Raw genomic sequence first — 57,029 nt, forward strand, 5'->3', positions numbered from 1 at the left:
CCGCCGCCGCCCGCCGCGGTCACCACGTCGCCCAGCTCGTCGGAACCGCCGGCGCGGGCCGCGGCGGCGGCGGCGCCGAGCACGGACAGCACGGTGCCGGGCACGGGCTCGGACACCGCGGCGGTGGCCAGCTCGTCGGCCCGCAGCAGGGCCCGGCGCAGCGACGCGCCGGTGGCCGTGGAGGCGCCCTGGGCCGCCTCGGCGAGCCCGCGCAGCACCTGGGACAGGATCACCCCGGAGTTGCCGCGGGCGCCGGCCAGCGCGCCGCGCGCCAGGGCGGCCAGCGCGCCGCCGACCGAGTCCACGGGCGTGCGGAGCAGGTTGTCCAGGGCCGAGCGCATGGTCTGGAGCAGGTTCGTGCCGGTGTCGCCGTCGGGCACCGGGAAGACGTTGATGCGGTCGATGTCCTCCCGGTTGGCGTCCAGGGACCGCACACAGGCGTCCGCCCACTGGCGCACCGCGACCGCATCGAGAGCCCGCATGGCGGGAGGGTACTTCGGCGCGGTGGCGCCCCGGTTTGGAGGCGGTGCCGCCCACGGGCTACCCTGTGGGAGTTGCCATGCCCGGCTGAGGCTTGTGCACGCTTGCGCGCCCGCCGGGGCGTGAGTACCGCTGAAGAACCTTAAGGAGTGGCTGACGTGGCTGCCGTGTGCGACGTCTGTGGCAAGGGGCCGGGCTTCGGCAAGTCGGTCTCGCACTCCCACCGGCGCACCAACCGCCGGTGGAACCCGAACATCCAGACCGTGCGCGCGAAGGTCTCGCCCTCGCAGCGCCAGCGGTTGAACGTGTGCACCTCGTGCCTGAAGGCGGGCAAGGTGGTGCGCGGCTGACGACCGCGTCCCCCACGTGTTGAGAAGGGGCCCGGTCACCTCACCAGAGGTGGCCGGGCCCCTTGTCGTCCACCCCGGGCCTGCCGGGCGGCGGGTACGGGGTGCCAGAGGACGCACCCGCCAGGCCCTGGTGGCGAGCCCGGGACTCCGGGGTGGACGACTGCGGTGTCCGGGTGGACGTCCCGGGGATTGCCCGGTCGCCCCGCGTCAAGCAGGAATCACTCGAAAGAGGAGCGGATCAACGCCGGGGTGGCACGGCAGCGCCCGCGCCCCGCACTCCCGCGTCACGGCAGCAGCCGCGCCCCGTCGCGTCACGGCAGCGCCCCGCACTCCCGCGTCACGGCAGCAGCCGCGCCCCGTCGCGTCACGGCAGCGCCCCGCGCTCCCGCGTCACGGGAGCGCCGAACCGGGGCGGTCCCTACGGGAGCTTCCAGTCGACCGGGGCCGCGCCCTGCTCCACCAGCAGGTCGTTGACCTTGCTGAACGGCCGCGAGCCGAAGAAACCGCCGGCCGCCGACAGCGGGCTCGGGTGCACCGACTCGACGCACGGGAACGGCGCCAGCAGCGGCTTGAGCGCCCGCGCCTGGCTGCCCCACAGGATCGCCACCAGCGGGGTGTCGCGCGCCGCCAGGGCCTTGATCGCCTGCTCGGTCACCGGCTCCCAGCCCTTGTTGCGGTGGGAGTTCGACTTGCCCGGCTGCACGGTCAGCGCCCGGTTGAGCAGCAGCACGCCCTGCTCGGTCCACGGCGTCAGGTCGCCGGTGGACGGCTTCGGGTGACCCAGGTCGGACGTGTACTCCTGGTAGATGTTGACCAGGCTCTTGGGGATCGGCCGCGTCTCGGGCGACACCGAGAAGCTCAGGCCGACGGCGTGCCCCGGCGTCGGGTACGGGTCCTGGCCGACGATCAACACCCTGACCGAGTGGAACGGCTGCTGGAACGCCCTCAGCACGTTCTCCCCGGCGGGCAGGTAGGTGCGTCCCGCGGCCACCTCGGCGCGCAGGAACTCCCCCATCTTCGCGACCTGGTCGGCGACCGGGGCGAGCGCCTCGGCCCAGCCGGATTCCACGATTTCCTCAAGAGGGCGTGCCACGGCGGGACCTTATCTCAGTCCAGTCGGCGCAGTTCCCCTCGGTACCGGGAGATGTTCTCGACGTAGTTGTCGACGATGAACTTCCACGCGCCCTCGGGCACCACGTGGCCCTCGCGCACGCGGGCCGGCACGCCGAGCGCCATGGACCGCGCCGGGATGCGGCCGTCGAACGAGACCACCGCGCCCGCGCCGACGATCGCGCCCTCCCCGACCACGGAGCCGTTGAGCACCACCGAGCCGGAGGCGATCAGGCACCCGTCGGCGATGGTCGCGCCCTCGATGTGCACGTTGTGGCCGATCACGCACTCCGCGCCGATCAGCGCCGGGTGGATCTGGGTGCAGTGCACGACCGTGCCGTCCTGGACCGAGGTGCGCTCCCCGACCTCGATGCGCCCGTAGTCGCCGCGCAGCACCGCCTGGGGCCACACCGAGGCGTGCGCGCCGATCCGGACGTCGCCGATCACGGTCGCGTCGGGGTGCACGTAGGCGTCCGGGTGGATCTCCGGTGCCACGTCGCCCAGCGCGTAGATCGCCACCGCGTCCTCCAGCGTGCTCAGAGTTCCTTCGCGAAGCAAAGGCTGTTGGGATGATCGCGGTAGACGCCGAAGTTGTCGATACGGGTGTAGCCGGCGCGGGTGTAGAGCCCGATCGCCTCGGGCTGCCGGTCGCCCGTCTCCAGCACCATGCGCCGGCGCCCGACCGCGCGCGCCGCGTCCTCCAGCGCGGTCAGCACGAGCCGCGACAGGCCGCGCCCGCGCAGGGCGTCCACCACGTACATGCGCTTGATCTCGGCGTCGCCGGGGCGCAGCGAGTCCAGCACCTCGTCGTGCGCGCGCCAGCCTCCGCAGGCCACCGGGTCGCCGTCGAGGTAGCCGACCACGAAGTGGCCGGCGGGCGCGGCGAACTGCGCCGGGTCGACCGGCGTCACGTCCTCGTCGCCGTAGCGCACCACGAAGACCTGCTGGAGCTCCGCGATCAACTTGACCGCGTCTGGATGGTCATACGGGAGCGTGCATAGTTCCACACCGATCAGGCTACCTAGCGCCAGTGCTCCCAACCAGGGGGCTTCTCGTACGCGCGGCCGTCCACGGTCACCCCGCTGCCGTGCCGGACCGTGCCGATCGTGGTCCACCCCTCGGGCACCGCGGCGGGCTCGGGGAACGCCGCGGCCAGCGCGTGGTCCTCACCGCCGGTGAGCACCCAGTGCCGGGCGTCCGCGCCGAGCGCCGCGGCCACGTCGATCAGCCGGGGGTGCACCTCCAGCAGCTCGGTGCGGATGTCGATGCCGATGCCGGACTCGTCCGCGATGTGCCCGAGGTCGGCCAGCAGCCCGTCCGACACGTCGATCATCGCGGTCGCGCCGGCCTCGGCGGCCTGCGGACCGGCCGCGTACGGGGGTTCGGGGTTCCGCTGCGCGCCGACCACCGCGACCGGCGACCGGAACCCCCGCTGGAGCACCGCCAGGCCGCCCGCCGCCCAGCCGAGCCGACCGCAGACCGCGATCACGTCCCCGACCTGGGCCCCGGACCGCGTCACCGGCTCCAGGCCGTTCATGTCGCCCATCGCCGTAACGGAGATCACCAGTGTCGCGGAGGACACCATGTCGCCGCCCACCACGCCCGCGCCCGCGACGACCGCCTCCTGCCACAGCCCGGCGGTGATGCCCTCGACCACCGCGGAGGGGGTGTCGGCGGGGCAGGCGAGGCCGATCGTGAGGGCCGTCGGGATGGCTCCCATCGCGGCCACGTCGGCCAGGTTCACGGCCGCCGCCTTGCGGCCGACCTGCTCGGGAGAGGACCAGTCGAGTCTGAAGTGGACACCTTCGACGAGCACGTCGGTGGACACCACCACGCGGCCGTCCGGCGCGGCCACCACGGCCGCGTCGTCACCCGGCCCCAGCAGGGTGGTGGGCGGTTGCGTCCGACCCGCCGTCACGCGGCGGATGAGACCGAACTCACCCACTTCAGCGACCGTGTCCGCGCTGTGCGGCGGCTCCGGACGCACGATTGCCTCCCGTTCTGAGCATTCGGAACCCCAACTGGGGTACGTTGCTGTGCACGTTCCTACCCCGACCCAACCTGTCGCGACGAAGGGGCACGCCGTGGTCCACGCATACATCCTCATCCAGACCGAGGTCGGGAAGGCAGCCGCCGTCGCGGCGGAGATCTCGGGCATCCCGGGCGTGGCCCAGGCGGAGGACGTCACCGGTCCCTACGACGTGATCGTCCGCGCCGAGGCCGAGACCGTGGACCAGCTGGGCCAGCTCGTGGTCGCCCGCATCCAGAACGTCGAGGGCATCACCCGAACGCTGACCTGCCCGGTGGTCCACCTCTGACGCCGTGCTGTCATAGCGGCGTGGCACCGCGACCGGACACCGCACCACCGCTCCCCCGCCCGCTGACCGCCGTGGCCGTCGGCCTGTCGGCGCTGCTGGTGGCGGGGGTGGGGACCGTGGGCCTCTTCTCCCGCACGGTCGGCGAGGACACCCCCGCCGCACCGCCGCCGGTGGACCGCTCCGGGCCCGTCGCGCTGGTGCCCGTGCCCGCCCCGGCGGCCGGGTCCGACGCGTGCCGGGCGCTGCTGGGCGCGCTGCCCGCGGAGCTGGTCTCCAACGGGACCGCGCTGCCGCGCCGCGACCTGGCCTCCCCCGCGCCCGAGGGCGCCCTCGCGTGGGGCGACGCCGCGCACGAGCCGGTGGTGCTGCGGTGCGGGCTGGACCGGCCGGGCGACCTGGCGCCGACCTCCGAGCTGCGCACCGTCTCCGAGGTGGAGTGGCTGGTGCTGTCGGCCGCGGGCTCGGCCACCTGGTACGTGGTGGACCGGCCGGTGTACGTGGCGCTGACCCTGCCGGCCGACGCGGGCACGGGGCCCCTCCAGGACATCTCGGCGACCGTCCGGGACACCCTGGCGAAGGGCCCCGTGGACACGCGGGGCTGACCTACCGCAGGCCGGTGCCGCGGGCGATCGCCGTCTCGACCAGCGTGGTCAGCAGGGACGGGTAGTCCAGGCCGGTCTCCGCCCACATCCGCGGGTACATCGAGATCGGCGTGAAGCCCGGCATGGTGTTGACCTCGTTGACGACCAGCCGCTCGTCCTCGGTGACGAAGAAGTCCACCCGGGCCAGGCCCTGGCAGTCCAGCGAGCGGAACGCCGTGACGGCCATCTCGCGCAGCGCCCCGGCGACCCCCTCGGGCAGCTTCGCGGGCACGTCGAACTCGCACACGTCGTCGAGGTACTTGGCGTCGAAGTCGTACCAGTCGACCTCGCCGCCGACCACGCGCAGCTCGGCGGGCACCGACGCCTCCACCCGGCCGTCGGGGAACTCCAGCACGCCGCACTCGACCTCGCGGCCGGACACGCCGGCCTCGATGATCACCTTGGGGTCGGTCTTGCGGGCCAGGGCGATGGCGCCGTCCAGGTGCTGCCAGTCGACGACCTTGGAGATGCCCACCGAGGACCCGGCGCGCGCGGGCTTGACGAAGACCGGCAGCCCGAGGCGCTCGCGGTCGGCGTCGGACAGCGTGTCCTGGTCGCGCCGCAGCACGGCGTACCGGCCGACCGGCAGGCCCGCGCCCTCCAGCAGGCGCTTGGTGAACTCCTTGTCCATCGCCGCGGCGCTGGCGAGCACGCCCGGCCCGACGTAGGGCAGGTCGGCCAGCTCCAGCAGGCCCTGGACCGTGCCGTCCTCGCCCCACGCGCCGTGCAGCAGCGGGAAGACGACGTCCACGCCGGACAGGGCCTCGCCCGGGGCGACCGGCTCCAGGTGCCCGCCCGAGACGGGGACCAGCGCGGTGACCGACGGCAGTTGCCGGTCACGCACCTCCAGCGCCTTCGTGTCGTCGGCGCCGACCACCCACGCGCCTGCTTCGGTGATGCCCACGGGCACCACCTCGAACCGCTCCCGGTCGAGGTGCGGCAGGACGCTGCCGGCGGACAGGCAGGAGACCTTGTGCTCGCTGCTGCGCCCGCCGAACACCACGGCGACCTTGGTCTTGCGCTGTGTCATGGATCGGACCCTACCCGGATGGCGTAACAGCACGACCGGACCGCTCGGGGGGCCGGGCGGGTGGGTTGGCCGGGACAGGTGCCCGGCCGGGCAGGGCCGCTCAGCGCGAGCCGCTCAGCCCAGAACCGCCCGCAGCAGCGCGATCAGCTCGGGCACGGCGGCGGCCAACTGGTCGCGCGAGCAGGCGCTGTAACCGATGGCCGCGCCGTGCACCCTGGGCCGGCCCGCGTGGTGCCGACCCAGGCCGTCCAGGCGCAGCCCCTTCGCGTGGGCCGCGGCGAGCACGTCGCGCTCGGCCTGCGCGGTGGGCAGGGGCACCACGATGTGCGCGCCCGCGTCGTCGCCCAGCACCGGGACGCCCGCCTCCGCGAAGGCCGCCGACAGCAGCGCGCGGCGCTCGGACAGCTCGCGGCGCAGCCTGCGCAGGTGGCGCCCCAGGTCGCCGTTGCGCGCCAGCTCGACCAGCACCCGCTGGCCGGCCGCCGACGGGCTGGTGCCGGTGCGGTCGCGGTGGTCGTTCACCTCGGCCGCGACCTGCTCGGGCGCGACCATCCAGCCCGCGCCGAGCGTCGGGGTGAGGATCTTGCTGGTGGTGCCCAGGTGCACGACCACGTCCGGCGCGAGGGCCGCCAGCAGCGGCAGGGGCGCCACGTCGTAGCGCAGCTCGCCGTCGTAGTCGTCCTCGACCACCAGCCAGCCCTCGGCCCGCGCCCGCTCCACCAGGGCGACCCGGCGCGCCGCCGACATGCGCCCGCCCATCGGGTACTGGTGCGCGGGCGAGCAGTAGACACCGCGCACGCCCGCGGGCACGCCCTCCACGAGCAGCCCCTCGGCGTCGACGGGCGCCTGCACCACGCGCACGCCCGCCGAGCGCAGCGCCCACACCGCCCGCTGGTAGCCGGGTTCCTCCACGGCCACCACGTCACCGGGCCGCAGCACCGCCGCGGCCAGCTCCACCAGCGCCGCGGTCGTGCCGCCGGTCGCGAGCACCGACTCCTCCCGCAGCCCGCCGCGCACGGCCAGGCCGCGGTGGCGCAGCAGGTGCTCGGCGACCACGGCGCGGTACTCGGGCAGGCCCGCGCGGGACGGGCGGAACAGGGGGGGCACGTCCGCGCCCGCCCGCCAGGCCCGCCGCCACGCCGCGCGGTCCAGGCCCTCGGCCCACGGCGCGCCCGGCGCCAGGTCGACCACGTCGGCGGGCGCGGGCGGGGTGGTGGCGCGGCGGGCGCGGGCGCGCAGGGCGCCGGGCGGCGTGGTCGTCACGTAGGTGCCCGAGCCGTGCCGGCCCGCGATCCAGCCCTCGGCGTGCAGCTGCTCGTACGCCGCCGCGGTCACCGTCCGGCTCACGCCCAGCCGCTCGGCCAGCGCCCGGGTCGAGGGCAGCCGGTCGCCGCTGCGCAGCCTGCCGTCCGCGGCCGCCTCGCGCAGCGCGTCCGCCAGCTGCACGGCCAGCGGCTCGGCCGAGCCGCGGTCCAGCGCCACCGCCAGTGCCGTAACCGCCACAGTGGTCTCCTCGAATAGCCTGTAATTGGCTCTTGTTAGAGGCCACTTTAGCGGTGAGGCTGGTCGCATGACGTTGTCGCCGACGCCCCGCAGCACGGTGAAGCGCGGACACCAGCGCGCCGTGACCGAACGCCCCGCCCTGCACGCCGTCCTGGACGCCGCGCTCGTCTGCCACCTCGCGGTGGTCGTCGACGGCGCGCCGCTGGTGGTCCCGACCGGCTACGGCCGCGACGGCGACACCCTCTACCTGCACGGTTCAACCGGCGCGCGCAGCCTGCGCGAGGCCGAGGCGGGCGTGCCCGTGTGCGTCGGCGTGACCGTGCTCGACGGCGTGGTCTACGCGCGCTCCCTGTTCGGCCACTCCCTGAACTACCGCTCGGCGGTCGTCCACGGCGTCGCCCGGCCCGTCACCGGGCGGGAGGCCAAGCTGCACGGCCTGCGCGTGCTCACCGAGCACCTCTCCCCCGGCTCCTGGGACTACGCCCGGCAGCCCACCGCCAAGGAGCTGGCCGCCACGTCGGTGCTGGCGCTCGACCTCACCGAGGCGTCGGTGAAGGTCCGCGGCGGCCCACCCGGCGACCACGAGGACGACGTGGCCGCCAACGAGCGGTGGGCGGGCGTGCTGCCGGTGCGCGCGGTCTGGGGCGAGCCCGAGCCGGACCCGTCGCTCGTCGGCGACTGGGACGTCCCGCCGCACGTCGTCACGCGCAGTCGGGCCTCGTCGCCGCCGGGACCTCGCGCGTAGGCCCGGCGACCGGGTCGTACCGGTACGGGCGCATGGTGCGCCCGCCGTCGCGGTAGACGTGGATCGTGACCGCCGGGTCGACGCCGTCGTTGCGGACCCGGTGCACGTAGTCGGGGCCGAACACGCGCGACTGGCCGGCCGCCAGGTGGTGCAGGTTCTGGCGGGGGCCCACCGCGACGACCTCCGTCAGGGAGCCGCTGACCAGCGTGAACGCCCCGGTGGTGAGGCCGTGGTCGTGCAGGTCGGTGTGCTGGCCGGGCAACCAGCTCATCAGCCACACCTCCTGGTCCCGGGTGCGCTCCACCAGGGCGGCGAAGCGGGTGTCGGGGTCGTAGCGGAGCAGGTGGGACCAGCGCTCGCGCCGTGCCGCGGTGTCCAGCGCGATCCGCACGGGGTGCAGCGCGCCGTGGGACTGGGGCAGGGCGATCGTGTTCTCCGGAACGGCGAACATGGTTCCTTCTCGGGATCTCGGGGGCGTGCGGGCCTCAACGGCTCGCGGGGCGCGAGGCGATCACCGAGGGGAACAGAGCGCGCTGGCGACCAGGCCGAGGTCGATGTGACCCCGCCCGGCGGTCCTGGCGCGGAAAGACATGGGACCGAGGGTGGCAGCGCCCCCGGTCCCCCGCAAGCGCGTCCCACGAAATGGACCCGTTCAGGTGGCCCCGCTCAGAGGCTCAGAGCGAGGCGAGCACGTCCGCCACCAGGTCGGCGGTGTCCTCGCAGCCGGCGGACAGCCGGACCAGGCCCTCCGGCACCGGGTCGCCCCAGTGGGCGCGCCGGTCCAGGGTCGTGTGCAGGCCGCCGAAGCTGGTGCTCGCGTACACCAGCCGCGACCGCTCCAGGAACGCCCCGACCGCCGCGGCGTCGGCCAGCACGAAGGTCAGCACGCCGCCGAACCGCCGCATCTGGCGGGCCGCCACCTCGTGCGCCGGGTCCTCCGGCGAGCCCGGCCAGCGCAGGCCGGTCACCGCCGGGTGGTCCTTGAGCACCTCGTACAGCGCCGCGGCGTTCTCGGCCTGGCGGGTCAGGCGCAGGTCGAGGGTGCCCAGGCCGCGGTGCGCGAGCCAGGACTCGAACGGGCCGGGGATCGCGCCGCCGGTGGTGCGCGCCGCCCGCACCCGCCCGGCCAGGTCCTGGTCGGCGGTCGAGACGTGGCCCAGCAGGACGTCGCTGTGCCCGGCGACCGCCTTGGTGTCGCTGCCGACCACGACGTCCGCGCCCAGCCGCAGCGGCTGCTGCCCGAGCGGCGTCGCGGTCGTGTTGTCCACCGCCACCAGCGCGCCCGCCGCGTGGGCCGCCCGCGCCAGCGCCGCGATGTCGCAGACCTCCAGACCCGGGTTGGACGGCGACTCCAGCAGCACCAGCCGGACCCCCTCGAACGAGGGGTAGGGGCCCGCCGTGGGCGCCTCCACGACCCGCACCGGCATCTCGGCGACCAGCGTGCGGGTCAGGTAGTAGCCGTCGCCCGGCACCACCACGGTGTCGCCGGGCGCGAGCACCACGCGCAGCAGGGTCGAGATCGCGGCCATGCCGGACGGGAACAGCACGGCCGTGCCGCCGTCCAGCTCGCCCAGCGCGGCCTCCAGCGCCCGCCACGTCGGGTTGTGCGCGCGGCCGTAGGTGTCCTCGCCGCCCAGGTGGTAGGCCGAGGCGAACACCGGGCCCGCCAGGAACGGCTGCCCCGGCGCGACCGGCGCGGAGTGGACGACCCGCGTGCCGTCGCCCCAACCGGCCGCCGCGCCACCGCCGGTGGTCGCCGCGCCGTCCGCAGCCGGGGCCTCCGCTGTCGTGCCAGCCGCCGCGCCTTCGTTCCCGCTCACTGCCGTTCCGCCTTCCGCTCCCGCCCGAGCAGCGCCGCCGTCAGCACGCGCGGGTCCATCCCCTCGTGGCACACCCGGTGCACGCCCTCCGTGATCGGCATGTCCACGTCCAGCCGCGCCGCCAACTCGCGGATCGACGAGCACGACTTGACGCCCTCGGCGACCTGCCCGTGCGCGGCCTCCTGGGCCTGCGCGAGGGAGTCGCCGCGCCCCAGCCTCTCCCCGAACGAGCGGTTGCGCGACAGCGGCGAGGCGCACGTGGCCACCAGGTCGCCCAGCCCCGCCAGCCCGGCGAGGGTCAGCGGGTCCGCGCCCAGCGCCTCGCCCAGCCGCGCGGTCTCGGCCAGGCCGCGGGTGATGAGCGAGGCCATCGTGTTGTCGCCGAACCCCATGCCCGCGGCCATCCCGCAGGCCAGCGCGATGACGTTCTTGCACGCCCCGCCCAGCTCGCAGCCGACCACGTCCACGTTCGTGTAAGGCCGGAAGTAGGAGTTCGAGCAGGCGTGCTGGAGGTCGACCGCGCGGTCGTGGTCGGTGCACGCGATGACCGTCGCGGTCGGCTGCTCGGCGGCGATCTCCCGGGCCAGGTTCGGCCCGGACACCACCGCGACCCGGTCCTCCGGCACGCCGGCGACCTCGCGGACCACCTCGCTCATCCGCTTGAGCGTGCCCAGCTCCACACCCTTGGCCAGGCTGACCAGGGTGGCGTCCGGGGGCAGCAGGTCGCGCCAGCCGGAGAGGTTCGCGCGCAGCGTCTGGCTCGGCACGGCCAGCACCACGGCCTCCGCGCCGTCGAGCGCCTTGGCCGCGTCGGAGGTGGCGGCCAGGTTGTCCGGGAGGACGATGTCCGGCAGGTAGTCGGCGTTCACCCGCCCCGCGGCGATGGCGTCGGCGACCTCGGGCCGCCGCGCCCACAGCACCACGTCGGTGCCGGCGTCGGCGAGCACCTTGGCGAAGGCCGTGCCCCACGACCCGGCGCCCAGCACCGCGACCCGCTCCACGTCAGACCTTCCTGGAGGAGTAGAAACCGTCGGGCGCCTGCTCCTGGCGGACCTCCGCGAGCAGGCCCTTCACCTCGCCCATCAGCAGGTCGGTCACCTCGCGCAGCAGGCCCAGGCTCTGCGGCCGCGCGCGGTAGGTCGACAGGTCCACCGGCCCGCCCACCCTCGTCACCACGGTCTTGCGCGGCAGCGGGCGGAACTTCCGGCGGTAGTGGTCGTAGACGTCGCGGGTGCCCCAGCGGGCCGCGGTCAGCACCGGGACGTCGTGCTCCAGCGCGAGCCGCGCCACCCCGGTCCGGGAGCTCATCGGCCAGCCGTCGGGGTCCTTGGTGATCGTGCCCTCCGGGTAGATGATCACGAGCAGCCCCTGCTCCAGGGCCTCGTGCGCGGCGCGCAGGCTCTGCTGGGCGTCGGCGGTGCCGCGGTAGACGGGGATCTGGCGGGCGCCCCGGAGCACCGAGCCGAGCACGGGCACGTTCCACAGGCCGTGCTTGGCCAGGAAGTGCGGCACCCGGCCCTGCTTGTGGACGAAGACCGCGTCGTAGACCGGGTCGAGGTGGGACACGTGGTTCATCACCACGAGCACCCCGCCCGAGCCGGGGACCCGCTCGCCGCCCTCGATGCGCTTCCGCGACATCGCCGCGGTGGCGGGGTAGAAGACCACCGCGGCGAACCCGACCCAGAAGCCGCCCTTCTCCTTGGCCACGTGCACTCCCTCTGAAGTCGTGGACCCGGAGTCTTCCCCGGAGCCCCCGGCCAGGTCCAGCCGGCATCGGGGAGTATGGCGGGGTGGGAGCCGAAGTGGACCTGGTGGTGCCGGTCAAGGCCCTGGAGCGGGCCAAGTCGCGGCTGGTGGGGGCCAGGGTGGACCGGCCCGCGCTGGCGCTGGCGTTCGCGCTGGACACGGTCGCGGCCGCGCGGCCCGTCGCGCGGCGGGTGCTGGTCGTCACGTCGGACCCGGCCGTGGCGCGCGGGCTGCGGGCGCTGGGCGTCGAGTCGGCGGCGGGGCCCGAGGGCCTCAACGAGGCGTTGCGGTTCGGGTTCTCCGTGCTGCGCGAGCGCGACCCGGGGTCGGTGGTGGGCGCGCTCCAGGCCGACCTGCCCGCGCTGCGGACCGCCGAGCTGGCCCTCGCGGTGGCGGCGGCGCGCGGGCGGGCGTTCTGCCCGGACCGGCAGGGCACCGGGACGACGCTGCTGCTGTCGGAGCCGGGCGGACCGCTGGAACCCGCGTTCGGGACGGGCTCGGCGGCGGCGCACGCGGCGTCCGGGGCGACCGCGCTGGTGGGCCCGTGGCCGTCGCTGCGGCACGACGTGGACACCGCGGCGGACCTCGACCTGGCGGCGGAACTGGGCCTGGGCCCGCGCACGGCGGCGGTCCTGAGCCCCGTCTGCTAGCCGAACCGGTCGAGCGCGCCGCGCAGGAACGCGTCACGGCGGGCGGCCACCACCCCGGCGGTCAGGTCGGCGCGGCCCTGGCCGTGGATCGCCGGGAGCCACGTCGCGACGTCCGCGGGCGTGCTCAGGGCCGCGACGACGTCCCAGCGGGCGAGGTCCCGGGCGGGTCCGGCGACCGACTCCCACCCGTCGAGGACGTGCCCGGGCGCGGCCGGGTCGCCCAGCAGGGCCGCGTCGCAGCGCAGGTTCCCGAGGTCCACGCCGGCCGACCCGACCCCGCCGTACTCCCAGTCGACGAAGCCGGAGAACGAGTCGCCGACCCACAGGGCGTTGCCCTGCCAGAGGTCGGCGTGCACGAACACGGCGGGCTCGGGCCCGGGCGCGCCGCCGACGCGCTCCCGCGCCTCGACGAGCAGCGGCGAGGTGCCGTGCCAGGCCGTGGTGAAGCCCCCGCCGGCCCCGTCCATCGGCCACCGGCGCAGCGGCAGGTCCGGTCCCGGCTCGGCGGTCACGGCGTGCAGGGCGGCCGCCGCGCGGCCCAGCGCCCGCATCCGCTCCGGCGACGGGGTCGCCGGTATCCGGCTGCTGCCGGGCAGCACCGTGGTCAGCAGCGCGGGGCGGCCCGACGCCGCGCCGTCGAGCTCGGCGGCGATCAGCCTCGGGGTCGGCAGGGCGTGCCGGCCCGCCAGGTCCAGGGCGGCGGCCTCGGTGGCGAGCCGCTCGCGCGCGCCCCGGTCGTCCGGCGCGGCCAGGCGCAGGACGGCCGCGCGGTCGGGGTCGCCGAAGCGGACCAGCCACGGGCCGGCACCCGACCGCAGGCTCCGCACGTCGACCACCCGGGCGCCGGGGGCCACCGCCCGGGCGGCCCACCTCAGCGCCGGTCCCCTCGCACCGCTCATCGCCACACGCTAGCCAACCGGGTCGCGCGGCCGGTGCGGACCGGACCGCGACCATGGGCGAACCCGACCCGGCGGTGGCGGTGCGGGCGCACGTGGACGCGTTCAACGCGGGCGACCCGCACGCGTCGGCGGCCGGTTCCACCGACGACGCGGTGCGGGTGACCGGTACGACGACCGTGCGGGGCGCCGCCGCGCCGAACCGGCTGTTCGCCGACGCGATCGCCGGCCGGGGCGGTGCGGCCGATCGGCTAGCGTTGCCGCCGTGCCGGAGCAAGCGACCGTCAGCGCGCACCACCCGGATGGCGCAGCCACCGTCCTGCGGGACGACGGCGTGCTCGTCGACGTGCCCGCCGCCGCGCTCGCCGCCGGCGGCTGGCGCGCGTTGCGGCCCGGCCAGCGCGTGACCCTCGACCGCGACCCGGCCGGCGGGGTGCGGGCCCTGCTCCGGCCGGTGTGACGCGGAGTTCACCTCCTGGTCCGTCCCGATCGGGGCGGACGTCGGTTTTCTGGGGAACAATGCGTTCGTGAGCACCGAGAACACGCCTGAACAGCCGGCGCCGAGGCGGCGCGGCCGATCACCCCGCGCGACCCCGCCCCCGTCGGGCACCGCGCGCCGCCGCCCCCGCCCGGCCACCCGCCGCGGCACCGGCCGGACCGCGACCCCGCCGCCCGCCGAGACGCCCGCCCGGCCGTTCCCGAGCTCACCGCCCGCCGTCACCGCCACCGAGGCCCAGGTCGACCTGCCCGACGACCGGTACTTCAACCGGGAACTGTCCTGGTTGGACTTCAACGCCCGGGTGCTGGCGCTGGCCGAGGACGCCTCCCAGCCGCTGCTGGAGCGGGCCAAGTTCCTGGCGATCTTCGCGTCGAACCTCGACGAGTTCTACATGGTGCGGGTCGCGGGCCTCAAGCGCCGCGACGAGACCGGCCTGTCGGTGCGCAGCGCGGACGGGCTCACCCCGCGCGAGCAGCTGTCCAGCATCTCCAAGCGCACCCAGGAGCTGGTCGAGCAGCACGCCAGGGCGTTCCTGGACCACGTGCGGCCGGAGCTGGAGAAGCACCACATCAGCATCGTGAACTGGGCGCAGCTGACCGATTTCGAGAAGCTGCGCCTGACCAACTACTTCACCGACCAGGTGTTCCCGGTGCTCACGCCCCTCGCCGTGGACGCCGCGCACCCCTTCCCCTACATCTCCGGCCTGTCGCTGAACCTCGCGGTGACCGTGCGGGACCCGGAGGGCGGCGCGGAGCGGTTCGCCCGCATCAAGGTGCCGGACAACGTGCCGCGGCTGGTCCGCGTGGAGAAGGACCGCACCAGCCCGACCGCGACGTTCCTGCCGCTGGAGGAGCTGATCGCGGCGCACCTGGGCGAGCTGTTCGCGGGTATGCAGGTGGTCGAGTGCCACGCCTTCCGGGTGACCCGCAACGCCGACCTGGAGGTCGAGGAGGACCAGGACGAGGACCTGCTCCAGGCGCTGGAGCGCGAGCTGGCCCGCCGCCGGTTCGGGCCGCCGGTGCGGCTGGAGGTCTCCGGCGACATGACCGACCACATGCTGGAGCGCCTGCTGCGCGAGATGGAGGTCGACCCGGCCGACGTCGTGCAGGTGCCCGGCCTGCTCGACCTGTCGTGCCTGTGGCAGCTCTACAGCGTCGACCGCAAGCAGCTCAAGGACGCGCCGTTCGTGCCCGCGACGCACTCGGCGTTCGGGGAGCGGGAGACGCCCAAGAGCATCTTCGCCACCCTGCGGGAGGGCGACGTGCTGGTCCACCACCCGTACGACTCGTTCTCCACGTCCATCCAGCGGTTCATCGAGCAGGCGGCGGCCGACCCGCGCGTGCTGGCCATCAAGCAGACGCTGTACCGCACCTCGGGCGACTCCCCGATAGTGGACGCGCTGATCGACGCGGCCGAGGCGGGCAAGCAGGTCGTGGCGCTGGTGGAGATCAAGGCGCGGTTCGACGAGCAGGCCAACATCAAGTGGGCGCGGGCGCTGGAGAAGGCGGGCGTGCACGTCGTCTACGGCCTGATGGGGCTCAAGACGCACTGCAAGACGTCGCTGGTGGTGCGCCAGGAGGGTTCGCGCATCCAGCGCTACTGCCACATCGGCACCGGCAACTACAACCCGAAGACCGCCCGGCTGTACGAGGACATCGGTCTGCTGACCGCGGAGCCGACCATCGGCGCGGACCTGACGGACCTGTTCAACGTGCTCACCGGGTACGCGCGGCAGGACCACTACCGCAGCCTGCTGGTGGCGCCGTACGGCGTGCGGCGGGGCATCGTGGAGCGCATCGGGCACGAGATCGAGCTGGCGCGGGCCGGGCAGCCCGCGGGCGTGCGCATCAAGGTGAACTCGCTGGTGGACGAGGAGGTCATCGACTCGCTGTACCGGGCGTCGCAGGCGGGCGTGCCGGTGGAGGTGGTGGTGCGCGGGGTGTGCGCGCTGAAGCCCGGCATCAAGGGGCTGTCGGAGAACATCCACGTGCGGTCGATCCTCGGGCGGTTCCTGGAGCACTCGCGGGTGTTCCACTTCGCCGGGGCCGGCGAGCACTGGATCGGCAGCGCCGACATGATGCACCGGAACCTGGACCGGCGGGTCGAGGTGTGCGTGCGGGTGACCGACCCGAAGCTGACCGCGCAGCTGGACTCGTTCCTGGACTCGGCGCTGGAGCCCACCACGCGGTGCTGGGTGCTCCAGCCCGACGGGGAGTGGGAGGCGTGGCCGGCGGACGGCAGCCGGGTGCGCGACCACCAGGCCGAACTGCTCCGCCGGCACCGCGCGGTGGGGTGACCGGGGTGATCAGGGCTGCCGGCGCCGTGCTGTGGCGCGAGGGTGCCGCGGCGGTCGTGCACCGACCGCGGTACGACGACTGGTCCCTGCCCAAGGGCAAGCTGGACCCCGGTGAGACCGTGCCCGCCGCGGCGGTGCGGGAGGTGCGGGAGGAGACCGGGTTCCGGGCCGTGCTGGGCAGGCACCTGAACCGCGTCTCCTACCAGGTGTCGGCCGGGCCGAAGACCGTGGACTACTTCAGCGCGCGGGCCGGGTCGGGGGCGTTCTCGCCCAACGACGAGGTGGACGAGCTGCGGTGGGTGCCGTTCGCGGAGGCGGCGCGGCTGGTCAGCCACGACACCGACCGGGCCGTGCTGGAGACCTTCCTGTCCGCGCCGGTCGACCTGGCCCACGTGCTGCTGGTGCGGCACGCCAAGGCGGGCAAGCGGGAGAACTGGCCGGGTGACGACGACCTGCGCCCGCTCAGCTCGGCCGGGTGGCGGCAGGCCGCGGGCCTGCGCTCGATGCTGCCCCTCTGGGGGCCCGCGCGCGTCCACTCGGCACCGCGCGTGCGGTGCGTGGACACCGTGCGGGGGGTCGCGAACGACCTCGGCGGGGCCGTCCTGCTGGAGCCGCGCCTGTCCGAGGAGGGCTACTGGCCGGACCGCGAGGCGGCCCTGGTGCGCTTCCTGGAGATCGTCGACGGCGCGGGCACCCCGGTCGTCTCCAGCCAGGGCGGCGTCATCCCGGACATCGTCTCCACCCTCGCCGACCTGGGCGGTCTTCCCCTGGACGACGTCCCGTGCAAGAAGGGCAGCGCCTGGCTCCTGGCGTTCCGCCGGCCCGCCCCGGGCTGGTCCACATCGGACTCGTCGACCGGCTGGCCCCGGCTGGTCTCGGCGCACTACTTCCCCACCGCGCTGCCGACCCCGCCGGCCAGGTGACCTCACCCCACCGGTTGGCCGCACCGGCGGAAGCGGACGGTGCGGCCCGGGGTCGGTCCGCAACCCGACCGGCCCAGTGGCGACCCGGGTGGTCTAGTCGCCCGAACGTTGAACTCAGGGGTCCCGAACGTTGAACTCGGGGGTCCTGAACGTACGACACGGTCGTCCTGAACGTACGACTCGCGGAATTGCTCAGGGCCCGGTGCGCGTCCGCACCGGGCCCTGAGCTGGTTGCGGGGGCCGGTACGACCGGCCCCTGCGTCACTTCTTCTTCGCTGCCGACGTCTTCGCGGCAGCTGCCGGCTTGGCCGCGGCGGCGGGCTTGGCGGCCGCCGACGTCTTGGCCGTGGTGGCCTTCTTCGCCGCGGCGGCGGGCTTGGCCGCCGCGGAGGTGGTGGCCTTGGCGGTCGACGCCTTCGGCGTGCTCGCCTTCTTCGCCGTGGTCGTCGCCGGCTTGGTCGCGGCCGCCTTGGTGGCGGTCGACTTCGCGGCGGTCGACTTGGTCGCGGTGGTGCTCTTGGCGGGCGCGGCCTTGGTGGCGGTGGTAGCCGGCTTGGCCGCCGCCGTGGTGGACCTGCTGCGCGTGGCCGGGGCCTTCGTGGCGGCAGCGGCGGCGCGCGCGGTGGTGGCGGTGCCGCTGGTGCTGCGCGCCGTCGAACGCGACGTGGTGCCGCGCGCGGTGGTGCTGCGGGTCGCCGGGGCCTTGGTACCCGCGGCCGGCTTGGCGGCAGCCGCAGCGGCGGCAGCGGGCTTCGCGGCCGTCACGCGAGGCAGCTTCTTGGTGCCGCTGATGACGTCCTTGAACGTCGAACCGGCGCGGAACGCGGGCACGTTGGTCTTCTTGACCTTCACGGTCTCACCGGTGCGCGGGTTGCGAGCGGTGCGGGCCGCACGGGCACGCTTCTCGAAGACACCGAAGCCGGTGATGTTGACCTTCTCGCCCTTGTGGACGCTGCGAACGATCACGTCGACGATGCCGTCGACGGCGGCAGCGGCGTTCTTCTTGTCGCCAAGGCGCTCGGCGAGCGCCTCGATGAGCTGGGCCTTGTTCACCGTCAGTCCCTCCCAGGACGCTCACGGCCCTAGTCGGGCCGACTGATGGTCACGGTAAGCCCATATGCAAGGAAATACCAATCGCCACGCCAAAGTTTTCGTTGTGGCGTGGCGATTACGACCTGTCGAGGGACACTCCCCGGAGCCCCCGGGAGGAAAGGCCGGGACCGGATTCCCGCTGCTAGAGGCGGAAACCCGGCCCCTTCGGGTCACTTCACGGGCACGGGATCGGTGGTCGGCAGCCACCCCTGCCTGCGCTGCTCGAACTCGGCGATGTCATCGGCGTGCCGCAGCGTCAGGGCGATGTCGTCCAATCCCTCCAGCAGCCGCCAGCGGGTGTACTCGTCGACGGTGAAGGGGGCGGTGAAGTCCTTCGCCACAACCGTGTTCTTCGTCAGGTCGACGGTCACCGGGGTGCCCGGCTCGTTCTCCAGGAGCTTCCAGAGCAATTCGACATCGGACTGCTCGCACTGGGCCGCCACGAGCCCCTGCTTGCCCGAGTTGCCCCGGAAGATGTCGGCGAACCGGGACGAGATGACCACCCGGAAGCCGTAATCCATGAGCGCCCACACGGCGTGCTCGCGGGACGAGCCGGTGCCGAAATCGGGTCCGGCGACGAGCACGCTGCCGGCCCGGTAGGGCTCCTGGTTGAGCACGAAGTGCTCGTCACCGCGCCAGGCGGCGAACAGGCCGTCCTCGAAGCCCGTGCGGGTGACGCGCTTGAGGTAGACGGCGGGGATGATCTGGTCGGTGTCCACGTTGGACCTGCGCAGGGGCACCCCGACCCCGGTGTGGGTGGTGAACGCTTCCATTCGGCTCGGATCTCCCTCAGACCAGGTCGGTGGGCGAGGACAGGGTGCCACGCACGGCGGTGGCGGCGGCCACCAGCGGCGAGACCAGGTGGGTCCGCCCACCCTTGCCCTGCCTGCCCTCGAAGTTGCGGTTGGAGGTGGACGCGCTGCGCTCACCGGGCTTGAGCTGGTCCGGGTTCATCCCGAGGCACATGGAGCAACCGGCCTGGCGCCACTCGGCGCCCGCCTCCAGGAACACCTCGTGCAGGCCCTCGGACTCGGCCTGGGCGCGCACGCGCATGGAGCCGGGCACGACGAGCATCCGCACGCCGTCGGCCACCCGGTGCCCGCGCAGCACGTCCGCGGCGGCCCTCAGGTCCTCGATCCGGCCGTTGGTGCACGAGCCGAGGAAGACGGTGTCGACCCGCACGTCGCGCAGCGGGGTACCCGGCTCCAGCCCCATGTACGCCAGCGCCTTCTCGGCGGCCACGCGCTCGTTCTCGTCCGCGATCGCCCCGGGGTCGGGCACCCGCTCGCCCAGCGGCAGCCCCTGGCCGGGGTTGGTGCCCCAGGTGACGAACGGCGTCAGCTCGTCGGCGTCCAGCCGCACCTCGGCGTCGAACTCGGCGTCGTCGTCGGTGCGCAGCGTCCGCCAGTACTCGACGGCCGCGTCCCAGTCGGCGCCGGACGGCGCGTGCGGGCGACCCCGGAGGTACTCGAACGTCGTCTCGTCGGGCGCGATCATGCCCGCGCGGGCGCCCGCCTCGATGGACATGTTGCACACGGTCATCCGGGCCTCCATGGACAGCGCCTCGATCGCGCTGCCCCGGTACTCCAGGACGTAGCCCTGCCCGCCGCCGGTGCCGATCTTGGCGATCACCGCCAGGACGACGTCCTTGGCCGTGACCCCGGGCCCGAGCCGCCCGTCGATGTTGACGGCCATGGTCTTGAACGGTTTCAGCGGCAGCGACTGGGTGGCCATCACGTGCTCGACCTCGGAGGTGCCGATGCCGAACGCCAGCGCGCCGAACGCGCCGTGCGTGGAGGTGTGGCTGTCACCGCAGACCACGGTCATGCCGGGCTGCGTCAGGCCCAGCTGCGGACCCACCACGTGGACGATGCCCTGCTCGACGTCGCCCATCGGGTGCAGCCGGACGCCGAACTCGGCGCAGTTCTTGCGCAGCGTCTCGACCTGGGTGCGCGACACCGGGTCGGCGATGGGCAGCTCGATGTCGACGGTGGGGACGTTGTGGTCCTCGGTGGCGATGGTGAGGTCGGGTCGGCGGATCGGCCGACCGGCCAGGCGCAGGCCGTCGAACGCCTGCGGGCTGGTCACTTCGTGCAGCAGGTGGAGGTCGATGTAGAGCAGGTCGGGCTCCGCGCCACTGCCGTGGCGCACCACGTGTGCTTCCCACACCTTCTCCGCGAGCGTGCGGCTCATCGCAACTCTCCCAAGATCTGGACAGTCGATAGATCTGGACTTCCCAGACAGTGGGAAGTTAGTATCGGCTTGTGGGACAGCATAGCGGGATCGGCGTGCTGGACAAGGCAGTGGCCGTCTTGAACGCCGTCGCAAAGGATCCGTGTGGGCTCGCCGAGTTGTGCAACCGGACGGGCTTGCCGAGGGCTACCGCGCACCGGTTGGCGGTCGGCCTGGAGGTGCACCGGTTGCTGCGACGGGGTTCCGACGGCCGCTGGCGTCCGGGCGCGGCACTGGCGGAGTTGGCGGGCGGCGCGACCGACCCGCTGCTCGACGCGGCCTCCTCGGTGTTGCCGAGGTTGCGCGACATCACCGGCGAGAGCGTCCAGCTCTACCGGCGCGACGGGATGCAGCGCATCTGCGTCTCCTCCGCGGAACCCCCGAGCGGTTTGCGCGACACGGTGCCGATCGGCGCGCGTTTGCCGATGACCGCCGGCTCGGGCGCCAAGGTATTGGCCGCCTGGTCCGACCCGGGCACCCAACGCTCAGTCCTGGCCGACGCCGTATACGGCGAACGCACATTGTTGGAAGTACGCCGCCGAGGCTGGGCGCAAAGCGTCGCAGAACGCGAACCAGGCGTAGCTTCCGTTTCCGCCCCGGTCCGGGACAGCACCGGCACGGTAGTGGCCGCCGTCTCCGTCTCGGGCCCCATAGACCGCATGGGCCGCCGCCCGGGGGCCCGCTGGGCAGCCGACTTGCTAGCCGCAGCCGAAGCCCTGCAAACCCGCCTCTAACCCCAACACACCACGCCACCCGCACCCCCCGCCCCAAGGTCGGGGGGTGCCGCACTTCCCTGACCAGCACACGAGGCAAAGGCGAAGCCAGCAGGATGCAAAGGCGAAGCCGAGCCAACGCGGTAGACGCGAGGGCGAAGCCCAACGCGTCACCGCAGGGGGGTGCAGGGGGGCGAAGCCCCGCCTGCCCGGGGTCCGGGGGTCGGACCCCCGGTGTGAAATGCGAAAGATCCCCGTTCCGCAAAGCAGAACAGGGATCTCCCAGATCTGTAGCCCCGAAGGGATTCGAACCCTCGCTACCGCCTTGAGAGGGCGGCGTCCTAGGCCGCTAGACGACGGGGCCCTAGGTATCTCGCTTCATTCAGTTTAGCAGGTCTTCGGATTCTTGCAAAATCCGCTTTCCTGGCTTGCTCGGGCAGTCTAGCACTTGCTTTTCTACCCTTGCAGCTGGGGTACCAGGACTCGAACCTAGACTAACTGAACCAGAATCAGTCGTGCTGCCAATTACACCATACCCCATTGGTTTCCCGGTTCGCTCCCCGTCTCCGGGGGCTCTCCGTTCCGCCGGGGAGAATACTAGACCACGTACCCGGCGGAACGGAAATCGGGGGTCACGCGGAGGTGGCCGCCAGCTCGCAGACGAGGAGTTCGGGCAGCTCAGACAGGCTGCTGATGGCCGCGACCCCCGTCGGCAGCGCGCCCTCGCGCGGGCCCTCGCGGTTCAGCCAGACGCCCTTGAGGCCGGCGTCGCGGGCGCCGATCGCGTCGGCGTGCAGCCGGTCGCCCACGTGCACCGCGTCCTCGACGTCCACGCCCAGGTCGGCGCACGCGGTGTCGAAGATCACCCGATCAGGTTTGGCCGCGCCGACCTCGCCCGCGATGAGGACCGTGTCGAAGTACTGCGCCAGCCCGAGCATGGCGATCTTGGCCCGCTGGTGCCGCCCCGAGGCGTTGCTCACCGCGGCCACGGGCAGACCGGTGGCCCGCAGCCACTCCAGGCACGGCACGACGTCCGGGAACAGCCGCCAGCCCGACGCCAGGACCTCCTGGCGCCGCAGCTCCCGGCGGGTCGCCTCGTCCTGGTCCAGCTCCTCGCCCAGCGCCGCGAAGAAGGCGCGCGTGCGGATGTTCCGCATGGACTCGTACTCCAGCTCGCCGGCGAGGAGGCGGGCGCAGTGCTCGTCGGTGATGCGCTGCCACAGCGTCCACGCGTCGGCGTTGCCCGCCATCGCGACCAGGGCGGCCCGGGACGAGGTGCTGTAGTCGACCAGGGTGTCGTCCACGTCGAGGCAGACGGCCCGGATTCCGCCGGTTCTCCGAGGGGTGAAAGTCGGGGCTGCGGTTGTCACCCCGTGAGGCTAGGTGCGCTCACCCCTCGTGCGAGTCGGCCAGAGAGGTGATATCTGGGGGTTCTTGCACGGTCAAGCACCATAGAACCCCCCGATAGCACCACTCAGATTGCCCCGAGCGCGCGGCGCAATCGCCCGATCGAGCGACTCCGGCCCACGAGTTCCAGGGATTCGTACAGCGGAGGCGAGACGGTACGGCCCGTCACGGCGACCCGCACCGGGGCGTACGCCTTGCGGGGCTTGAGGCCCATTCCGTCCACAAGCGACACCTTCAGGGCGTCCTCGATCGCGGCGGCCGTCCACTCCGGAAGGGATTCCAGGGCACTGATGCTCGCCTCCAGCACGGGGCGCGCGTCCTGGCCCAGGGCCTTGGCCGCGGAGTCCTCCTCGGGCGCGAAGTCCTGCTCCGGCACGAACAGGAACCGGACCATCCCGGACGCTTCGGACAGCACGACCAGCCGCTCCTGCACCAGCGGGGCGACCCCGGACAGCACCGCCAACTGCTCCTCGGTCGGCTCGGCCGGCAGCACGCCGTCCTTGACCAGGTGCGGCAGGACGCGCCGGACGAACTCCTCCACCGGCAGCGCGCGCAGGTGCGTGGCGTTGATCGCCTCGGCCTTCTTCAGGTCGAAGCGGGCCGGGTTGGCGCTGACCCGGCCCAGCTCGAACGCCTCGAACATCTCGGCCATCGAGAAGATGTCGCGGTCGTCGGCGATGGACCAGCCCAGCAGCGCCAGGTAGTTCAGCAGGCCCTCGGGCAGGAAGCCGCGGTCGCGGTAGAGGAACAGGTTCGACTGCGGGTCGCGCTTGGAGAGCTTCTTGTTGCCCTCGCCCGTCACGTAGGGCAGGTGCCCGAACCGCGGCGTGGAACCGGTCACGCCGATGCGGGTCAGCGCCTGGTACAGGGCGATCTGGCGGGGCGTCGACGGGAGCAGGTCCTCGCCGCGCAGGACGTGGGTGATGCCCATCAGCGCGTCGTCGACCGGGTTCACGAACGGGTACAGCGGGTCGCCGTTGGCGCGCACCAGCACCGGGTCGGGCGTGCTGCCGGCCTTGAACGTGACCTCGCCGCGCACCAGGTCGACCCAGGTGATGTCCTCGTCGGGCATCCGCAGCCGGAGCACGGGGGCGCGCCCCTCGGCGCGGAAGGCGGCCTTCCGCTCGTCGGTCAGGTCGCGGTCGTGGCCGTCGTAGCCGAGCTTCGGGTCCTGCCCGGCGGCCCGGCGGCGCGCCTCGATCTCCTCGGCGTTGGAGAACGACTCGTACAGCTCGCCCGCCTCGAACAGGCGCCGGGCCACGTCGTCGTACAGCTCGCGCCGCAGGCTCTGCCGGTACGGCGCGTGCGGGCCGCCGACCTCGGGGCCCTCGTCCCAGTCGAGGCCGAGCCAGCGCATGGCCTCCAGCAGCGAGAGGTACGACTCCTCGGAATCACGGGCCGCGTCGGTGTCCTCGATGCGGAACACCACCTTGCCGCCCACGTGCCGGGCGTACGCCCAGTTGAACAGGGCGGTGCGGATGAGCCCCACGTGGGGCGTGCCGGTCGGCGACGGGGAGAACCGGACGCGGACCTCTGGGGTGGCTGCCTCTGGGGTGCCCACCTCTGGGGTGCCCACCTCTGGGGTGGCTGCTGATGCGCTCATGACCCGATCAGCCTATCCGCCTTGACCAACGCGTTCCCCGGGAGCATCCTGAAGTTATTCAACTGGCGTTGAAAAGAGGAGGGGGAATGGTGGAGCGGACGGGCGTGGTCGTCGCCGGCGGTGGACCGGCGGGCATGGTGTGCGCGTTGCTGCTGGCCAGGGCCGGTGTCGAGGTGACGGTGCTGGAGAAGCACGGTGATTTCCTGCGGGACTTCCGCGGCGACACGGTGCACGCGTCCACGTTGACGCTGCTGGACGAGCTGGGCCTGGGGCCGTCGTTCGCCGAGGTGCCGCACCAGCGGCTCGAACGGGTGCAGGTGCAGCTGGACAGCGGCGTGCAGACGATGGGCGACATGACGCGGCTGCCGGGGCCGCACAAGCACATCGCGATCGTGCCGCAGTGGGACTTCCTGGACCTGCTGGCCGACGCGGGCAGGCGCGAGCCGACCTTCTCGCTGCGGATGAGCACCGAGGTGGTCGACCTGGTGCGGGACGGCGGCCGGGTGACCGGGGTCCGCTACCGCACCGCGGCCGGGGAGACCGGCGAGCTGGCGGCCGACCTGGTCGTGGCGGCCGACGGCCGGTACTCGGGGGTGCGCGACCGGGCCGGCCTGCCGGCGGCGCGCTCGTTCGGCTCGCCCATGGACGTGTGGTGGTTCCGCCTGCCGCGCCGGCCCGGCGACGTGGCGAACGCCACCGGGCGGTTCAGCGGGGGCAGCGGCCTGGTGCTGATCGACCGGGGCGACTACTTCCAGACCGCCTTCCTGATCCGCAAGGGCACCGACCGGGTGCTGCGCGAGGAGGGCGTGGAGGCGTTCCGGCGGCGGCTGGTGGCGCTGGTGCCGTGGCTGGCCGACCGGGTGGGCGCGATCGGGTCGATGGACGAGGTGAAGCTGCTGGACGTCCGGCTCGACCGGCTGCCGCGCTGGCACACCGACGGCCTGCTGTGCATCGGGGACGCGGCGCACGCCATGTCGCCCATCGGCGGGGTGGGCATCAACCTGGCCGTGCAGGACGCGGTGGCCGCCGCGCGCATCGTGGCCGGGCCGCTGCGGCGCGGCGAGCTGACGCCGCGGGTGCTGGCGGGGGTGCGGCGGCGCCGGTGGTTCCCGACCGCGGTGGTGCAGGCCGTCCAGCGGCGCATCCAGGACTCGTTCCTGGCGCCGACCCTGGCGGGGACCTCCGGCGTGGCCCGGGGGGACGTGCCGCTGCCCGTCCGGCTGATGCGGCGCTTCCCCCGGTTGCAGGTGGTGCCCGCCTACCTGGTGGCGATCGGGCCGCTGCCCGAGCACGCGCCGGGGTTCGCCCGGCGCGCGCCCGAGCGGATCGAGCGGAGCTGACGGGGTCTCCCCCGTCCGGCGATCGGCGGTGGCCCACCGCCCACGGCGATCAGCGGTGGCCCACCGCCCACGGCGATCAGCGGTGGCCCACCGCCCACGGCGATCAGCGGTGGCCCACCGCGTTGGTGAGCGTGCCCAGGCCCTCCACCGTCACCGAGACGGTCTGCCCGGCGGACAGCGGGCAGACGCCGGCGGGCGTGCCGGTCAGGATCACGTCCAGCGGGCGCAGGGTCATCACCGAGGAGATGTGCTCGATCAGCTCCGGGATGCCGTGCAGGAGCAGGGAGGTCCGCGAGTCCTGCTTCACCACCCCGTCCACCTCGGTGCGGATCGCCACGTCGGAGGGGTCGAACTCGGTCTCCACCCACGGGCCCAGCGGGCAGAACGTGTCGAAGCCCTTGGCCCGCGTCCACTGCCCATCGCTCTTCTGGAGGTCCCGCGCGGTCACGTCGTTGGCGATCGTGTAGCCCAGGACCGACTGCCGGGCGCGGGAGGCGGGGATGTCCCGGCCGCCGACGCCGACCACGACGGCCAGCTCGCCCTCGAAGTCGACCCGCCCGGACGCCGCGGGCAGCTTGATCTCGGCGTTCGGGCCGATCACCGCGGTGTTCGGCTTGAGGAACATGAGGGGTTCGGCCGGGATCTCGTTGCCCATCTCGGCGGCGTGCTCGGCGTAGTTGCGGCCGATCCCGATGATCTTGGGCGGCAGGAAGGGGGCCAGCAGGCGGACGTCGGCCAGCGGCCAGCGGCGGCCGGTGAACGTCGGGTTCGCGAAGGGGTCCTCGGCGATCTCGACCGCGGTCAGGTCGTCGCCGTCCCCCTCGATGGCGGCGAAGGCGAGGCCGTCTGGCTGGGCGATACGGGCGATGCGCACGGAGTTCACCCTAACCGGCGGCTGGAAACGGCACCGGGCGTGCCTAGCGTCGAGGGATGCGAACCCTGTTCCTCGCCCTCGTCCTGCTGCTGGGCACGGCCACCCCCGCGGCCGCCGCCCCCGTGCCCCTGGAAGCGGGCACCCCACTCACCACGTTCTCCGCGTACCGGTGCGTCAACGGCTTCAACGTCCGCGGGTACCTGCTGGTGCCGCTGAACTGCGGCCCCCTCGGCACGGTCGTGCGCGGCCCCGGCGGCGTCGACGTCGGCCCGATCGTGGCCGTCCGCTCGACCTACGCGGTGGTGCGGATCACCAACACCACCGCGTGGGTCCAGCGGCCGACCATCGCCGGTGGCTCCGGGGTCATCACGGGCGCCGCCGAATCCCCCGTCGGTGCGGCGGTGTGCACGGTCGGCCGAACCGTCGGGCTGCGGTGCGGCACCGTCCAGGCCAGGAACGTGACGGTGCACTACCCGGAGGGGTCGGTCTCCGGGCTGACCCGGACCACCCTGTGCACCGAGCCCGGCGAGCTGTGGAGCCCGGTGTTCGCCGGCTCCCAGGCGCAGGGCCACCTCCTGGGCGGCAGCGGGAACTGCTCGACCGGGGGCGTGAGCTACTTCCAGCCGCTGCGGCAGGTCCTGGCCGCCGAGGGGTTCACGCTCGTGACGGGCTGACCCGCGTCGCCTTGTGCGCCAGCGCGTCGCACAGGGCGAGCCAGCTGGCCTCGACGATGTTGCCGTGCACGCCCACGGTGGTCCACTCGCGCTCGCCGTCGGTGGACTCCACGAGCACGCGGGTGACGGCGTCGGTGCCGTGCTCGGCCGAGTTGTGGCGGGTCCCGGGGAGGATGCGGACCTTGTAGTCGTTGAGCTCCACCGCGTCCAGCCAGGACAGGTGGGGCAGCAGCGCCTTCCGCAGCGCGGCGTCCAGCGCGTGCACCGGCCCGTTGCCCTCGGCGGTGGCGATCACCCGCTCGCCCGCCACGTGCACCTTGACCGTGGCCTCGGACACGATGACGCCGTCCTGGCGGTGGTCGAGCACCACCCGGTAGGACTCCAGCTCGAACGGGGCGTCGTCCAGTTCGGACAGCTCCGCCTTGAGCAGCAGCTCCAGGGAGGCGTCGGCGGCCTCGAACGACCAGCCGGCCGCCTCCAGCTCCTTGACCTTGCGCACGGCGCTGGTCAGGGCATCGGGTCGGCGGGTCAGGTCGATCCCGAGCTCGCGTCCCTTGAGCTCCAGGCTGGCCCGACCCGCCATCTCGGTGACCAGCACCCGCATGTCGTTGCCGACGGTCCCCGGGTCGATGTGGTTGTACAGCTCCGGGTCGACCTTGATCGCGCTCGCGTGCAGGCCCGCCTTGTGGGCGAAGGCCGACGACCCGACGTACGCCTGGTGGGAGTCGGGTGCGATGTTCGCGATCTCGGCGAGGGCGTGGGAGACGCGGGTGAGCTCGGCCAGCGACTCGTGCGGTAGCACCTGGAGGCCGAGCTTGGTCACGAGGTTCCCCACCACGGCGAACAGGTCGGCGTTGCCGGCCCGCTCGCCGTAGCCGTTGGCGGTGCACTGGACGTGGGTGGCGCCCGCCTGCACCGCGGCGAGGGTGTTGGCCACCGCGCAGGACGTGTCGTCCTGGCAGTGGATGCCGACGCGGAAGCCCGTGCGGGCGACGACGTCGGCGACGGTCTCGGCCAGGCCCAGGGGCAGCTGACCGCCGTTGGTGTCGCAGAGCACGACCACGTCCGCGCCACCCTCCACAGCGGACTCCAGCACCCGCAGCGAGGTGTCCGGGTCGAAGGCGTGGCCGTCGAAGAAGTGCTCGGCGTCGACGAAGACGCGGCGGCCCTCGTCGACCAGGAACCGGACGGTCTCCCGGACCATGGCGCAGTTCTCCGCCACGTCGGTGCGCAGTGCCCGCTCGATGTGCCGGCGGTCGGACTTGGCGACCAGCGTCACCACCGGCGCCTGGCTGTCCAGCAGGGCCCTGACCTGCGGGTCCTCCGTCACCACCACGCCCGCCTTGCGGGTGGAGCCGAAGGCGACGAGCTGCGCGTGCTTGAGCGTGAGGTCACCCGCGGCGGCGCGGGCGAAGAACTCGGTGTCCTTGGGCAGCGCGCCCGGCCAACCGCCCTCGATGAAACCCACGCCCAGCGAGTCGAGCAGCCTGGCCACGGCCAGCTTGTCGGTGACCGAGTAGGAGATGCCCTCGCGCTGGGCACCGTCCCGCAGGGTCGTGTCGTAGACGTGGAAACTGTCGCCGAGGGGGGTCACGAGGGGGCTCCTAGGGGATCGCGGAAAACAAAAAGACCCCCCGCAGGATGCGAGAGGTCGGCGCGCCGGGTGCTTCGAGGAGCACTTACCCGACGCGCTGGGCAATAATGACCACGGTGTGGAGAGCCACGCCGGCGATCGTGCCACAACCCGTCCGCGCTGACCATGCCACGGACGGGTTGTCCCACATGATGGGTGTCAGGCACCGGCCAGGAACCGGGCGAACGCCTCGACGGCGGCCGGGTTGCGCGGCGATTCGACCAGTGCCGCGTAGGGCAGCACGAAGAACCTCTTGTCCCTGATGGCGGGCACGTCCTTGAGCGGTTCGTAGAACTCCAGGAAGGCCCGCTTCTGCTCGGGGGTGCTCGCGTCCCCGTCGGCGTAGTCGTTGATCAGGATGACCTCCGGCGCGCGGGCGACCACGGCCTCCCACCCGACCGTGGTCCAGCTGTCGTCGAGGTCGCCGAAGACGTTCTCGCCGCCCGCCTTCTCGATGATGTCCTGCGGCGCGGCGTTGCGGCCGGAGGTGAACGGCTGGTCCAGCCCGCTGTCGTAGAGGAACACCCTCGGGCTCTTCCCGGTGACCAGCCGCTGGGCCTCGGCCACCTGCTCGCGGTAGCCGGTGATCAGCCGTTCGGCCCGGTCCTCGACGCCGAAGATCCGACCGAGGTTGCCCAGGTCGGTGTAGAGGGCCTCCAGGGGCGGCATGATGCCGCGCTGCTTCGCCACGCCGTTGCGGCACGCCTCGGTGAGCTGGTAGGTGGCGATGCCGAGCTGCCCCAGCGAGTCCGGGGTGAGCCCGGTGCTCTCGGAGAAGCCGTAGTTCCAGCCCGCGAACACGAGGTCCGCGCCCGCGCCCTGGACCAGCTCCTTGGTGATCTTCTCGCCCAGGTGCGGCACGCGCTCGAAGTCGGCCCGCCAGGGCGAGGACGCCACGTCGCCGGTCTTGGCGGAGGAGGAGATGGTGTAGCCGGCCATCCGGTCGGCCAGCCCGAGCGCGAACATCAGCTCGGTGATGCCGGTGTCGTTGGTGACGACCCGGGAGGGTGTCGCGTACTCGACCTCCCGGCCGCAGTTCGTGACGGTCGTGGTGCCCGCGCCCGGCGGTTCGGCGACGACCCGCGCGCCGCACGCCGTCGTGGACAGGACCGCGGCGAGCGCGATGAGCGTTCTCAGCACGGGGTGGCCTCCTGGTGGTCGAACAGCAGTTGTGGCACCCCGGTGGTGGGGTGCGGGACGACGTGGGCGCGCACGCGGAAGACCTCGGCCAGCACCTCGGGGGTGAGCACCTCGGCGGGCGTGCCGCTGTGCGCGACCCGGCCGCGGTCGAGCACGTGCAGGCGGTCGCAGTGGGCGGCGGCGAGGTTGAGGTCGTGCAGCACGGCCAGGACGGTGACGCCCAGGCGGCGGACCAGGGCGAGCACGGCCAGCTGGTGGCTGATGTCCAGGTGGTTGGTCGGCTCGTCGAGCACCAGCACCCTGGGCCGCTGGGTCAGGGCGCGGGCGATGAGCACGCGCTGCCGCTCGCCGCCGGAGAGGGTGAGGAAGCCGCGGTGCGCGAGGTGGGCCGCGTCCACCCTGGTCAGGGACTCGCGCACGATGGCCTCGTCGTCGGGGCCCGCGCCGTGGGGCAGCCGGCCCATGGCGACGACCTCGGTGACGGTGAAGTCGAACTCGACGTGGCTGTCCTGGGTGAGCGCGGCCAGGTCGCGGGCGGTGTCGCGGACCCGGGTGGTGGTGATGTCGCGGCCGTCGAGGCGGACCACTCCCCCGTGCGGTTTGAGCGCCCGGTAGGCGCAGCGCAGCGTGGTGGACTTGCCGCTGCCGTTGGGGCCGACGATGCCGTGCACCTCGCCCGTGCCGGCGGTCAGGTCGACGCCGCGCAGGATGCCGTCGACGGCCAGCCCCTCGATCCGGACCTCCATCAGCGGCCCCCGAACACGTAGCCGCGGCGGCGCAGCAGGAGCACGAAGCACGGCACGCCCAGGGCGGCGGTGATGACGCCCAGCGGCAGCTCCTCGGGCGCGGCGAGCAGGCGGGCGGCGACGTCGACCCAGATCAGGAAGCAGGCGCCGGCGAGCGGGGCCACGGCGAGCACCCGGCGGTGGTCCGCGCCGACCAGCAGGCGGACCAGGTGGGGCAGCACCAGGCCGACGAACCCGACCGCGCCGCTGACCGCGACCAGCACGCCGGTCATGGCGGCGGTGACCAGGAACAGGGTGCGGCGGGTCCGGGCGACGTCGACGCCGAGGGTGGTGGCGGTCTCGTCGCCCATGGCCAGGGCGTTGAGGTGCCGGGCGCGGGTGGTGAGGTAGGCGGTGCCGGCGACGACCACGGCCGCGGCGACCGGCACCGACGCCCAGGTGACCCCGCCCAGGCTGCCGAGCAGCCAGAACAGGGCGGCGCGGGCGGCCTCGCCGCGCGGCGCCTGGAAGACCAGCAGCATGGCGATCGCGGAGAAGCCGTGGGCGAGGGCGGTGCCGGTGAGGACCAGGCGCAGCGGGGTCAGCCCGCCCCGGCCGGCCACCAGGTAGACCAGCGCCGTCGCGGCCAGGGCGGACAGGAACGCGGCGGTGGACAGGGCGTAGATGCCCAGGGAGGCGAACAGGCCGGTGGTGGCGACCGCCGTGGCGCCGACGCTCGCGCCCGAGGAGATGCCCAGCACGTACGGGTCGGCCAGGGCGTTGCGGACCACCGCCTGGACGGCCACGCCGACCGCGGCCAGCCCCGCGCCCACGACGGCGGCCAGCAGCACCCGGGGCAGCCGGATGTCCCACACGATCCGGTAGGGGCCCGCCTCCGCGGCCTGGACCACCCCGCCCGTGACGGCCGCGTGCAGGTAGCGGACCACGTCGTCGAACGGCACGGGCACCGGGCCGAGGGCCACGCCGCACACCACCGAGACCGCGAGCGCGACGGCCAGGGCCGCGCACGCGCCGGTGGTGGAGGAGGCCGGTCCCGCGGTGGTCGGGTTCGCCGGGTTCGTCGGGGTCACCGGGTTCGTCGGGGTCACCGGGCGCCTTTCGGGCGGGTGGCCTCGACCGGGTGGCCCCGGTCCGCGGCGGACCGGTGCGCATCCGTCCCGCAGACCACGGCAGGAGTGGAGCTTCTTCCCACCGCCCGCGGGTGATCGGGCTGGCCGAAGGCGACTTCGGCTTACCGTTGCGGGTCAGCGCCGGACTCTCACCGGACTTCCCCCGCGGGCGACGCTCGCGACCCTAACGCGAAGGGCCACCACGACCGTGTCGTGGTGGCCCTGATCACGCGTCCGGGAGGGCGGTCAGGCCCCCGTGCGGACGTTCGACGACACGAGCGCGGCCAGGCGGTCGCCCACCGCGTAGGTGGCGCCCGGCGACGAGTGGTCGCGGGTGGCCAGGTCGAAGGCCACCGACGCCTCGATCCGGCGCGCCGCCTCCGACTCGCCCAGGTGGTCGAGCATCAGCGCCACCGACAGCACGGCGGCCGTCGGGTCGGCGATGCCCTGGCCCGCGATGTCCGGCGCGCTGCCGTGCACGGGCTCGAACATGCTCGGGTTGCGCCTGGTCACGTCCAGGTTGCCCGAGGCCGCCAGCCCGATGCCGCCGGTCACGGCCGCCGCCAGGTCGGTCAGGATGTCCCCGAACAGGTTGTCGGTGACGATCACGTCGTAGCGGCCCGGGTCGGTCACCAGGTGGATGGTGGCCGCGTCCACGTGCTGGTAGGCCACGGTCACGTCCGGGTGCTGGAGCGACACCTCCTCGACCACGCGCGACCACAGCGAGCCGGCGTGGGTCAGGACGTTGGTCTTGTGCACCAGCGTCAGGTGCTTGCGCGGCCGGTTGGCCGCCCTGGCGAACGCGTCGCGCACCACCCGCTCCACGCCGAACGAGGTGTTGATCGACACCTCGGTCGCGATCTCGTGCGGGGTGTCCTTGCGCAGGAGCCCGCCGTTGCCCGCGTACAGCCCCTCGGTGCCCTCGCGCACGACCACCATGTCGATCTCGGGCGGGTCGGCGATCGGGCTGCGGACACCCGGGTACAGCCGGGCCGGGCGCAGGTTCACGTGGTGGTCGAGTTCGAACCGGAGCCGCAGCAGCAGGCCGCGTTCCAGGATGCCGCTGGGCACGGACGGGTCGCCCACGGCACCGAGCAGGATCGCGTCGTGCTGGCGGAGCTCACCGAGCACCGATTCCGGCAACAACTCACCTGTGGCGTGCCAGCGCGCCGCACCGAGGTCGTAGCGGGTGATCTCGGCCGCGGGAACGACCTCACCGAGCACCTTCAGGGCCTCGGCGATGACCTCGGGCCCGATCCCGTCCCCTGGGATCACTGCGAGCCGCATCCACACACCTCCCAGGTATCAGTCCCATGTCGCGGGACTAGTTCTCAATGCGAAAGGCTACCGGGCGCGGAGCGTGAAAACGCACTCGGAACACACCTACGGGGCGATCTCTCCCGGACTGCGGGACACCCGAACGGTTCAAGGCCCCCGAACGGGTGTCGCCCGATGCGCTTAAAAGGCTCTGGCCAGCCGGGGCAACCCCCGACCGGCCAGAGCGTGGAACGTCGATCAGCCCACCGGGATCAGTCCGCCGAGCGGTTGCCCGTCTTCCCCTTCACCTTCACCACGTCGGCGCGGTCGCCCGTCGCGTTGTGGTGGTGCAGCAGGAGCAGGCTGTCCGCGCCGTCGGCGGCCAGCGCCGCGGCGTCGCGGTTGACCACCAGCGCGGTGCCGGGGCGCGCCTGGTAGGACAGCGCGGCGTCGCCGCCGCCCTGCACCCACAGGCCCGGCTTGAGCGGGTCGAACGACAGCGGGCTCGGGATCGAGTCCACGAGGCCGTCGCCGGCGCCCGGCGCCAGGTAGAACCCGGCCACGCCCACCTGGTACGAGATCCGCGAGGTGTCCGCCGAGGCGTCGATGCCCAGCGCCGAGAGCAGCACCGGCAGGACCACCACGTTCGTGTCGAACACGTTGGTGTCGACGTCGCCGAACTGGCCGTTGACGCCCTGGATGTCGACCGTGGCGCCCGTGTTCAGGTCCACCGTGCTGGCGACCAGCAGGTCGGTGTCGGTCAGCTTGGTCGCGAAGACCTCGTAGTCGAACGCGCCGTCGCCGTCGGTGTCGATGTCGACGAACGGCACCGTGTTGCTGCCCAGGTTGTACCAGTTGCTCCAGGTGGCGACGCCGAACGCGAGCAGCGCCTCCTCCGGGTTGCCCTGCGCCCTGGCCAGCGGCGCGGTGGACGCGGCGCCGACGTAGCGCAGGTCACCGCCCTTGGCCGTGTCGTTGAGCGTGCAGTTGGTGGTGACGTTGCGGCGGCACTCCGGCAGCCTCGGCGAGGACGCCTGGAGCTCCAGCGCGCTGACCAGCGACTGGTAGGCGCCCTGGTTGAGGCCCCGACCGGTCAGGTTCAGCACCGCCTGGCCCTGGCCGTTGGCCTTGACGCTGCTCGGCGCGTTGATGTCGGCCGCCGGCTTCGGCGCCGAGTACACCGGCACGCGCAGCGCGACCGAGGAGCCCGACTTCGGGGTGAGCACCACGCGGCCCGACGCGTCGGCCAGGAACTGGCGCGGCACGTCCAGGTGCAGCGGCTCGATCGTCGGGTCGACGGTCTTGCGCAGCGCCTTCGGGTCGTCGATCTTCAGCGTGACCTTGACCCGGGCGACGCCGCGCGGGGACACCCGGACGGTGTTCGCCGACAGCTCGTAGCGCACGCCCGGCATCTGGGTCAGGGCCTCGTAGCCCACGGTGTAGTCCACGAACCGGGTGGACTTGTTGACCACCTTGATGGTCTTGGTCAGCGACACCGGCTTGGCCGCCTCGACCACGCCGAACGACGCGGAGACCGCGCCCGGGGCGTCCTCGACGAAGGCCAGCACCTGGTTCTCGACCGCGGCCTTGCCGTCCACGCGGCCGGAGCCGACGCGGTTGGGGGCGTAGGTCTCGCCGTCGGCCTTCACGTCGGAGCCCGCGGAGTTCATCACCGCGGCCTTGACCTCGGCCGGCGTCCAGTCCGGGTGGACCTGGCGCACCAGCGCCGCGATGCCGGCCACGTGCGGGGCGGCCATCGAGGTGCCGGAGTTGACGAACGACTTGCTGCCCGAGCCGACCAGCGCCGAGGTGATGGTGTCACCGGGGGCCGCGACGTCCGGCTTCACGACCGGGCCGCGCACGCCGCGCGAGGTGAACGAGCTGGGCGTGTCGCTGATCGACGGGTCGTAGGTCGGCAGCGAGGTCGCCAGGTCGCCGCCGAAGCGGACGGCCAGGGTGCCCGCGTTCACGGCCGGGCGCAGCTGCGCGGTGGCCGTGCCGGTCAGCTGGAGGACCGGGATCAGGGCGTTGCCCGCGATGCCGGCGTTGAAGTGCTCCAGCTGCGAGGTGAACAGCGCGCCGATCGCACCGGCGTTGGAGGCGTTGTTGCTGCGGCCGGCCGAGCCGCACCGGCGCGTGGCGTCGTTGTCGTCCCACTCCAGCCACGCGACCTTGCCCGCCACGGCGGCCCGGTCGGCGGCCGAGAACGGCAGGCAGCCGTCGAGGTTGGCCGGGTCGCTCAGCTTCACGACCTGGCCGGTGGTGCTCACGCCCTCCAGGTTGAAGCTCTGGCTGTACTGGCCGGGCTTCGGGCCGGCCAGGTTCGCCGGGGCGGTCACCTCGACCGCGTCGCGCAGCACGTACGCGTCGCGGGTGCTGGCCACGGTCAGGGCCTCGGGGGTGCTGCCCGGCGAGCCGCCGATGTCGTACAGGTCGCCGCCGTTGCCCGCCGAGAAGACGGTGAGCACGCCGGAGGCGTTGAGCTTGCGCACGAACAGGCTGTCGGGGTCGTCCGGGGCGCCGTAGTCGGAGCCCAGGGACAGGTTGACCACGTCGAGGTGGTCGGAGAAGTCGCCGTCGCCGTCGGGGTCGAGCGACCAGTCCAGCGCCTGCGCGGTGACGTTGGTGGAGCCGTCGCAGCCGAACACCTTCAGCGCGTACAGCAGGGCCTTCGGCGCGGTGCCGGGACCGATGCGCATCGCGTCCAGCGCCTCGGGGGTGAGCTTGGTGTAGTCGCCCTCGAAGGTGCTGCCGTCGGCGTTGACGCCGAAGCCCGCGGCGGTGCCGGCGACGTGCGAGCCGTGGCCGTTGCAGTCGAGCGGGTTCGGGTCCGGCTTCGGGGTGTTGAGCGCCGGGTCGTCGCTGCCGCCGTCGTAGGCGTTGCCGACGAAGTCGTAGCCGCCGACGACCTTGGCGGTCGGGAAGTACGACGCGTCGACCTCGGTCTCGTCGATGGCCTCGAACGCCTCGATGGTGCCGGGGCCCGCGAAGTCGCTGTGGGTGTAGTCGATGCCCGTGTCGATGATGCCGACGCGGGTGTCGTCACCGAGCTTGCCGTACTGCTGCCACGCCTTGAGCGTGTTGGTCAGCTGCACGGCGCTGGAGTTCTGGCGGCTCTTGGGCACCACGGTGCGGATGGACTTCACGTCCGCGCGCTGCGCCAGCTCCCGCACCTTGGCCGCGTCGGCCTGGACGACCACGCCGGGCACGCCGTTGGCGGTCCGGTACAGCTCCTTGGTGGCGCGGTCCTTGCCCTTGAGGTCGCCGACCACGCGGTCCACGACCTTGCCGGTGTCGTTCCTGGTCGCCTTGGCGGCGTCCTTGGCCTGCTGCTTGCTCGCGCCCTGGCCGGTCTTCTCCGCGTAGGCGTCGACGGCGGGCTTGGCCTCCAGCTCGACGAACGCGGTCACCCGGCCCCCGGCGGTGGAGAGCCGCTCGGAGACCTTCAACTGCAACTTGCCGGCGTCCAGGCCGCGCGCGGCGGCGACGGACGGCGCCAGCGGATCATCCGCGGCCAGCGCCGTGCCGGTGGACGCCACGAGGAGGATCGTGGCGAACAGCGGTACGGCTGATCTGGCGAAAACGCGAGATCGGCTCACAACGTGCCCCAACCGAGGTCGGATACGACCGGGCGGGCAGCGTCGCGACGTTTTCAGGGGGGACAGCTACCCGCGTGGTGCCGTGCCCTCTACGGCACCGGGTCAACCTCGTGGGAGGGAACCTAATCCCTCGATCGTGTCGAACAATTAGACCGAACGAGTGACGGCACCCACAGATTTGACAATCAACGGTCAACTGTCACGCCGCCGGGACCTGCGACGATATACATCGCAGGTCCCGGCGGCGTTAGTCCGTTCGGGGAAATACGGCCTGCAAATCAGTCGAAGTCGACCGAGCGCACCGTGCGGGCGCCGACCGCCGCGCCGATCGGGTCGAGCACCGCGGAGTCCACCGGGCGGTCCACCCGCAGCAGCATGAACGCGTCCTGGCCGTCCTTGGTCTGGCTGATCTGCGCGGCCTCGACGTTCACGCCCGCCTCGCCCAGCAGGGTGCCGACGGTGCCCATCACGCCCGGCCGGTCCGGGTACTCCAGCAGCAGCACGTTGCCCTCGGCGCGCAGGTCGAAGCCGCGGCCGTTGACGCCGACCAGCTTCTGCACCTGGTCGAGGCCCGCGAGCGTGCCCGAGACGGTGATGACCGCGCCGTCCGCCTGCACCGCGCGCACCGTGACCAGGCTGCGGTGGTTCGCGCTCTCCGGCTCCTTGACCAGGTCCACCTGCACGCCCAGCGACCCGGCCAGCGCCGGCGCGTTGACGAAGGTGACCTGCTCCTCGACCACGCTGGAGAATACGCCGCGCAGCGCGGCCAGCGGCAGCACCGCCACGTCCTCGTTGGACAGTTCGCCGCGCACCTCGACCGTGACGCTGGTCGGGGCCTTCGCGGACAGCGCCGCGACGACCGTGCCCAGCTTCTGCGCCAGCGGCAGGTACGGGCGGACCTCCTCGCCGACCACGCCGCCGCCCTGCACGTTCACCGCGTCCGGCACGAAGTCGCCGGCCAGGGCGAGCAGCACCGAGCGGGCCACGTCCGTGCCCGCGCGGTCCTGCGCCTCGGTGGTCGACGCGCCCAGGTGCGGGGTGACGACCACGTTCGGGACGCCGAACAGCGGGCTCTCGGTGGTGGGCTCGGTGGAGAACACGTCGATGCCCGCGCCGCCGACCTGGCCCTCCTTGACCGCCTCGGCCAGCGCCTCCTCGTCGATCAGCCCGCCGCGCGCGGCGTTGACGATGATGACGCCGCGCTTGGCCTTGGCCAGCTGCTCGGCGCCGATCAGGCCCTTGGTCTCCGGGGTCTTCGGCAGGTGGATCGAGACGAAGTCGGAGCGCTCCAGCAGCTCCTCCAGCGTGACCAGCTCGATGCCGAGCTGCGCGGCGCGGGCCGCCGACACGTACGGGTCGTAGGCGATGACCGTGGTGCCGAAAGCGGCGATGCGGGCGGCGAACAGCTGGCCGATCTTGCCCAGGCCCACCACACCGACGGTCTTGCCGTTGACCTCGACGCCGTTGAACTTGCCGCGCTTCCACTGGTGGTCCTGGAGCGTGGCGTGGGCCGCCGGGATCTGGCGGGCCGTGGCCAGCAGCAGGGCGACGGCGTGCTCCGCGGCGCTGACGATGTTGGAGGTCGGCGCGTTGACGACCATCACGCCGCGCTCGGTGGCGGCGGGCACCTCGACGTTGTCCAGGCCCACGCCCGCGCGGGCGACGACCTTGAGCCTGGTGGTCGCCTTGAGCACCTCGGCGTCCACCTTGGTGGCGGAGCGGACCAGGAGGGCGTCGGCGACGGCGACGGCGGCGAGCAGCGCGGGACGGTCGGTGCCGTCGACGTGGCGCACCTCGATGTCTTCGCCGAAGACGTCGAGAACGGACGGTGCGAGCTTCTCGGCGATCAGGACAACGGGCTTGGTCACGGAACGTCGCTCCCAGCGGTCTGGTCGGGTGGTGAGCGCGGGGGCCGTCGTTGCCGTGGTTGCAGGTCGTCACCCGCGCCGGCCGGCCACGGCAATGTGTCCGGGTTGTTAACGAGCATAGTCAGCGACCCCGCCGACCAGAACGGCGGGTGCCCCCGTTTCACCTGCTGGAATACGGTACGCGCGTCCCGTTCGACCGTCCCACCACCGCACCCGGCCCAACCACCCGGTCCCGAACGCTCAACTCGCGTACCCCGAACGTACGACACGCCCGATCTGAACGTACGACTCGCGCGGCGCGAGTGTTCGACACGTGCGCGAGTCGTACGTTCAGGACCACCGTGTCGTACGTTCGCGACCCCCGAGTTCAACGTTCGCGCACCGGGATCAGTCGTCCCAGGGCTCGTCGAACTCGCCGTCCTTGACGCCGAGGATGAACGCCTCCCACTCGGCCGGGGTGAAGACCAGCACCGGGCCCTCGGGGTGGGCGGAGTTGCGCATCGCCGTGTAGGTCACGCCGTCGGTGTGCTCGACGAACGCGATCTCGACGTGCTCCTCCTCCTGCTCCGCGCCCTCGTCGCTGCGGATCCACGTGACACCGGCGAGGTCGAGGTTGCCCCGGACGTGGGCCTTGTCGTCGTAGATCGGCGCACTGTCGGTCATGGGGCCTAGGTATACCGGAGCCCGCGGTGCCGGTGAACACCGCGGGCCGCCGGAAAACGCAGGTACTAGGCCGTTTCGGTGATGGGCCGGTCCACCCACGACATGAGGCCGCGCAGCTTCTTGCCGACCTCCTCGATCGGGTGCTGCTCGCCCTCCTGCTGCAACTTCTTGTAGTTGCCGCGGCCGGCGTCGTCCTCGTTCACCCACTCGGTGGCGAAGGTGCCGTCCTGGATCTCGGCCAGGATCTTGCGCATCTCCTCCTTCACCGCGGGCGTGATGACGCGCGGGCCGCGGGTCAGGTCGCCGTACTCCGCGGTGTCGGAGATCGAGTAGCGCATCCGGGCGACGCCGCCCTCGTACATGAGGTCGACGATGAGCTTCAGCTCGTGGAGGCACTCGAAGTAGGCCACCTCGGGCGCGTAGCCCGCCTCGGTCAGCACCTCGAAACCGGCCTGCACCAGCGCCGACGCGCCACCGCAGAGCACCGCCTGCTCACCGAACAGGTCGGTCTCGGTCTCCTCCTTGAACGTCGTCTTGATGACGCCCGCCCGCGTGCCGCCGATGCCCTTGGCGTAGGCCAGGGCGAGCGCCTGGGCGTTGCCGGTCGCGTCCTGCTCGATCGCGATCAGCGCGGGCACGCCCTTGCCGTCCACGAACTGCCGCCGCACCAGGTGCCCGGGGCCCTTCGGCGCGACCATGGCCACGTCCACGTTGGACGGCGCCTCGATCAGGCCGTAGCGGATGTTGAAGCCGTGGCCGAAGAACAGCGCGTCGCCGTCCTTCAGGTTCGGCGCGATGTCCTGCGCGTAGATGTGCCGCTGCGCGGTGTCGGGCGCCAGGACCATGATCACGTCGGCCTCGGCCGCCGCCTCGGCGTTGGTCAGGACCCGCAGGCCCTCCTCCTCGGCCTTGGCCGCGGACTTCGAGCCCTCGCGGAGGCCGATCCGCACGTCCACGCCCGAGTCGCGCAGGCTCAGCGCGTGCGCGTGACCCTGGCTGCCGTAGCCGATGACCGCGACCTTGCGCCCCTGGATGATGCTCAGGTCGGCATCGTCGTCGTAGAAGATCTCGACGCTCACTGGTTGGTACTCCCTTTCCTACAGCGGGTTTCAGCGCACCGCGGTCGCGGTGATGGAACGGGCGCCACGGCCGATGGCGACCATGCCGGACTGGACGATCTCGCGGAGCCCGTAGGGCTCCAGCATCCGCAACAGCGCGTCGAGCTTGTCAGACGTGCCGGTGGCCTCGACGGTGACCGCCTCCGGGGAGACGTCGACGACCTTCGCGCGGAACAGCTGCACCGTTTCGAGGACCTGGCTGCGCACCGTCGCGTCGGCGCGCACCTTGACGAGCAGGAGCTGCCGCTGCACCGAGGCCGCGGGCTCCAGCTCGACGATCTTGATGACGTTGATGAGCTTGTTGAGCTGCTTGGTGACCTGCTCCAGCGGCAGTTCCTCCACCGCCACGACGATGGTCATCCGGGAGATGTCGGGGTGCTCGGTGCGGCCGACGGCGAGCGACTCGATGTTGAAGCCGCGTCGGGAGAACAGGCCCGCCACGCGGGCCAGGACACCGGGCTTGTCCTCGACCAGGACGCTGAGGGTGTGCTTCGTCATCATCAGTCCTAGACGTCGGCTTCGTCGAACAGCGGGCGGATGCCCCGCGCGGCCATGATCTCGCTGTTGCCGGTGCCCGCCGCGACCATGGGCCACACCTGGGCGTCCTTGCCGACCACGAAGTCGATGACCACCGGCCGGTCGTTGATTCCCATGGCCTGCTCGATCACCGCGTCGACCTGGTCCCTCGACTCGGCGCGCAGCCCGGCGCAGCCCATGGCCTCGGCCAGCATCTTGAAGTCGGGGATGCGGTGCTTGTGCGTGCCCAGGTCGGTGTTGGAGTACCGCTCGCCGTAGAACAGGGTCTGCCACTGCCGGACCATGCCCAGGTTGCCGTTGTTGATCACGGCGACCTTGATCGGGAGGCCCTCGATGGCGCAGGTGGCCAGCTCCTGGTTGGTCATCTGGAAGCAGCCGTCGCCGTCGATGGCCCACACCTGGACGCCCGGCACGCCCGCCTTCGCGCCCATCGCGGCGGGCACCGCGAAGCCCATCGTGCCCAGGCCGCCCGAGTTGATCCAGGTGCGCGGGGACTCGTACTTCACGAACTGCGCGGCCCACATCTGGTGCTGGCCGACACCCGCCGTGAACAGGGTGTCCGGCGGGGTCAGCACGCCGATCCGCTCGATCACGTACTGCGGGGACAGCGTGCCGTCGTCGGGCCAGTCGTAGCCCACCGGGAACGTCTCGCGCCACGCGTCGAGCTGCTCCCACCACGGGGCCAGGTCGACCTCGCGGGCGGCGTTCTCCTTCTCCACCCGGACGGCCTCGACCAGGTCGCTGATGATCTCCTTGCAGTCGCCCACGATCGGCACGTCCGCACGGCGGTTCTTGGAGATCTCGGCCGGGTCGATGTCGGCGTGCACGACCTGCGCGTCCGGCGCGAACGTGGACAGCTGGCCGGTGACCCGGTCGTCGAACCGCGCGCCCAGCGCGATCAGCAGGTCGGACGCCTGCATGGCGGCGACCGCGGAGACCGTGCCGTGCATCCCCGGCATCCCCAGGTGCTGCGGGTGCGAGTCGGGGAACGCGCCGCGCGCCATCAGCGTGGTGACCACCGGGATGCCGGTGGACTCCGCGAGCGCCATCAGCTCGTTCGACGCCTCGGCCTTGATGACGCCACCGCCGACGTAGAGGACGGGCCTGCGGGCCGCGGCGATCAGCTTCGCGGCCTCGCGCACCTGCTTGCCGTGCGGCCGGGTGGTCGGCCGGTAGCCGGGCAGGCGCAGCTCCGGCGGCCAGGAGTACGAGGTCATCTCCTGGAGCACGTCCTTGGGGATGTCCACCAGGACGGGGCCGGGGCGGCCGGTGGACGCCAGGTGGAACGCCTCCGCGATCGCGCGCGGGATGTCGGCGGCGTCGGTGACCAGGAAGTTGTGCTTGGTGATCGGCATCGTGATGCCGCAGATGTCCGCTTCCTGGAACGCGTCGGTGCCGATCAGCGGGCGGGACTGCTGGCCGGTGATGGCGACCACCGGGACGGAGTCCATGTTGGCGTCGGCCAGCGGCGTGACCAGGTTCGTCGCGCCGGGGCCCGAGGTCGCCATGCAGACGCCGACCTTGCCGGTGGCCTGGGCGTAGCCGGTCGCGGCGTGCCCCGCGCCCTGCTCGTGGCGGACGAGCACGTGGCGCACCTTGGTGGAGTCCAGGAGCGGGTCGTAAGCAGGCAGGATCGTGCCGCCGGGGATGCCGAAGACCACCTCGCAGCCGACCGCTTCGAGCGAGCGGACGAGCGACTGGGCGCCGGTCACGCGGACCGGGGCGCCGCTCGGCGGGGCCGGTTTCGGGCGGGGTCCAGGGCGGGGCGACGACGACTCGCCGGGAGCCGGTCGCGAGGTTGCGCTGGTCATCTTCTGCCTCGTGGTTAAGGGTGCACGGTCCGGGCACGAAAAAACCCTCGCCAACCCGGACGGGTAGGACGAGGGTCGCGCGTCGACGCAAGCTCGAACTGCCTAGGCGTCGACGCGCCTGGGAAGTACGAGGACGAGGTTGCGCTGCATGGCGGTGACGTTAACCGTCAAGCCCGGCGAGCGTCAACTGTGCGGGACGGCGCTCCCGGATCGTGGAACCCGGCCCGGTCCGCGCACCGCCCGACCGGGTGGCGTGAACGCCCGAAAGGCGAGGTGGGACCATCGGGGACGTGCCGAAAGTCGTGTTCCGCGTCCCCACCCCCGCCCTGCTCGCCGCGGGCCTGGCCCTCATCTGCGTGACGCCGGTGGCGTGGGCCGCGCCCGGCCTCCAGGTGATCTACCTGCTGCCGCTGGGCTTCGCGCTGTGGGTGGTGCGCAACCGGACGGCGGTGGACGGCGAGCGGATCGTGGCGCGGAGCACGTTCGGCAGGCGCGTGCTGCCCTGGGCGGACGTGAAGGCCATCAAGGTTGACCCGAAGGGGTGGTTGTCGGCGGTGCTGGCGGACGACACCCTCGTCCGGCTGCCCGCCGTCCGGACCGGGCACCTGCCCGCGTTGGCGGCGGTCAGCGGCGGTCGGGTGGCCGACCCCACGGCGGCGGCGGCTCCCGGGGCGGCTCCCGGGGACGCCGCGCCCGACCAGGGGGACGCCGCGCCTGACGCCGCGCCTGACCAGGAGGCAACGCCGCCGCCCGTAAAGTCCGGGGAGTGAGCCAGCACACCACCCGCGCGTGGGGCCGGGTGCCGGTGGTCAGCCTCCTGCTGTCCCTGGCCGGCCTCGCCGTCTCGACCTACCTCACGATCGCCCACTTCCGGCAGGGCGCGCTGCTGTGCGCGGAGGGCGAGGTCATCGACTGCGGCACGGTCACCACCAGCGAGCAGTCCGAGCTGCTGGGCATCCCCGTCGCCGTGCTCGGCCTGGCGTTCTTCGCCTTCCTCACCGTCGCCACCCTGCCCTTCGCCTGGCGGGTGGCGGCGCTGCACTGGGCGCGCCTGGCGGCGGCCGGCGTGGGCGTGCTGTTCGTGGTCTACCTGGTGGCCGCCGAGTTCCTGCTGATCGGCAAGATCTGCCTGTGGTGCACCGCCGTGCACGTCATCACACTCGCGCTGGCGGCTGTGCTGGTCACGGGGGCGTTGCGACGGAGTAGCCTCTAAGCACCGCTCCCACCACCGGCGCCCACCCCCGCGCCGTTCGCGATCAGCTTCCACGCAGACTTCCTGGAGGAGCCGTGCCACCGCTCCGTTCCCGCACCACGACCCACGGCCGCAACGCCGCGGGAGCCCGCGCGCTGTGGCGCGCGACCGGCATGACCGACTCGGACTTCGGCAAGCCCATCGTGGCCATCGCCAACTCCTACACGCAGTTCGTGCCCGGTCACGTGCACCTCCGCGACCTCGGCGACATCGTGGCGGAGGCGATCCGCGAGGCGGGCGGCGTGCCGCGCGAGTTCCACACCATCGCGGTCGACGACGGCATCGCCATGGGCCACAGCGGGATGCTCTACTCGCTGCCCTCGCGCGAGATCATCGCCGACTCGGTCGAGTACATGGTCAACGCGCACCAGGCCGACGCGATCGTGTGCATCTCCAACTGCGACAAGATCACCCCGGGGATGCTGAACGCCGCCATGCGGCTCAACATCCCGGTGGTGTTCGTCTCCGGCGGGCCGATGGAGGCCGGCAAGGCGGTCGTGGTGGACGGCGTCGCCGTCGCGCCGACCGACCTGATCACCGCCATCTCCGCCTCCGCCTCACCGGACGTGGACGACGCCGGCCTGGCCGAGGTGGAGCGCTCGGCGTGCCCGACCTGCGGTTCCTGCTCGGGCATGTTCACCGCGAACTCCATGAACTGCCTCACCGAGGCCCTGGGCCTGGCGCTGCCCGGCAACGGCTCCACGCTGGCCACGCACGCCGCCCGCCGCGAGCTGTTCTCCCGGGCCGGCCGCACCGTGGTCGAGCTGTGCCGGGCGTACTACGGCGACGACGACGAGTCGGTGCTGCCGCGCTCGATCGCCAACCGCGCGGCGTTCGAGAACGCCATGGCGCTGGACATGGCGATGGGCGGCTCCACCAACACCGTGCTGCACATCCTCGCCGCGGCGCGGGAGGGCGAGATCGACTTCGAGCTGACCGACATCGACGCGCTGAGCAGGCGCGTGCCGTGCCTGGCGAAGGTGTCGCCGAACTCGGACTACCACATGGAGGACGTCCACCGGGCCGGTGGCATCCCGGCCCTGCTGGGCGAGCTGTGGCGGGCCGGGCTGCTCAACGAGGACGTGCGCACCGTGCACAGCCCGGACGTGGCGTCGTGGCTGTCGGCGTGGGACGTCCGCGCGGCGGACCCCTCGCCCGAGGCGGTCGAGCTGTTCCACGCCGCGCCCGGCGGCGTGCGCACCACGCAGGCGTTCTCCACCTCGAACCGCTGGTCGAAGCTCGACACGGACGCGGCGGGCGGCTGCATCCGCGACGTCGAGCACGCCTACACCAGGGACGGCGGCCTGGCCGTGCTGCGCGGCAACCTGGCCGAGCGCGGCGCGGTCATCAAGGCGGCGGGCGTCGAGGAGGAGCTGTGGCGCTTCGAGGGGCCGGCCCGCGTGGTCGAGTCCCAGGAGGAAGCGGTCTCGGTGATCCTGAAGAAGGAGATCCAGGCGGGTGACGTGCTCGTGGTCCGCTACGAGGGGCCGGCGGGCGGGCCGGGGATGCAGGAGATGCTGCACCCGACCGCGTTCCTCAAGGGCGCCGGCCTGGGCAAGAAGTGCGCGCTCATCACCGACGGCCGGTTCTCCGGCGGCACGTCCGGCCTGTCCATCGGGCACGTCTCGCCGGAGGCGGCGGGCGGCGGCGTGATCGGCCTGGTCGAGGACGGCGACCGCATCCTGATCGACGTGCACGAGCGGCGGTTGGAACTGCTGGTCGACGAGGCCGTGCTGGCCGAGCGGCGGGCGAAGGTGGAGGCGTCGGAGCGGCCGTGGCAGCCGGTGGACCGGGTGCGTCCGGTCACCTCGGCGCTGCGCGCCTACGCCCGGATGGCCACTGACGCGTCCACGGGCGCGGTGCGCGACGTGAACAGGTAGGGGCGGGTTCGCGAGGACCGGTCGGCGGGGTTCCGTCGGCCGGTTTTCGCTGTTCAGGGGGTTGGGCGGGGGTCGGTCGCGGGTCTTTGCGGGCCTTTTGCGGGCCTTTCGCGGGTCAGCGGAACACGTACAGGGTTGCCGTGGTGGCGCCCGCCGCGAGGAGCAGGCACAGGAAGCCGGCCGTCAGGGGGTGGCGGAACCAGCCGCGGCCGCGGTCGAGCGCCACCCGGCCCGGACCGGCGAACAGCAGGCCGAACGCCATCGCCGCGTAGGCGACCTCCAGCTCCACGCCGTTGGGCGCGAAGAACCCGCCCCGGAACTTGAGCGCGATCACGTTCGCCATCACGCCCAGCACCCCGGCCGCCGCCAGCGGCGTGAACAGGCCCAGGACCAGCAGGCCGCCGCCCGCCAGTTCGGTGACGCCGGTGACCCACGCCAGGATTCGCGCCTCCCGGAACCCGGCCGCCTGGAGGTACCGCTCGAAGCCATCGATGCCCGGCCCGCCGAGCAGGCCGAACACCTTCTGCAACCCGTGCACGACGAACGCCCCGCCCAGCGCGAGGCGCAGCACGAACAGGCCGAGGTCGGCGCTGCCGCTCCAGCCGAACGGCGTGCGCTCGTCCTCGTCGTCGTAGTGGGTGGGCTCCGGGTCGGCGTCGTCGACCACCGGCGTGTACCCGGTCGTGTCGAAGCCCCGGGTGTCCTTGTCGCGGGCGGTGTCGTAGGGGTCGTCGTAGGCGTTGCCGTGGGGGTTGCCGCGGGGGTTGCCGTGGGCGTCGCTGTAGGCGTCCCGACCGAACGACCGGGTGCCGTCGTCGAAGTGGTGCGCCCCTCCGGTCGGGTAGGACCCTGAGCCGGAGTAGCCGCCCGAAGCACCGGAGCGGTCGTCGTGAGTAGCCACGCACCCGCACGTTAGGAGGTTCGGCCGACCACCGCGAGCGTCCGTTCCGCAGCGCCCGGTAGACCGAACGGGCTAGTAGTCCCCCTTGACCAGGTTGGCCGGCTGCTCTCCGCGCGCGAACCGGGCCACCTCGGCGGCGACGACCGCGTAGGCGCGCTCGGCGTGCCCCGTGCAGCTGCCCGCCACGTGGGGGGTGAGGAACAGGCCGGGCGCCGACCACAGCGGGTGGTCGGCCGGCAGCGGCTCCGGCTCGGTCACGTCCAGCGCCGCCCGCAGCCGGCCCGAGCCCAGCTCGGCCAGCAGCGCGCCGGTGTCGACCACGGCCCCGCGCGCGGCGTTGACCAGGACCGCGCCGTCGCGCATCCGGGAGAGGAACTCCGCGTCGACCATCCCGGTGGTCTCGGCGGTCAGCGGCACCACGACCAGGACCGCGTCGAAACGGCCCAGCAGGTCGGGCAGCTCGTCCACGCCGTGCACCCCGGGGCGGGCCGTGCGGCCGACCATGGTCGCGCTCGCCCCGAACGGCTCCAGCCGGCGGCGGAACTGCTCACCGAGGTCGCCCGCGCCGACCACGAGGACCTCCTTGTCCTGCAACGTCTCCGTCAGGTGGTAGTCCCAGCGCCGCTCCTGCCGGGCCCGCTCGAACACCGGGAAGTCCCGGTAGACGGCGAGCAGCGCGCCGATCGCCCACTCCGCCGTGCTGCCGCCGTGGGCGCCCCGGCACGTGGACAGCAGCACCCCGTCGGGCACGGCCCCGATGAACCGCTCCGCGCCGGCCGACAGCAGCTGCACCAGCTCCAGCGCGGGCAGCTGGGCGAACACCTCGGCCGGGTCGGTGCCCTGGAGGAACTTCGGCACCAGGACCCGGGCCCGCGCGGCCTCGGCGGGCAGCTCGCGGCCAGGCTCGTAGCGGACGGGCCGGACACCCTCCACCTCGGACAGCACGTGGACACCCAGGTCGTCGGGCACCAGCACGGTCAACTCGTCGTCGGTTCCACGGTGGGGCAGCGTCACGCCGGGCACGTTACGCACGTCGACTCCCCTGCCGCCACACCGCCTCCGCCGCCCCTGGCCCGCTTTCCCCTTGGGCCGTGACGACTGTCATAGGTGGGGTGGGGCCGGCGGCTCGTCCCGTTTTGGGTCGGGTCGTCTCGGGCCGTCTCGGCTCGCCCCCTCTCGTCTCGTCCCCTCTCGGCTCATCTCCTCTCGGCTCGGGCCGCTCACCCCGCGTTCACGACCGCGCACCTAGTCTGGATGGCGTGTCGCGACTGCGTGGAGTGCTGATCGGGTCGGCCCTGGGCCTGTTGGCCGCGGGCTGCGCGAGCTTTCCCGAGCAGCCCTCACCGGCGGAGTGGAGCCCGGCCCAGCAGCTGACGCCGCAGGCGGGGCCGCGCCCCGAACTGCCCGGCGAGCTGCCGCCCAGCCCCCAGGGCCAGCAGCCCGGCCAGTCGCCGACGCCGGTGCCGCCGCCGCAGGGGTGCAAGGACTTCAGCCCGGCCGTCGTCGCGACGTGCCTGGACCCGGTGTCCGGGGTGGCGCTGATCGATGTGAACCAGTCCACCGGTGCGGTGACGGCGCTGGCGACCGAACGGGCGACCGGCCGGTTGCTGCGAGTGACCAAAGACGTGGACCCGGTCGAGCTGGCGAAGTTCGAGGTGGACGCCACCACGGGCGGCGGCCTGACCGGCCTGACGCTGTCCCCGACCTACGCCGAGGACCAGCTGGTCTACGTCTACGTGACGACGGCGACCGACAACCGGGTCATGCGCATAGCGCCCGGTGACGTGCCGAAACCGGTGCTGACCGGCATCCCGAAGGGCGCGTCGGGCAACCGGGGCGCCCTGACCCACGACCGCACGGGCGCGCTGCTGGTGGCGACCGGCGACGCCGGCACCCCGGCGCTGGCCGCGGACCCGAACTCGCTGGCCGGGAAGATCCTCCGGATTGACGGCTCCGGCCAGCCGGCCCGCGGCAACCCGGCGGCGGGCTCCCGGGTGCTGACCAGCGGCCTGCGCTCACCGGGCGGCCTGTGCGTGTCGGGCGACGGCACGAAGACCTGGGTGACCGACGCCGGCACGTCGGCCGACCTGCTCTACCGCGTGGACGCCGGCAAGCCCCTGGGCGACCCGGCGTGGTCCTGGCCCGAACGGCCGGGCGTCGGCGGGTGCGCGGCGATGTCGGACGTGGTCTGGTTGGCGACGTCGGCGACACCCGGCAGCCTCTCGCTGCCGATGAGCCCCGACGGCAGCTTCAACGGCAAGCCCGAGGTGACGCTCGACGGCGAGGACGGGTTCGGGCGGCTCGGACCGATGGTGGCGCTGGACGACCAGACCGCGCTGGTGGGCACCGTGAACAAGACCCCCGGCGGGTCGCCGGTGTCCAGCGACGACCGGGTGGCGATCGTCGTGCGCCAAACCGGCGGTGGCAACGGCGGACGGGACTGAGGTCTCGGGGACAGGGGTCGGCTGCGGTTTGGGGGCTGGCGGTCAGGCCGGTGGTCAGGCTGGTCGGTCAGGCTGGTCGGTCAGGCCGAGCGGTGAGCCCGTCGGTCAGCCGGACCAGGCGGTCAGCTGATCAGCCGGGCCGAGTGGTCGGGTAGTTGGTCAGGTGGGGTGGTCGGCGGCTCCATTTCATTTCCAACCGATGATCGGTGACGGTGTTTCCGTACATTTTCGGGCTATCTTCACCCGAAAGTGTGGGTCCGGCCCACGGCGGAACGGCTGGTGGGAGCCGTTCCGCCGCGAGTGCACAAGATCATTGTGCCGTGCGGTAGATGGCGTCGGCCACCTGCCAGTACAACCCCTTCGGGTGGTCTCGGAAGAGTGGTTCCGTCCCGAACAGCACCGCCCTGGCTCCCCGTGCCGACGTCCCGGCGACCACCGCCGCCTGTCCCGCCGCCTCCTCCTGCCCACCCGAACCGTCCGGGCGGGTGGTCCAGTGGCCGGCGACCAGCTGCCGATAACGCTGCACCACCTCGACACCGTCACCCAGGTCGGTGAACCAGTGCGGGGCGTAGACGAACGTGTGGTCCGGTCGCCCGGTCGGGCCCGTAACACCCACCACGCCGTTCGCGTCCTCCTTGCCCGCCACCGCCCGGACCGGGAGCACACCGGTGTCGGCGTTGAAGCGGGCGCCCGTGGCACCCCGGGTCACCACGCCGCCACGGGCCAGGAAGGCGTCGACACCCGCCCTGGCCCCCTCGCCCAACTGGTCGTACCTCAGTCCCGAGGACACGACCAGCACGTCCACCCGCGCCAGGTCGAACCCGCCGTTGAGCACGGCGGTCGACACGGGGCGCACGTCGAAACCCATGTCGCGCAACGCCTTCAACTCGTCGGCCGCCACGGCGGCGGCCACGGCCACCGGGCGCAGCGGGGTTCCGCCCGGCCTCCCGGGGGTGAACCGGACACCGTGGCGGTCGGCTGCCGCCGCCACCTCCGCGCGGGCCGTGGCGGGGGCCACGACGGTGCCGTCCTCGTGGCGTCGGAGCTCGATCCCGTGACCGAGGAGGTCGTTGACCGCCGCGACGTCCTCGCCGTCGGTGAGGGTGAGGGCGAAGCCCGCCCCGGTCGTGGCGGGCAGCGAGCCGGTGGGGGCGGCGGCGACGACGGCGCGGCCCCGCACGTCCAGCCGGCCCGAGCGCACCACGTCCACCGACGCGCCCCACAGCAGGCGGTGGCTCCAGCCGGAGATGTCGTACATGACCGGGACCGCGTCGGACAGGTCGCGGCCCGCCTCCAGCATCACGTTGGCCAGCGCGCGCTTCGGCTGGTGCATGTCCACCACGTATGACCCGATCGGGTAGTGGCGGCCACCGAGCGTGAAGGGGCGGTCGGCGCGGGTGACGCGCACGTCGTGCGCCACCAGGTGGTCCACGAGCCTCGCCGCGGCGGGGCCGGACCGCTGCCGGTCGCCCACCGGGACGACGTAGGCGCGGGGGAACTCCGTGGTGTACCGGTCCTCCGGCCCGAAGCCCGGCACGATCCCGTCCGGCAGGCGCCGCTGCGGCTCGCCGGCTGCCCCGCGCCGGAAGATCTCGACCTGGTTGTCGACCATGGACGTGCGGTGGTCGCACACGTAGGACAGGGCGCCGCGGATGGTCGCCTCCACGACGTCGGTGTTGATGGCCGAGCGCCGCCGCAGTTCGGGCACCGGCTGTGCCTCGTAGTCGCCTCGGTTCACCCTCATGGGGATCTCGATCGTGTAGGACACCGCGCCGTGGTACATCGCGTACTGGGCGGTGTAGATCGGCGCCCAGCCGTCCCACACGCCGGGTTCGTAGTCGCGGAAGGGGATCTCGGGCCGGGCCGCCTCGGGGTGGCCGAGCGCCTGCACGGCCTGCTCCATGCGCAGCCCGCCCGCGTAGCCGTGCTTGACGTAGAGGTCGAAGTCGTAGTTCTGGCCGTGCGGCGGGGTGGTCGGCTCGATCAGCGTGTTGGCCACGTACCCGTGCTGGTCGAGCACCAGCACGGGCTGGATGCGCTGGACGAGGTCGCGCATCGCCCGCGACTCGGGCTGCGACGAGGTCGCGAAGTCCCGGTTCAGGTCGAACCCGCTCGCGTTGGCGCGCGTCCCGGCCACGCGCCCGTCCGGGTTCGCGGTGAGGTTGACGTGCACGCGGTGGCGCCCGAGGAGCTCCACCACCCGCCGGTCGCGGGTGAGGCTCAGGTCTTCGATCACGCGCAGGGCCCCGTCGGTGCCCTCCCACTCGTCGCCGTGGATGTTGGCGTTGATCCAGATCGGCGCCTTGTAGGCGTGGCGCAGCAGGACGTCGCGGCGGGCGGCCTCCGGGTTGTTCTCGATCTTCCCGCGCCACGCGTCCTGGCGGCGAGCCTCGGCCGGGGTCTCGGGCGCGGTGAGGGTGACCAGGTAGAGGTCGCGGCCCGCGGTGGACTGGCCGATCACCTCGACGGAGATCCGGTCGCTGCGGCGCTGGAGGTCGTTCAGGCGCGGCGCGAGCGAGTGGTACGGCGCGAGGCCGAGCTTGATCGACCTGTCGGTGGGGTGCTCGGGGAACTCGCGCAGCAGGGTGCGGCGCGGGTAGCCCTGGACGGCCTCGGGCCGGTTCTCGCCCCGGGCGGCGGTGACGGCCGGCGGCGGGTCGACGGCGGCGACGAGGTGGCGCTCGGGGCCGTTGCCCGGTTCCGCGCCCCGGCCGGCCGGGGGTTGGGCGGTGGCGGGTGTGGTCAGGGTGGCCAGCAGCACCACCGTCAGCAGCAGCGAACGCACCGCGCCCTCCGATCGCCGGGGGAATTCACCTCAACCCTGGGTAGTCGGTGGGTGCTTGCCCGGTCAACCGGTCGAAAGGCTGGTTGATCGAATGAAAGGCAGGTCGGGCGGGGCGGGGGCCGGGGGGCGAGGTGGTCGGGCGGCGGGGGCGCAAGAAGGGCACCCGGCCGAACACCGGTCGTTCAGCCCGAGCCCAGGCAGACGAACGGGCGGCGCAGCGGGTCCACGGCCACCGCGTCCGCCAACGCCACCGCGGGCGACGCCCCACCGGAGAGGTTGCGGTGGAAGTCGGCCATGGCCGCCGCCGACGGCTGGTCCCCCACCCTGCTGGACGCGGCGATGACCGTGCGCGCGCCGCTGGCCAGCAGCGCCCCCGCGAACCCCAGGGGCTCGTCACCGGGCCGCACGCGGTTGAGCGCCAGCTCGCACGCCGCCAGCACCACCTGGTGCGGCGGGTGGCGCACGCGGCCCACCTCGTGCGCGAACATCGCCCCGTCCACCAGCTCCAGCCGCGAGAACAGCGCGTTCTCCGGCTCGTGCTCGCCGTGGGCGGCGATGTGCGCCAGCTCGACCCCGTCGAGCGCCTCCAGCACCGCCCCGACCTTCGCCTCGGCCACGCCGAGCAGCTTGGCGTCGCCGTGGTAGCCGGCGAGCAGGTCGATCTCGCCCTGCGCGGCCTGGAGCCCGGGGCCGCGCACCAGCAGCACCCCGTTGGCCGGGTGCCGGTCCTCGCGGACCGCCGACACCCAGGCGGTGGCGGAGGGCACGGCCGTGGTGGGTCGGTTGGCGCAGGTGGGCAGCACGCCCCAGGGCACCACGTACAGCGTGCCGGTGGGCACGACGACCAGTTCGCGGTCGCCGATCATCGGGGCGAGCGGGCGCAGCAGCACCCGGTCCAGCTTCTCCGCCTCGCGCCGCGCGGACGCCGAGATCACCCCGAGCAGGGGTGGCGGGAGGTGGTCGGGGGCGAGGGCGTCGAGGTCCGCGTGCAGCCGGCGCGCGTCCTCGGTGACCGCGGCGGCGGAGCCGAGCCGCACCAGCCGCACCCGGTCGTCGACCAGCACCACGGCGGTCAGCTCGTCGCCGGCGATCGCGTAGCTGACCATCGCCCGCCCGGCCAGCCGGGCGAGCACCTCCTCGGCGGTGACGACGGGGCGGGGCGTGCCCCAGGGGGTGGCGCTCCAGCCGAGCTGGTTGGCGGCGCGCTGGCCGGCCTTGAGCAGCACCTCCAGCCGGGCGGTCGGCAGGCCGTCGAGCCTGGCCCGCAGCAGGGCCCGGCTCAGCCGCCGCACCTCGGCGATCCGCTCGCCCAGCTCGGAGTCGGCGTCGGACTCGACCGGGTCGTACCGGTAGAGCTGGGCGCGGGTGCGCTCCAGCCAGGTGAACAGGCGCTTGGCGTTGGCGGTGGAGTCGCCGCCGTCGAGCACCAGGCGCACGGCCAGCTCCCCGAGTTCGCGGCCGTGCACGGCGGTGCCGGACACCAGTTCCAGGCCGCCGAGCCGGTCGCGCATCCGGCCCAGCTCCGCGAGCCCGGCCTTGGCCTGGGCCAGCGCCACCCGCCGGTTGCCCCGGGCCAGGGCCAGTTCCGCCCGGCACAGCCGCAGCAGCATCCGGTGGTCGATGGGGGTGATCCGGCGCGTCGCCGGCACGCCGCGCAGCAGGTCGGCGGCCCGGTCGGGCGCGCCGCGGCGGATCTCCACGCGGGCGGCCAGGACCAGCGCGAACGCGGCCTGGTCGGCGAGCTTCAGCGCGGCCAGCTCGGCGGACAGCGCGATCGCGCGGGCCACGACCCGGGCCGGCGGCCGGCGGAACCCCAGCGCCTTCGACACGTCCACGCGCAGCGCGATCAGGCCCGCCACCGCCGCCCACGCCGGGCTGCCGCGCCGCAGCAGCTTGCGCTGCGCCGCACCGGCCATCCGCTTGGCCAGCACGAGGTCGCCGTCCTGGAGCGCCGCGGCGGCGCGGAACAGCTCGGCCTCGGCGACGTCCTGCCCGATGCGCTGGCGGCGCAGCTCGGGCAGCACCTCGTCGAGCAGCCGGCCGGCCTCGTCGGCGAGGCCGACGCTGATCATGGCCTCGGCCTGGTCGATGCGCAGGCGGAGCAGCAGGCCGGGTTCCAGCTCCTGGAAGGCGCGGCTCGCGTCCTGGTAGTGGCGCAGGGCGGCGGGGATGTCGCCGGCGCGCTGCACGACGTTGCCCAGGGCGTGTTCGGCGATGGCCGCGCGCAGGGGCAGGTCGTGGGTGCGGGCGAGGGCCACGGCGCGGTCGAGGTCGCGGACCGCCCGGTCGACGCGGTGCGCCTCGCCGTGCGCGTTGCCGCGGTTGGACAGCGCGAGCGCGAGCAGGTCCACGGCCTCGGTGTCGGCGGCTCCGGGACCGGAAACCCCCGGATCGGGCACCCCGGAGCCGGGCACCCCGGGAGCCGCACGGCGCGCGGCGAGGCGGCGCTCGCTGCGGTCGATCTCCAGGTCGAGCTGGGCCACGCCCTCGTCGACCCGCCCCACCCGGCACAGCAGGGCGGCGCGGTTGAGGTTGACCTTGGTCGACAGCTGGGCCCGCAGCGCCTCGTCGCGCAGGCCGGACAGCTCCTGGTCCACGCCCGCGAGCTGGGTCAGGCCGTCGTCGACGTTGCCGGTCTCGGCGAGGCAGAACGCGAGGGTGTTGCGCAGCCGGGTGCGGACCTCCAGGCGCTCCTGCGGGTCGATGCCGGGGATCTCCAGCAGGGCCAGGCCCCGGCGCATCCACCGGATGGCGGCGGGGTGGCGGTCCGCGGTCGCCGCGTCCAGCGCGTTGCGGTGGAGCCGGCGCGCGGACGCGACGGCTCTGCCGGGGTCCTCGGAGTCGCGCGTCCCGCGTCGTCCGCGTGCGGGTGAAGGCGCTGGCACGGTCATATCAGATCACACACCGCGGGCGGGCACCCCCGGCCGACCGGGGGCACCCGACGCGCGTTCACCTCGGGATCAGGTGGTGCTGACGGCCGCCGGTTCGTCGGTGGTCGGCTTGTACGGGCCGCCGTTGGTCTCCGCCGGGTCGCCGGTGGGCTTGTAGGGCCCGCCCATCGGGGTGACCACGGGGTCGCCGGTCGGCTTGTACGGGCCGCCCATCGGGGTGACGAGCGGGTCGTCGGTCGGCTTGTACGGGCCGCCGTTCGGGTCGTCGCCACCGTCGGGGACGACGAGGGTGGGCGGCAGCTCCTCCTCGGTGATCGCGTCGATGATCTCGTCCTCGATCGCGGCCTCGATGGAGTTGATCTCGGCGACCAGCTCGGGATCGGTTCCGGGCATGGCGTTGTCCTCCCCTGCAACGGCCCCGCGGCGGGGGGCATCGGCGGTGGCGTCCGGCGGTCCTCCCCGACCGACCGAACGGGCCCAGCCTGACACAGATGGACGCAGCCGGATGGAAAACTTTCACCGAGAGCGACGAAGAAAGTGATCAAGCCCACGTCTGACCAGCAGCGGCATCACTTCGCCCCGGACGTTACCACTCCAACGGAGTAATCAATTAACGGAATGCAGTGACCGCGGGGCCGCAATACTGGTACTCCGACCGGGCCCGCCGAGGTGGAATCCTCCCGCGACGGTCGCCCCGCGACAGCCCCACCCGGTCCGCCCCACCCGGTCCGCCTCACCGAATCCGCCCCACCGGGTCCCCGGCACGCGAAAAGGGGGCGGGCCCCCACCGGGACCCGCCCCCTCACCTCGCCCGACCGCTCACGAGCAGCGCGCGATCACCAGCTCCCGCACGCGCTTGGCGTCCGCCTGGCCCTTCGTCGCCTTCATCACCGCGCCGACGATCGCGCCCGCCGCCGCGACCTTGCCGTCGCGGATCTTGGCCGCCACGTCCGGCTGCGCGGCCAGCGCCTCGTCCACCGCCAGCTCCAGCGCCGAGTCGTCCGAGACCACCTTCAGGCCCCGGGCCTCCACCACGGCCTCCGGCTCGCCCTCGCCGTCGAGCACCGCGTTGACGACCTCGCGGGCGAGCTTGTTGGTCAGCTCGCCCGAGTTCACCAGCGCCACCACCCGCGCCACCTGCGCCGGGGTGATCGCCAGCCCGACCAGCTCCACGCCCCGGTTGTTGGCCTGCTGCGGCAGGTAGGACACCCACCACGACCGGGCCTCGACCGGGGTCGCCCCGGCCGCGACCGTCGACGCCACCAGGTCCAGCGCGCCGGTGTTGACCAGGTCGCGCAGCTCGGCGTCGGTCAGGCCCCACTCCTGCTGCACCCGCCGGCGCAGCTCCCACGGCAGCTCGGGCAGCGTGCCGCGCAGCTCCTCGACCCACTCCCGGGACGGCGCGATCGGCACCAGGTCGGGCTCCGGGAAGTACCGGTAGTCCTCGGCCGTCTCCTTGGTGCGGCCGGAGGACGTGCCGCCGGTGGACTCGTCGAAGTGCCGGGTCTCCTGGGTGATGGAGCCGCCGGCCGCCAGCACCGCCGCCTGCCGCGTCATCTCGAACCGCACGGCCCGCTCGACGCTGCGCAGCGAGTTGACGTTCTTGGTCTCGGTGCGGGTGCCGAACTCGGTGGCGTCCTTGGCCATCAGCGACACGTTCGCGTCGCACCGCAGCGAGCCCTGGTCCATCCGCACGTCCGACACGTCCAGCGCCTTGAGCAGGTCGCGCAGCGCCGACACGTAGGCCCGCGCCACCTCCGGCGCGCGCTCGCCCGTGCCGGTGATCGGCTTGGTGACGATCTCGATCAGCGGCACGCCCGCCCGGTTGTAGTCCAGCAGCGAGTGCTCCGCGCCGTGGATGCGGCCCGTCGCGCCGCCCACGTGCAGCGACTTGCCGGTGTCCTCCTCCATGTGGGCGCGCTCGACCTCGACCCGCACCACCTCGCCGTCGTCCAGCAGCACGTCCAGCCAGCCGTTGAACGCGATCGGCTCGTCGTACTGGGAGGTCTGGAAGTTCTTCGGCATGTCCGGGTAGAAGTAGTTCTTCCGGGCGAACCGGCACCACTCGGCGATCTCGCAGTTCAGCGCCAGGCCGATGCGGATGGCCGACTCCACCGCCTTGCCGTTGACCGCGGGCAGCGCGCCCGGCAGCCCCAGGCAGACCGGGCACACGTGGGTGTTCGGCTCGCCGCCGAACAGGTTCGCGCACCCGCAGAACATCTTGGTGCTGGTGTGCAGCTCGACGTGCACCTCCAGCCCCAGCACCGGGTCGAAGCGCTCGATGACCTCGGCGTAGTCCATCAGCTCGTGCACCGACGTCATGCCTTCCCGCCCTTCCGCAGATCCCGCGCGGCCAGCGCCGCGCCCGTGATCGCCACCAGGATGCTCGCCGCCGCGTTGGCCAGGGCCAGCTTGTCGTTCTTGCCGCGGGCCGACTTCAACGTGGAGAACGC

The 57,029-nt window shown here is 73.1% G+C and carries 51 protein-coding genes, 2 tRNA genes and 1 riboswitch (1 of these 54 running past the window's edge); of the genes, 15 read left to right on the forward strand and 38 right to left on the reverse strand.

The annotated features are described in order from the left end of the window. A partial coding sequence (locus ACFP3R_RS31700; RefSeq protein ID WP_380641457.1) for a DAK2 domain-containing protein occupies positions 1–482 on the reverse strand: 482 nt, incomplete at its 3' end. Positions 483–638: 156 nt separating this feature from the next. Here ACFP3R_RS31700 and rpmB point away from each other — a divergent pair. After that, positions 639–830 (forward strand): 50S ribosomal protein L28, encoded by a 192-nt coding sequence (rpmB, locus tag ACFP3R_RS31705; RefSeq protein WP_033431502.1) that lies wholly within the window; start codon positions 639–641, stop codon positions 828–830. Positions 831–1,248: 418 nt separating this feature from the next. On the opposite strand, the gene ACFP3R_RS31710 is transcribed toward rpmB, so the two are convergent. The 4 genes from ACFP3R_RS31710 to ACFP3R_RS31725 are packed head-to-tail and all read right to left on the reverse strand — an operon-like array spanning position 1,249 to position 3,927. After that, positions 1,249–1,923, reverse strand: a complete 675-nt coding sequence (locus tag ACFP3R_RS31710; RefSeq protein ID WP_380641459.1) for a uracil-DNA glycosylase — start codon at positions 1,921–1,923, stop codon at positions 1,249–1,251. 14 nt (positions 1,924–1,937) lie between these two features. Beyond that, entirely contained in the window at positions 1,938–2,459 is a 522-nt protein-coding gene (locus tag ACFP3R_RS31715) for a gamma carbonic anhydrase family protein (RefSeq protein ID WP_380641461.1), read from the reverse strand. 17 nt (positions 2,460–2,476) lie between these two features. Next, on the reverse strand, positions 2,477–2,947 hold the full coding sequence (locus tag ACFP3R_RS31720; protein WP_380641463.1) for a GNAT family N-acetyltransferase: 471 nt from the start codon (positions 2,945–2,947) through the stop codon (positions 2,477–2,479). A 14-nt stretch (positions 2,948–2,961) separates the two neighbouring features. Next, positions 2,962–3,927 (reverse strand): thiamine-phosphate kinase, encoded by a 966-nt coding sequence (locus tag ACFP3R_RS31725; protein WP_380641465.1) that lies wholly within the window; start codon positions 3,925–3,927, stop codon positions 2,962–2,964. Between the two features lie 97 nt (positions 3,928–4,024). Between ACFP3R_RS31725 and ACFP3R_RS31730 the strand changes: the two genes are divergently transcribed. Together ACFP3R_RS31730 and ACFP3R_RS31735 are read left to right on the forward strand one after the other, a co-directional pair. Further along, the gene (locus ACFP3R_RS31730) at positions 4,025–4,258 is read left to right on the forward strand and encodes an Lrp/AsnC family transcriptional regulator (protein ID WP_344035252.1); all 234 of its coding nucleotides are present in this window, start codon (positions 4,025–4,027) and stop codon (positions 4,256–4,258) included. A gap of 20 nt (positions 4,259–4,278) precedes the next feature. Next, on the forward strand, positions 4,279–4,860 hold the full coding sequence (locus tag ACFP3R_RS31735; RefSeq protein WP_380641467.1) for a DUF3515 domain-containing protein: 582 nt from the start codon (positions 4,279–4,281) through the stop codon (positions 4,858–4,860). A 1-nt stretch (position 4,861) separates the two neighbouring features. Here the strand turns inward: ACFP3R_RS31735 and ACFP3R_RS31740 are convergent, their stop codons facing one another. Both ACFP3R_RS31740 and pdxR read right to left on the reverse strand, forming a co-directional pair. Further along, positions 4,862–5,929 (reverse strand): D-alanine--D-alanine ligase family protein, encoded by a 1,068-nt coding sequence (locus tag ACFP3R_RS31740; RefSeq protein WP_380641469.1) that lies wholly within the window; start codon positions 5,927–5,929, stop codon positions 4,862–4,864. Between the two features lie 114 nt (positions 5,930–6,043). Continuing rightward, complete coding sequence (gene pdxR, locus ACFP3R_RS31745; RefSeq protein ID WP_380641566.1) at positions 6,044–7,501, reverse strand: MocR-like pyridoxine biosynthesis transcription factor PdxR; 1,458 nt, start codon at positions 7,499–7,501, stop codon at positions 6,044–6,046. On the opposite strand from pdxR, the gene ACFP3R_RS31750 reads away from it, so the two are divergent. Further along, positions 7,500–8,177 carry a pyridoxamine 5'-phosphate oxidase family protein gene (locus tag ACFP3R_RS31750; protein ID WP_380641471.1) on the forward strand — a complete coding sequence of 226 codons (678 nt, stop codon included), beginning with the start codon at positions 7,500–7,502 and terminating at the stop codon, positions 8,175–8,177. The genes pdxR and ACFP3R_RS31750 overlap by 2 nt on opposite strands. On the opposite strand, the gene ACFP3R_RS31755 is transcribed toward ACFP3R_RS31750, so the two are convergent. The 4 genes from ACFP3R_RS31755 to ACFP3R_RS31770 form a co-directional block, all read right to left on the reverse strand. Then, positions 8,134–8,628 (reverse strand): cysteine dioxygenase, encoded by a 495-nt coding sequence (locus tag ACFP3R_RS31755; protein WP_380641473.1) that lies wholly within the window; start codon positions 8,626–8,628, stop codon positions 8,134–8,136. The genes ACFP3R_RS31750 and ACFP3R_RS31755 overlap by 44 nt on opposite strands. A gap of 223 nt (positions 8,629–8,851) precedes the next feature. After that, on the reverse strand, positions 8,852–9,997 hold the full coding sequence (locus tag ACFP3R_RS31760) for a cystathionine gamma-lyase (RefSeq protein ID WP_380641475.1): 1,146 nt from the start codon (positions 9,995–9,997) through the stop codon (positions 8,852–8,854). Continuing rightward, a complete protein-coding gene (locus ACFP3R_RS31765) occupies positions 9,994–10,998 on the reverse strand; it encodes an NAD(P)H-dependent glycerol-3-phosphate dehydrogenase (RefSeq protein WP_380641477.1) in 1,005 nt (334 codons plus the stop codon). Before ACFP3R_RS31765 ends, ACFP3R_RS31760 begins: the two co-directional genes overlap by 4 nt. A 1-nt stretch (position 10,999) precedes the next feature. Continuing rightward, a complete protein-coding gene (locus ACFP3R_RS31770; RefSeq protein ID WP_380641479.1) occupies positions 11,000–11,704 on the reverse strand; it encodes a lysophospholipid acyltransferase family protein in 705 nt (234 codons plus the stop codon). A gap of 83 nt (positions 11,705–11,787) precedes the next feature. Here ACFP3R_RS31770 and cofC point away from each other — a divergent pair, with 83 nt between their 5' ends. After that, positions 11,788–12,393 (forward strand): 2-phospho-L-lactate guanylyltransferase, encoded by a 606-nt coding sequence (gene cofC / locus ACFP3R_RS31775; protein ID WP_380641481.1) that lies wholly within the window; start codon positions 11,788–11,790, stop codon positions 12,391–12,393. On the opposite strand, the gene ACFP3R_RS31780 is transcribed toward cofC, so the two are convergent. Then, positions 12,390–13,292: an aminoglycoside phosphotransferase family protein gene (locus ACFP3R_RS31780; protein ID WP_380641483.1), complete on the reverse strand. Its 903-nt coding sequence runs from the start codon at positions 13,290–13,292 to the stop codon at positions 12,390–12,392. The two genes, cofC and ACFP3R_RS31780, sit on opposite strands and share 4 nt — an antisense overlap. Before the next feature lie 262 nt (positions 13,293–13,554). On the opposite strand from ACFP3R_RS31780, the gene ACFP3R_RS31785 reads away from it, so the two are divergent. The 3 genes from ACFP3R_RS31785 to ACFP3R_RS31795 all read left to right on the forward strand — a co-directional run bounded on the left by ACFP3R_RS31785 (position 13,555) and on the right by ACFP3R_RS31795 (position 17,007). Beyond that, a complete protein-coding gene (locus ACFP3R_RS31785; protein WP_380641485.1) occupies positions 13,555–13,749 on the forward strand; it encodes a hypothetical protein in 195 nt (64 codons plus the stop codon). A 67-nt stretch (positions 13,750–13,816) separates the two neighbouring features. Then, positions 13,817–16,084, forward strand: a complete 2,268-nt coding sequence (locus ACFP3R_RS31790) for an RNA degradosome polyphosphate kinase (RefSeq protein ID WP_380641487.1) — start codon at positions 13,817–13,819, stop codon at positions 16,082–16,084. After that, complete coding sequence (locus ACFP3R_RS31795) at positions 16,081–17,007, forward strand: NUDIX hydrolase (RefSeq protein ID WP_380641489.1); 927 nt, start codon at positions 16,081–16,083, stop codon at positions 17,005–17,007. The genes ACFP3R_RS31790 and ACFP3R_RS31795 overlap by 4 nt, the downstream gene beginning before the upstream one ends. Before the next feature lie 261 nt (positions 17,008–17,268). Here the strand turns inward: ACFP3R_RS31795 and ACFP3R_RS31800 are convergent, their stop codons facing one another. The 3 genes from ACFP3R_RS31800 to leuC all read right to left on the reverse strand — a co-directional run bounded on the left by ACFP3R_RS31800 (position 17,269) and on the right by leuC (position 20,292). Then, on the reverse strand, positions 17,269–18,060 hold the full coding sequence (locus tag ACFP3R_RS31800) for an HU family DNA-binding protein (protein ID WP_380641491.1): 792 nt from the start codon (positions 18,058–18,060) through the stop codon (positions 17,269–17,271). Positions 18,061–18,269: 209 nt separating this feature from the next. Further along, positions 18,270–18,872 carry a 3-isopropylmalate dehydratase small subunit gene (leuD, locus tag ACFP3R_RS31805; protein WP_380641493.1) on the reverse strand — a complete coding sequence of 201 codons (603 nt, stop codon included), beginning with the start codon at positions 18,870–18,872 and terminating at the stop codon, positions 18,270–18,272. A gap of 16 nt (positions 18,873–18,888) precedes the next feature. Next, positions 18,889–20,292 (reverse strand): 3-isopropylmalate dehydratase large subunit, encoded by a 1,404-nt coding sequence (gene leuC, locus ACFP3R_RS31810; RefSeq protein ID WP_380641495.1) that lies wholly within the window; start codon positions 20,290–20,292, stop codon positions 18,889–18,891. Positions 20,293–20,363: 71 nt separating this feature from the next. Here leuC and ACFP3R_RS31815 point away from each other — a divergent pair, with 71 nt between their 5' ends. Continuing rightward, positions 20,364–21,065 carry an IclR family transcriptional regulator gene (locus tag ACFP3R_RS31815; RefSeq protein WP_380641497.1) on the forward strand — a complete coding sequence of 234 codons (702 nt, stop codon included), beginning with the start codon at positions 20,364–20,366 and terminating at the stop codon, positions 21,063–21,065. Positions 21,066–21,335: 270 nt separating this feature from the next. On the opposite strand, the gene ACFP3R_RS31820 is transcribed toward ACFP3R_RS31815, so the two are convergent. The 4 genes from ACFP3R_RS31820 to gltX all read right to left on the reverse strand — a co-directional run bounded on the left by ACFP3R_RS31820 (position 21,336) and on the right by gltX (position 24,054). Next, a tRNA-Glu gene (locus ACFP3R_RS31820) sits at positions 21,336–21,408 on the reverse strand. A 104-nt stretch (positions 21,409–21,512) separates the two neighbouring features. After that, a tRNA-Gln gene (locus ACFP3R_RS31825) sits at positions 21,513–21,584 on the reverse strand. A gap of 92 nt (positions 21,585–21,676) precedes the next feature. Beyond that, entirely contained in the window at positions 21,677–22,414 is a 738-nt protein-coding gene (locus ACFP3R_RS31830; RefSeq protein ID WP_380641499.1) for an HAD family hydrolase, read from the reverse strand. 104 nt (positions 22,415–22,518) lie between these two features. Then, positions 22,519–24,054 (reverse strand): glutamate--tRNA ligase, encoded by a 1,536-nt coding sequence (gltX, locus tag ACFP3R_RS31835; RefSeq protein WP_380641501.1) that lies wholly within the window; start codon positions 24,052–24,054, stop codon positions 22,519–22,521. An 86-nt stretch (positions 24,055–24,140) separates the two neighbouring features. Between gltX and ACFP3R_RS31840 the strand changes: the two genes are divergently transcribed. Beyond that, positions 24,141–25,394 (forward strand): FAD-dependent oxidoreductase, encoded by a 1,254-nt coding sequence (locus ACFP3R_RS31840; protein WP_380641503.1) that lies wholly within the window; start codon positions 24,141–24,143, stop codon positions 25,392–25,394. 103 nt (positions 25,395–25,497) lie between these two features. Here the strand turns inward: ACFP3R_RS31840 and ACFP3R_RS31845 are convergent, their stop codons facing one another. Beyond that, a complete protein-coding gene (locus ACFP3R_RS31845) occupies positions 25,498–26,268 on the reverse strand; it encodes a fumarylacetoacetate hydrolase family protein (protein ID WP_380641505.1) in 771 nt (256 codons plus the stop codon). Positions 26,269–26,324: 56 nt separating this feature from the next. On the opposite strand from ACFP3R_RS31845, the gene ACFP3R_RS31850 reads away from it, so the two are divergent. Further along, positions 26,325–26,942, forward strand: a complete 618-nt coding sequence (locus tag ACFP3R_RS31850) for a S1 family peptidase (protein ID WP_380641507.1) — start codon at positions 26,325–26,327, stop codon at positions 26,940–26,942. Here ACFP3R_RS31850 and cimA read toward each other — a convergent pair. From cimA to ACFP3R_RS31905, 11 genes are all read right to left on the reverse strand, one after another. Continuing rightward, positions 26,923–28,536, reverse strand: coding sequence for a citramalate synthase (gene cimA / locus ACFP3R_RS31855; RefSeq protein ID WP_380641509.1), 1,614 nt, complete (start codon positions 28,534–28,536; stop codon positions 26,923–26,925). The genes ACFP3R_RS31850 and cimA overlap by 20 nt on opposite strands. 198 nt (positions 28,537–28,734) lie before the next feature. After that, positions 28,735–29,715: an ABC transporter substrate-binding protein gene (locus ACFP3R_RS31860; protein ID WP_380641511.1), complete on the reverse strand. Its 981-nt coding sequence runs from the start codon at positions 29,713–29,715 to the stop codon at positions 28,735–28,737. Further along, on the reverse strand, positions 29,709–30,461 hold the full coding sequence (locus ACFP3R_RS31865; protein WP_380641513.1) for an ABC transporter ATP-binding protein: 753 nt from the start codon (positions 30,459–30,461) through the stop codon (positions 29,709–29,711). The genes ACFP3R_RS31860 and ACFP3R_RS31865 overlap by 7 nt, the downstream gene beginning before the upstream one ends. Further along, positions 30,461–31,549: a FecCD family ABC transporter permease gene (locus ACFP3R_RS31870; RefSeq protein WP_380641515.1), complete on the reverse strand. Its 1,089-nt coding sequence runs from the start codon at positions 31,547–31,549 to the stop codon at positions 30,461–30,463. The genes ACFP3R_RS31865 and ACFP3R_RS31870 overlap by 1 nt, the downstream gene beginning before the upstream one ends. Before the next feature lie 91 nt (positions 31,550–31,640). Next, positions 31,641–31,776, reverse strand: a riboswitch (cobalamin riboswitch). Positions 31,777–31,816: 40 nt separating this feature from the next. After that, the gene (locus ACFP3R_RS31875) at positions 31,817–32,857 is read right to left on the reverse strand and encodes a 3-isopropylmalate dehydrogenase (RefSeq protein WP_380641517.1); all 1,041 of its coding nucleotides are present in this window, start codon (positions 32,855–32,857) and stop codon (positions 31,817–31,819) included. A gap of 242 nt (positions 32,858–33,099) precedes the next feature. Next, positions 33,100–36,426, reverse strand: a complete 3,327-nt coding sequence (locus ACFP3R_RS31880) for a S8 family peptidase (protein ID WP_380641519.1) — start codon at positions 36,424–36,426, stop codon at positions 33,100–33,102. A gap of 278 nt (positions 36,427–36,704) precedes the next feature. Continuing rightward, entirely contained in the window at positions 36,705–38,294 is a 1,590-nt protein-coding gene (serA, locus tag ACFP3R_RS31885) for a phosphoglycerate dehydrogenase (protein ID WP_380641521.1), read from the reverse strand. A 387-nt stretch (positions 38,295–38,681) separates the two neighbouring features. Next, on the reverse strand, positions 38,682–38,957 hold the full coding sequence (locus tag ACFP3R_RS31890) for a DUF397 domain-containing protein (protein ID WP_380641523.1): 276 nt from the start codon (positions 38,955–38,957) through the stop codon (positions 38,682–38,684). A 65-nt stretch (positions 38,958–39,022) separates the two neighbouring features. Continuing rightward, entirely contained in the window at positions 39,023–40,036 is a 1,014-nt protein-coding gene (gene ilvC, locus ACFP3R_RS31895; protein WP_380641525.1) for a ketol-acid reductoisomerase, read from the reverse strand. A gap of 30 nt (positions 40,037–40,066) precedes the next feature. After that, positions 40,067–40,573 carry an acetolactate synthase small subunit gene (gene ilvN, locus ACFP3R_RS31900; protein ID WP_380641527.1) on the reverse strand — a complete coding sequence of 169 codons (507 nt, stop codon included), beginning with the start codon at positions 40,571–40,573 and terminating at the stop codon, positions 40,067–40,069. A gap of 8 nt (positions 40,574–40,581) precedes the next feature. After that, positions 40,582–42,423, reverse strand: coding sequence for an acetolactate synthase large subunit (locus ACFP3R_RS31905; RefSeq protein ID WP_380641529.1), 1,842 nt, complete (start codon positions 42,421–42,423; stop codon positions 40,582–40,584). A gap of 290 nt (positions 42,424–42,713) precedes the next feature. Here ACFP3R_RS31905 and ACFP3R_RS31910 point away from each other — a divergent pair, with 290 nt between their 5' ends. The 3 genes from ACFP3R_RS31910 to ilvD all read left to right on the forward strand — a co-directional run bounded on the left by ACFP3R_RS31910 (position 42,714) and on the right by ilvD (position 45,555). After that, positions 42,714–43,193, forward strand: coding sequence for a PH domain-containing protein (locus ACFP3R_RS31910; protein WP_380641531.1), 480 nt, complete (start codon positions 42,714–42,716; stop codon positions 43,191–43,193). Further along, positions 43,190–43,636, forward strand: a complete 447-nt coding sequence (locus tag ACFP3R_RS31915; protein WP_380641533.1) for a vitamin K epoxide reductase family protein — start codon at positions 43,190–43,192, stop codon at positions 43,634–43,636. The genes ACFP3R_RS31910 and ACFP3R_RS31915 overlap by 4 nt, the downstream gene beginning before the upstream one ends. 74 nt (positions 43,637–43,710) lie before the next feature. Continuing rightward, positions 43,711–45,555 (forward strand): dihydroxy-acid dehydratase, encoded by a 1,845-nt coding sequence (gene ilvD, locus ACFP3R_RS31920; RefSeq protein WP_380641535.1) that lies wholly within the window; start codon positions 43,711–43,713, stop codon positions 45,553–45,555. Between the two features lie 115 nt (positions 45,556–45,670). Here the strand turns inward: ilvD and ACFP3R_RS31925 are convergent, their stop codons facing one another. Both ACFP3R_RS31925 and ACFP3R_RS31930 read right to left on the reverse strand, forming a co-directional pair. Further along, positions 45,671–46,456, reverse strand: coding sequence for a DoxX family protein (locus ACFP3R_RS31925; protein WP_380641537.1), 786 nt, complete (start codon positions 46,454–46,456; stop codon positions 45,671–45,673). Between the two features lie 72 nt (positions 46,457–46,528). Then, positions 46,529–47,470: a 2-hydroxyacid dehydrogenase gene (locus ACFP3R_RS31930; RefSeq protein WP_380641538.1), complete on the reverse strand. Its 942-nt coding sequence runs from the start codon at positions 47,468–47,470 to the stop codon at positions 46,529–46,531. 245 nt (positions 47,471–47,715) lie between these two features. Here ACFP3R_RS31930 and ACFP3R_RS31935 point away from each other — a divergent pair, with 245 nt between their 5' ends. Beyond that, positions 47,716–48,900 carry a PQQ-dependent sugar dehydrogenase gene (locus ACFP3R_RS31935; protein WP_380641540.1) on the forward strand — a complete coding sequence of 395 codons (1,185 nt, stop codon included), beginning with the start codon at positions 47,716–47,718 and terminating at the stop codon, positions 48,898–48,900. A 310-nt stretch (positions 48,901–49,210) separates the two neighbouring features. Here ACFP3R_RS31935 and ACFP3R_RS31940 read toward each other — a convergent pair whose 3' ends face one another. From ACFP3R_RS31940 to ACFP3R_RS31960, 5 genes are all read right to left on the reverse strand, one after another. Then, the gene (locus ACFP3R_RS31940) at positions 49,211–51,685 is read right to left on the reverse strand and encodes a M14 family zinc carboxypeptidase (RefSeq protein ID WP_380641542.1); all 2,475 of its coding nucleotides are present in this window, start codon (positions 51,683–51,685) and stop codon (positions 49,211–49,213) included. 182 nt (positions 51,686–51,867) lie between these two features. Beyond that, complete coding sequence (locus tag ACFP3R_RS31945) at positions 51,868–54,576, reverse strand: CHAT domain-containing protein (protein WP_380641544.1); 2,709 nt, start codon at positions 54,574–54,576, stop codon at positions 51,868–51,870. 69 nt (positions 54,577–54,645) lie between these two features. Then, a complete protein-coding gene (locus ACFP3R_RS31950; RefSeq protein WP_380641546.1) occupies positions 54,646–54,969 on the reverse strand; it encodes a hypothetical protein in 324 nt (107 codons plus the stop codon). Positions 54,970–55,395: 426 nt separating this feature from the next. After that, a complete protein-coding gene (gatB, locus tag ACFP3R_RS31955) occupies positions 55,396–56,898 on the reverse strand; it encodes an Asp-tRNA(Asn)/Glu-tRNA(Gln) amidotransferase subunit GatB (protein WP_380641548.1) in 1,503 nt (500 codons plus the stop codon). Continuing rightward, positions 56,895–57,029, reverse strand: partial view of a hypothetical protein gene (locus tag ACFP3R_RS31960; RefSeq protein WP_380641550.1) — the 3' portion only. Its footprint extends 57 nt past the window's final position; only the last 135 of its 192 coding nucleotides appear in the window; its start codon lies beyond the right edge, outside the window — the gene reads right to left on this strand; its stop codon occupies positions 56,895–56,897. Before ACFP3R_RS31960 ends, gatB begins: the two co-directional genes overlap by 4 nt.

Origin of the sequence: Saccharothrix lopnurensis, from assembly GCF_042658445.1 — a bacterium.
Lineage (GTDB): Bacteria > Actinomycetota > Actinomycetes > Mycobacteriales > Pseudonocardiaceae > Actinosynnema > Actinosynnema lopnurensis.

Excerpts from the sequence above, each read along its gene's own strand:
- gltX (WP_380641501.1), bottom strand. The coding sequence starts at position 24,054 with ATGAGCGCATCAGCAGCCACCCCAGAGGTGGGCACCCCAGAGGTGGGC.
- ACFP3R_RS31750 (WP_380641471.1), top strand. The coding sequence starts at position 7,500 with ATGACGTTGTCGCCGACGCCCCGCAGCACGGTGAAGCGCGGACACCAG.
- ACFP3R_RS31950 (WP_380641546.1), bottom strand. The coding sequence starts at position 54,969 with ATGCCCGGAACCGATCCCGAGCTGGTCGCCGAGATCAACTCCATCGAG.
- ACFP3R_RS31905 (WP_380641529.1), bottom strand. The coding sequence starts at position 42,423 with ATGACCAGCGCAACCTCGCGACCGGCTCCCGGCGAGTCGTCGTCGCCC.
- ACFP3R_RS31865 (WP_380641513.1), bottom strand. The coding sequence starts at position 30,461 with ATGGAGGTCCGGATCGAGGGGCTGGCCGTCGACGGCATCCTGCGCGGC.
- ACFP3R_RS31850 (WP_380641507.1), top strand. The coding sequence starts at position 26,325 with ATGCGAACCCTGTTCCTCGCCCTCGTCCTGCTGCTGGGCACGGCCACC.
- pdxR (WP_380641566.1), bottom strand. The coding sequence starts at position 7,501 with ATGCGACCAGCCTCACCGCTAAAGTGGCCTCTAACAAGAGCCAATTAC.
- ACFP3R_RS31875 (WP_380641517.1), bottom strand. The coding sequence starts at position 32,857 with ATGCGGCTCGCAGTGATCCCAGGGGACGGGATCGGGCCCGAGGTCATC.
- ACFP3R_RS31945 (WP_380641544.1), bottom strand. The coding sequence starts at position 54,576 with ATGACCGTGCCAGCGCCTTCACCCGCACGCGGACGACGCGGGACGCGC.
- ACFP3R_RS31840 (WP_380641503.1), top strand. The coding sequence starts at position 24,141 with ATGGTGGAGCGGACGGGCGTGGTCGTCGCCGGCGGTGGACCGGCGGGC.
- ACFP3R_RS31780 (WP_380641483.1), bottom strand. The coding sequence starts at position 13,292 with ATGAGCGGTGCGAGGGGACCGGCGCTGAGGTGGGCCGCCCGGGCGGTG.
- ACFP3R_RS31755 (WP_380641473.1), bottom strand. The coding sequence starts at position 8,628 with ATGTTCGCCGTTCCGGAGAACACGATCGCCCTGCCCCAGTCCCACGGC.
- ilvN (WP_380641527.1), bottom strand. The coding sequence starts at position 40,573 with ATGACGAAGCACACCCTCAGCGTCCTGGTCGAGGACAAGCCCGGTGTC.
- gatB (WP_380641548.1), bottom strand. The coding sequence starts at position 56,898 with ATGACGTCGGTGCACGAGCTGATGGACTACGCCGAGGTCATCGAGCGC.
- leuD (WP_380641493.1), bottom strand. The coding sequence starts at position 18,872 with ATGGAAGCGTTCACCACCCACACCGGGGTCGGGGTGCCCCTGCGCAGG.
- leuC (WP_380641495.1), bottom strand. The coding sequence starts at position 20,292 with ATGAGCCGCACGCTCGCGGAGAAGGTGTGGGAAGCACACGTGGTGCGC.
- ACFP3R_RS31740 (WP_380641469.1), bottom strand. The coding sequence starts at position 5,929 with ATGACACAGCGCAAGACCAAGGTCGCCGTGGTGTTCGGCGGGCGCAGC.
- ACFP3R_RS31890 (WP_380641523.1), bottom strand. The coding sequence starts at position 38,957 with ATGACCGACAGTGCGCCGATCTACGACGACAAGGCCCACGTCCGGGGC.